Consider the following 57,671-nt stretch of genomic DNA (forward strand, 5'->3'; position numbering starts at 1 on the left):
ATGGGAGTGAAAAACTCCCACGCCGGAAGACCAAGGGTTCCTATCCCATGTTAATCAGGGTAGGGTGAGTCGACCCCTAAGGCGAGGCTGAAGAGCGTAGTCGATGGGAAACGGGTTAATATTCCCGTACTCAGTATGAATGCGATGGGGGGACGGAGCAGGCTAGGCAAGCATGGCGTTGGTTGTCCATGTGAAAGGCAGTAGGCTGGTGACTTAGGAAAATCCGGGTTGCTAAGGCTGAGAGCCGAGACGAGCCACCACGGTGGTGAAGTTGTTGATGCCCTACTTCCAGGAAAAGCCTCTAAGCTTCAGTTCATACTGAATCGTACCCTAAACCGACACAGGTGGTCAGGTAGAGAATACTAAGGCGCTTGAGAGAACTCGGGTGAAGGAACTAGGCAAAATCGTACCGTAACTTCGGGAGAAGGTACGCTGACATTAGGTGAAGGACCTGCGTCCGGAGCTGAAGTCAGCCGCAGTGACCAGGTGGCTGGGACTGTTTATTAAAAACACAGTACTCTGCAAAATCGTAAGATGACGTATAGGGTATGACACCTGCCCGGTGCCGGAAGGTTAATTGATGGGGTTAGCGTATGCGAAGCTCTTGATCGAAGCCCCGGTAAACGGCGGCCGTAACTATAACGGTCCTAAGGTAGCGAAATTCCTTGTCGGGTAAGTTCCGACCTGCACGAATGGTGTAACCATGGCCACGCTGTCTCCACCCGAGACTCAGTGAAATTGAAATCGCAGTGAAGATGCTGTGTACCCGCGGCTAGACGGAAAGACCCCGTGAACCTTTACTACAGCTTGGCACTGAACATTGACCCTACATGTGTAGGATAGGTGGGAGGCTTTGAAGCATCGTCGCTAGATGGTGTGGAGCCGACCTTGAAATACCACCCTTGTAGTGTTGATGTTCTAACTTAGGTCCCTGAATCGGGATTGAGGACAGTGCCTGGTGGGTAGTTTGACTGGGGCGGTCTCCTCCCAAAGAGTAACGGAGGAGCACGAAGGTTGGCTAAGTACGGTCGGACATCGTACGGTTAGTGTAATGGTAGAAGCCAGCTTAACTGCGAGACAGACACGTCGAGCAGGTACGAAAGTAGGTCATAGTGATCCGGTGGTTCTGAATGGAAGGGCCATCGCTCAACGGATAAAAGGTACTCCGGGGATAACAGGCTGATACCGCCCAAGAGTTCATATCGACGGCGGTGTTTGGCACCTCGATGTCGGCTCATCACATCCTGGGGCTGAAGTCGGTCCCAAGGGTATGGCTGTTCGCCATTTAAAGTGGTACGCGAGCTGGGTTTAGAACGTCGTGAGACAGTTCGGTCCCTATCTGCCGTGGGCGTTTGAGAATTGAGAGGGGCTGCTCCTAGTACGAGAGGACCGGAGTGGACGAACCGCTGGTGTTCGGGTTGTTATGCCAATAGCATTGCCCGGTAGCTACGTTCGGAACTGATAAGCGCTGAAAGCATCTAAGCGCGAAGCAGGCCTCGAGATGAGTTCTCACTTGGAGTTTAACTCCACTAAAGGGCCGTTGAAGACGACAACGTTGATAGGCAGGATGTGGAAGTGGTGCGAGCCATTAAGCTAACCTGTACTAATTACCCGTGAGGCTTAACCATACAACGCCAAAGTGGTTTAGCGACAGAAGTTGATAAGATACTAAAGTAGCAGCGGTTTTAGACCGCGACGAAGACAAAGAATTTAAGCAGTTTTTTCCAGATTTTAATGATTAAACAAGGTGACTAACCTCAGCGGTATCGCGAAATCAGTTCACCTTGCGCAAATGGAATGGTCGTGCGTGGCACGATGTCATTAGACATTTGCACCCAGTTTTCCTGGTGACTATAGCGTTTTGGAACCACCTGACTCCATGCCGAACTCAGAAGTGAAACAAAACAGCGTCGATGATAGTGTGGGCTTCCCATGTGAAAGTAGAACATCGCCAGGGCCTTATAAGTAGGTCGATGAAAGACATTCATCCATGAATCTCATCGACATTAGTACTTCCTTGTACGTCAAACCCCGATTCGAAAGAGTCGGGGTTTTTTTGCGTTTAGCGCACAATAAAAAGCGTGGGGTAAACCCGCGCCTACAGGAAATAACAGCCTTGAGAGCAATGTAGACAGAGTGGTAAAGATAACCGCGCGACTCTGACAACCCTTGGACACACATCCCTGTGGAGGGCTTCCGGCTCGGTATCCATACCTCGCGTTCACTGCACTGCGAAGCAGTGCTTCGGTCGCAATGAACCCATGCCTACAGCATAAATATATTCGTGCTACTCAGTTCCAAAACTCGCGTGTACAACGACGTTATATTATGAGAACACCACGGTTTTATTGCCGTTTATAAATACCTTATGCTCACAGGCGAGTTGTAGGGCATTACAAAATACTGTTTTTTCGATATCTTTTCCTATCTTTGCCATTTCTTCGGCGTCATGAGCATGGGTGATCTGAGTGACATTTTGAGCAATGATGGGGCCCTCATCGAGTTCATCATTAACAAAGTGTGCTGTGGCACCAATGATCTTCACACCGCGCTCAAAGGCTTGGTGGTAGGGTTTGGCGCCAATAAATGCAGGTAAGAAAGAGTGGTGAATATTAATGATCTTGCCGGCAAAGCGAGATACGAACTCTGGGCTTAAAATGCGCATGTATTTGGCAAGGCCGATTATATCCGGTTGATAGCTGGCGATGACCTCTGCCAAGGCATGGTCATGCTCTTCACGACTGAGCCCTTGGTGCGAGACCAAGTGAAAGGGGATCCCAAAACCATCAACCAAGGGTTTTAAGGCATCGTAATTAGCAACCACGGCTTGGATTTCGATGTTAAAAGCGTGCTCATACTGTTTTAGTAAGGCGCCACCTAAGCAGTGAGCCTCTTTCGTTGCTAATAACACCACTTTTGTACGCTGTTGGCCATGCAGCGCGACTTTTGCGCCGGCTGGTAATGCCTGGCTCAAGTTATTAAGAAACGCCTTATCAGGCGCGCCAGTTAGTTCTGTGCGCATAAAAAAGCGCTTGGCTTCTTTATCTACAAACTCATTGTTACGGGTAATATTGAACTTATGCTGATGACATATATTGGTGATCTTGGCTATTAAGCCAATATCATCGGCACACTCAGTAGTTAGTATAAAACTCATTTCCTCATTCCTATAAATACTCATTGTGAGTCAGGACAAATTAGCAAGTTTAAAATAAATAAGCTATTGAGTGAGAAAAATACAAACGAATTACGTGGAGATGGGTTGAAATTTTTTTGTCCTAAGCTAACGGAAAAAATAAAAAGCTGCACAGCTAGAAAATACCAACTGCTAGAATCGAGCAAAGGAAAGTTAAATGAAAGCCTGCCTACCTAAACTTTTAACGATCACACTTTGTGGTTTTTTGTCGGCGTGTGGTGGCTCAGACACCGCAACAGAGCAAGCTGAACCTACTACCAACTATACAATTACAACTGACCTAGTAGGCTCAGGAACAATAAACCCTGAGAATATAATGGTAGAAGCAGGCGCCACGCAAACATTTAAACTGACTCCTGCTGAGGGCCACACCTTAGAAATGGTGGAAGGGTGTAATGGTTCCCTCGATAGAGGGGAGCTGGAGTACACCGTTGAAAACATTCAAAAAAATTGCACGATTGTCGCCTCTTTTGTTGCTAACAAGCTGAATATTGAAACCCAGCACCCATCAGGCACAAAGCTTACACTGGACAAGTCATCTTATTACTATGGTGATAGCCTCAGTGCCACTATGGTGCTTGGAGAGGGCCATGTATTTGAGAGCATATCAGGTTGTAACGGTGAATTAGTTGATGACGTGTATGCAGTGAACAAGCTCACTGAAAGCTGCGAAATTGTATTAAAAACGCAGAAGATAAAAGAAACATTTAGCGACGAAAATAAAGAACAGCCAATACAAGTCGCTGTGCTTGACAATACCGGTACCATTGCAGCTACTAGCCAAGGAATAATTTCAACAGACCACCCGAGCCTGCCAGAAATGCCAGAGGGGATAGTGCTACCGTTTGAGCTACTGGCATTGGACATTAATACGGAAGTGGGGGGCACGGCTCTGGTTGAGGTGACCTACCCAAGCCCAGTTTCAGCCGATGCAACTTACCTAAAAAGCGATGGCGAGCAGTGGTATACGATGCCCGAAGAGCAAGCTCAGTTCTCTGAAGATGGCACCAGTGTAGTTTTAACTCTGCAAGATGGTGGTTATGGAGACAGTGACGGAATGGCCAACGGGATAATAAAAGATCCTGGTGGGGTAGCTGCAACTAAGCGCATTGAAGTAACCACGAATACCTCTGGTGAGGGGGAGATTACTCCTCGCTCACAGTTAGTAGACTATGGAGCCACCGCCAGCTTTACTTTGACGCCCAATGAGGGCTTTGAGATAACAGAAGTGTCAGGGTGTGAAGGAACCTTAGCGGGCAATACCTACACCACAGGCAGCATTACTTCTACGTGCCAAGTTAATGCAAGTTTTAGCCTGCAAGCTCTCACCATTAGCGCCAATGCCAGCGAAGGTGGCAGTATTTCACCCAGTACTCAAGCGGTAAACTATGGTGAGACCGCCACTTTTACGCTCACACCAGATGAAGGCTATGAAATCAGTGAAGCTGCTGGCTGCAACGGCACACTTAGCGGCAACACCTACACCACCGGCATAATCACCTCAGCTTGCCAAATCAGTGCGAGTTTCAGTCAACAAACCTTTACTGTGGCTGCCAGCGCCGGTGAAGGCGGTGGTATTTCACCTAGCACGCAAACGGTAACTTATGGCGACACTGCCACCTTTACGCTCACGCCTGATGAAGGCTATAAGATCACTGCTGCCACTGGGTGCAACGGTACGCTTAGTGGCAATACTTATACCACCGGCATAATAACCTCAGCTTGCCAAATCAGAGCCAGTTTTAGTCAACAAACCTTTACCGTGGATGCCAGCGCCGGTGAAGGCGGTGGTATTACACCTAGCACGCAAACGGTAACTTATGGCGATAATGCCACCTTTACGCTCACGCCTGATGAAGGCTATGAAATCAGTGAAGTTGCTGGGTGCAACGGCACACTTAGTGGCAGCACTTACACCACAGGTGCCATTACTTCTGCTTGCCAAGTTAACGCAAGTTTCAGCCAGCAATCGTTCAGCGTGGATGCGAGCGCTGGTGAAGGTGGTGGTATTTCACCTAGCACGCAAACGGTAACTTATGGCGATAGTGCCACCTTTACACTCACGCCTGATGAAGGCTATGAAATCAGTGAAGTTGCTGGCTGCAATGGCACACTCACTGGCAACACCTACACCACAGGTGCCATTACTTCTGCTTGCCAAGTCAGCGCGAGTTTTAGTCAAAGGCTGGTTACAGTCATAGCACAGTCCAGCTCGGGAGGAAGTGTACAGCCTACATCGCAGTCAGTTGTTTATGGTCAAAGTGCTACTTTTAATATTACTACTCTAACAGGTTTTAATTTTCTAGATGCGGAGGGCTGTGAACAAGGCACCTTTTTAAATGGTGAATATGTTATAAATAGTGTCACTAAGTCCTGCAGTTTAACTTTTGAGTTTGTAGAAAAAGAAAAAGAGTCAAAGCTCACCACTAACTTAGAAAATCTTGCAATCGACCCTTATGAAGAGCCTGTATTCATCATTAATGGAAATGATAGTAAACGGTTAAGTAGCACTACAACTAATATTGACTCATCACCAGAGCAGCAAAAGCTTGTTTCATTAGTAAATGAATATGGCGAGCCTTTATTGTTAGGCATCAAGCATGCGGGAGAGCAGGAGGTCAACCTTTCAGTAGAGAGTAGTGCTTATACATTTATTATGACCTCGCAACACCTTTACGGAGTCCAGTTTCAAGATACTAAAACACTATTCAGTCGCTTTAAGTCTCATCCAGACTTTACCGAGCTAGTCAAAGAGTTAACGACAAAAATAAATCAAGGAAGTCCATGCCCAATGGATTATTCATGCAGTTTTATGGCCGCAATGATTGCTAATAAGATTGCAAAAGATACACAAATTGATGATCTGATCAGCTTGGAGGCAGAATAATGAATACAATTAGAATAACAGCCATTGCTTTATTACTTTCTCCAAGTATTGGTTTTGCAAAGCAAAAGCTTACTAGTGGTATAAGTGTTGATGTAAATTCAGATGGCCTAATTCAAGTACATAATGGCTATTCTACAAATTATATCTTTCGGGGGATCGATCCCGCAACGGGTGATAGAGGGGAGATTGAGCTTATCGCCCCTTCTAACAAGGCTGTTGATTTTGACATAGCTGATCTGGAGTGGAGTGGGCTATTTCCAAGCGTAGATTTCAAACCCCCTAGTAAAGCCAGTGTAACAACTTCCATAGGTCTAGGTAACTATAACTACCCTAACAACAAGAGCTGGAAAAACAGTGACTTTGTTTTGCATGGAGCTAGTTTAGTGGATCTGGTAAGAAGGTTTCCTGCTGATAAGCAAGAGGGGATTGATGTACTTACCCTTTTTCTACTGAACACAGTGACCTTGGCTGATATAGGCTTAGAAGCGCTAGAGCGCGGTGAAAAGTCTGGTCTAATAGCGAAAGAAAAAATAAAGAAGTTAACCTCACTAGCTGAGCTATTAAGAAATTATGAAGAGCAATTAAAACGCACAGAGGTGTTATTAAGCTATTCACAGGTGATGCTGGAAACAGTCAATGCCTACATTAATGCAGCTAATATTACCCCAGAGGATGCGCCCTATATATTTGAATTTAAGAAGTACTTTGAAATCACACTTGATGCGGCAGCGAAAGTTGCAGAGCTAACTTCTTATACTTTTCCAGATAATAGTAAAGAAAAAGACCAAGTTAGAGGGACTATAAAGCAACAATTTAAGCAGTTGAAATCTAGCTTATTAAAAGACATAGACTTCGAGCAGCCAGCCCGAAACGTGATTGATAATGTTGCTGAGCATTTTTCTAACCAGTATCACTCTGCAAGTAATGACAGTGACAAAGCGCAATTGGTTATCCGTTATATGGTTGAGCCTCTAAATGCAACATTGAAAGCACATGTGCAATTGTTAGAAATGCAAAGAAGTAATGCAGCTCAAAAAGGGCATTTAGCTCAGGCCGAGCGCTTTAAAAATCAGATAGAGGCCATGCGAAATGGCAGAGCACTACTTACCCTAACAAGCCTATTATTTGCAACACCAGACTTTTTGACCACAATAACAAAAGAGCCCGAAAAAATAGTCCCTTTGTTGATCGATATCGGTCACGAAGTTGCAGGTATATTACGTCAATCTGTAAGCCTCAATAATGCTGAAATTGTCACTAAGGCTCTATGGCAAAAGGCAAGTAACCTTGATGGCAGAAAGTCTTCATTTCATAAGATCCGTAAAGCTTATAAAGGAGCGGAGAAAGCACAGCCCTATATGGCTGCAGTTGCCAGTGGTATGACTATTGGAAACCGCCTGATTCCATATGTTTGGGACTTGGTTTTGGCGCCAAACCGTATTCAGTCGTCGATTGTTGATGGACAACTCAACAGTTATGGTCAAATGAAGACCCTAGCAAAGGTATACCGCTTAGATAATTTTGGCACTAAGGAGCCTATTGCTTCGCTGTCTAACTTTGGTATTCAAAATGCCAGCATAGGCCTGTTGGATGGTGAGCGGATCCAGATTGATTTATATCTCTCGAGGCCGAAAATGTTCGATGAAACGCGTGCGCCTTGGCTAATTAATGACGCGTATGTCCCATCTGAGCTTTATACTGCGGATTTTAGTGCAGAAACCAAATACAGCTATAACTTTTTATGTGCCAAAAAAGTGCTAGGTGATCTCGAATATGCAAGCTATCACTGGGAAGACATCAGTTTTGATCTGGATGCATTGAGTGGTAAATGCGGCAATGGTACTTGGTTCGGTGGTGATTGGTTTGAAAACTCAGCGCGCAGCACGCTTTATGAGCACCACAGTGAATTGCCGTCTAGGTATAAGCTCTTTGGTGAATTAGAGAGTAATGCACCTGTGGCAAGCTTTGAGTACACATATCAACAAGGAGATACGCCAGTAGAGGTCAAGGTAAGTGGTTTGGCAATGAACCGAATCAAGCACCTGATAACTATAAAGCCAAAGCCACAAAACATCGGCTTCAGTTACGATGAACTTAGAACTGATGACGGCAACTTAAACGTATTATTTGATGTTAGTCAAATCGTTGGCTCGGAGTATGATCCTGTCTCTCATTTCATTTGGAACTTTGGCGACGGCAGTAGCCACATGACCAGTTATAACCAAGCTATTGCACACACTTACAACGAAGACGGAACTTATACTATCACCCTTACTGTGGTGACAGAGTCTGGTCAACAATATCAGTTAGAGAAAGTTATAACATTGGGGATTAAGCCTGATGCGCCTTATTTTGTAAAAATAGACTCTACCATTAACGATGATGACAGTTTGAATTTAGAGCTCTTTTGGCAAGAGGTTGAAGGAGTCAATGACTTTAATATTTATATAGCCAACGAAAGCTTTGCGGATCTGGATGATATTGCCAACTATGCAAGCCTCAGTGGCGCAAGGCGGATTTCTGTAACTAGCAACACACCCTATACGATTGATGAGCTTTTGCTAGATACGGATTACTTTGTCGTCATTACCTCGCAAAATCAAGTAAACGAAAGTGTCCCTTCTAATGAACTAAAGGTTAATGTTAGAAAGCCAGAGCCATCCTCAGCCACAGGCAAGCTCAACGACACCGGCATTACCTGGTGCGCCGATGGCAGCACCAACAACCTAGATTGCCCAATATCAGGCTACGAAGGCCAAGATGCCGAACATGGCCGCGATGCGCTCGCTGCTAAAGGGCAGTTGCAAAAAGTGGGTGGTGGTAAAGGAGGCTTTGACTTTACTAAGCTCGATGCCAATGGTAACCCGCTACCCGAATCGGCAAGCCAGTGGTCGTGTGTAAAAGACAACCACACTGGTTTAATCTGGGAAGTCAAAACCGACGACGGCGGCCTGCACGACAAAGACGACCGCTACAACTGGTATAACCCAGACAGTAACACTAACGGTGGTCATCCTGGTTATCAAGATGACGATGGCGATATTTGCTACGGCTATGATACCAATAACGAAGCTAGTTACTGTAATACCCACGCGTATGTTGAACGAGTAAACACACAAAGCTTATGCGGTGCCAGCGACTGGCGACTGCCTAAAAAAGAAGAGCTGCGCTCTATTGTAGATTACAGCACAACCAATCCGGCAATCGATACCGACTTCTTCCCGCAGACGCGAAGTAGCTGGTATTGGTCGAGCTCGCCCTATGCCTACTACGATCACTACGCGTGGGGCGTCTATTTCGATGATGGCAGCGACTACGACAGTTATAAGCTCAACGACGGACGCGTTCGATTGGTTAGAGCCGGACAGTGACTTGGCTTTTAGATTAGCGAGGTAAAGTAAACGATGGACTACAAACAATTACCCATTTGGCGCTCGGCAAATTTGTTGTTAGTTACCATTGAAGAGGCTGTGTTGCATTTTCCTCGTTATCACAAATACACCTTGGGGAGTGAATTGCGGCAAAAAGCAATGCGTATTTGCCAGTGTATTCATAGGGCTGTTACTCGCAGGCGCAGTAAAGCTAAGCTTGTGCAGCAGCTTTCGGAACTAATAGATGACCTAAAATGTCAGGTGCAATTGGCAAAAGAGCTCCATGCGTTTAAGTCATTTAGTCAGTTTCAATCGGTGGTAGAGTTAGTTGTCGGCTTGGGTAAACAAGCTGGCGGCTGGTTAAAGCAAACACGGGCTGAATTGCCTCTCAATCAAGGGAGGTAAGCGTCCCCACTCACTGTGCGCCTCGCTCACTGGTTATCCTGTAATTTATGGGGCCAGTATTACAACGTAATTGGGTGTTACCTTGGTGGATACACTCAACCAACGTAAGTAGCGAGGTTAATTGTGGCTTGGTCGAGCTCGCCCAATGCCAACAACAATAACAACGCGTGGAACGTCAATTTCAATAATGGCAACGACAACAACAATAATAAGAACAACAACAAACACGTTCGATTGGTTAGAGCCGGAAAGTGAGTCAGCTGCACCTTATTTCAATTTGCGCGCGGTTGATACAGCGTATCGCCAATGCCGCAAACGTAAACGCAACAAGGTGCGCACTTGTTTGTATGAGCAACACTTGCTAGACAATTTGTTGACAACCAGCCAACAGTTGCAAAACCAGAGTTGGCAACCTTTACCACCGGTTGTCTTTACTGTGCTAAAGCCAAAGGCGCGAGAAGTGTGTGCGGCACAATTTGCCGACAGGGTAGTCCATCATTTGCTTTTTAACTACTTAGAGCCGTTGCTAGAAAAAGAATTGATTTATGACGTAGCGTCCAACCGCAAGGGCAAGGGGACTCACTTTGCCGTTAACCGGCTAAAAGGCTTTATGCAAAAATACAATGGTATTTCGAGTGGCGGTTATTTTTTGCAATTAGATATCCGCAACTTTTTTTATTCAGTGCATCAGCACATACTTATAGCGCAACTACAACAAAAGCTTAGCAAGTGGGCAAACAAAGGTAAGATAACCAAAGCGCTAGCTAAGCAGCTATTGTGGTTAACACAGCAAGTTGTGCACCAAAGTATTAATCATTCGATAGCAGGCGAAAACTGTATTCGTTTGGGGAGTGCCGCTGAGTTTAACCGTATTCCTAAGCATAAAAGGTTAGAAAGCGTTCCTATTGGGCAAGGGCTGCCTATTGGTAATTTAACCAGTCAACTATTGGCAAACCTGTATTTAAACGACCTTGACCAATTCGTTAAGCACCAACTGAAATGCAAACATTACGTTCGCTATGTCGATGACTTTATCTTGTGCCATTCAAATAAACAGCAGTTGCAACAATGGCATTTGCAAATTGCTGAGTTTTTGCAGCAGCGCTTAAAGCTGCATCTTAAACCCCAATTTACCTTAGCACCCATTGGTAACGGGGCAGACTTTTTAGGCTATATTGTGCGCCCTCATTATACATTGGTAAGAAAGCGTGTACTGGGTAACTTTCATGAAAAAATGCAGTGGTTCGAGCGATGTATTGTTAAGCCGCAAAACCAAGGTGTTTTGTTGGATTTACACCCAGATAAGGTAAAAAAGCTAAGGGCAACGCTAGCCAGCTATTGGGGGCATTTTAAACACGCTAACAGTTATAGACTCTGTGAAGCCTTAGTTAAACGGTACAGTTGGCTTAAACTATTATTTGGCTTTTCAACAGACTGGCAACATATTTACCCTTTATACGAGCCGCAAACGCCGTTGCGATTTAAAGGTCAGCTAGGTTTTTTTGCGCATTATTACCCGCGGTGTTGTTTGTTAATTCAGTGCGGCAACCGCGTATATGTTAACCCCTCAAGGCAGCAACGTAATTACCAAACGTATAGCGTGCCGATGCACAAACTCAATACGCTGCGCCAACAAATGCAAAAGCGGAGGGTATCTTATGTACTCATTACCGAACGCGGGTATACCCGCATAAAAAATAAACGCCGCGCGGTGCGGTTAATGTCGTTCCCACAAAACGGTTGGCGCGATTATGCATCGGCACACCCAACCCTACCGTAGGCGGGGTTTGAGGTAGAACAGCGCGCGGAATAAAGCCGTGCCTACGGCTTACATATTGTTAAATAATGAGGAAATACCCTATGAAAATATCAACAATATTATTATTTACACTGCTGGTGTTTGGGGGAGCTTTTAATGAAGCTTACGGGGAATGTCAGGATAATATACCCCCTTCAACCCCAACTAGCCGTTTTACCCTTAACGATAACGGCACGGTAACCGACAACCAAACCGGGCTTATGTGGATGCGCTGTAGTTTAGGGCAAGCCTGGGATGGCACTACGTGCACAGAAAGTGTATCTACTTATACTTGGGCAGAGGCTTTGGCCAGTGCTGATGAAAGCAACTATGCGGGTTTTAGCGACTGGTATTTGCCTAATATTAAAGAACTCGCCTCAATTGTAGAAGCCGCTTGCTATAATCCAGCCATAAATCAAACTGTATTTCCCAACACGGCAAGTAGTAGTTATTGGTCGAGCTCGCCCCATGCCTACTACGGTAACTACGCGTGGAGCGTCTATTTCAATCGTGGCTACGACTACAACCTTCATAAGGACAACGGCACTCACGTTCGATTGGTTAGAGCCGGCGCCGATCAATAACATCCATGTTATCGCGACAATGGTGCATCCCTGCACGGCTCAGTAATTGGCTTTTGGGTTAAGTAAAATGAGCTATAAGCCATGTGGTTAGAGCCGGCGCCGCTCAATAACATCCATGTTATTGCGACAATGATGCGTCCCTACACGGCTCAGTAATTGGCTTTTGGTATTGGTAAAATACCGTGGCAAAGGTAGCGAATAAAGTCTTAGTCATAACAAGATGGTTTTAAGGTGATAGTATTATTGGTTATCAGACAATGATGTATCTCTACCAGTGTAGGCGCGATTTTACATCGTGCTTTGTTGTGGAGTTTGAGGTGAGGTTCGCACGGTATAAAACCGCGCCTACGGCAAAGGGAGGCGTGGAACAGGGCAAAAAACAGAGTACAGTTTTTGTCCTCAATCATTGTGTTGTATTCTAATAAAATGACGCAGGCTGCTTAATTAAAGAAGGAGTGTCGTACTTTTCTGGGTTGAATTCGGGCACTTCCGAAAATAAAACCACTGTTACAGGCTTTTATGCTTTATGTAACAGTGGTGGAGTTTTGATTATGGAGGTTACATTGAGTAACCTTCGGCCATTCATAAGCCACTAATCATAGTTCTAACCTTTTGCACATACTGATGAGATTCGCCATAGTTTCTAGAAAGAATTTGTATTGCTTTTTTCGCTTTTTCTTTGGCGATATCGACTTCATTCAGGGCAATATATGCAGGCAAAGCATTGCGTATTATCAAACCTGTTCTTGCGTGGTCTGCGCCAAAATGCTTTTCTGTCATAGTTATCAAATTATCAAATTGATTTCTGGCAAGCTCAAATTGTTTATTTTCTATGTAGATTCTTGCTAGTCCGTTTTTAATAGCAATTAATAAATATGGGTTTACCGAATTCATGGATTTTGCTTGCAAAAGCGCGTGGTTATAATGCTGCTCTGCTTCTGAGTAATTTTTCGCTTTATACTCTAGGTTTCCTATGTGGATAAAACCGACGACACTATCTTGATTAGGTTTTTTGTAAATATCTTTTTGAATGTTAATTGAACGCTTTAGCAACTCTCGTGCTTTGTCAAAGCGCTTTAGTTCACTATAAGTGATCGCTATATTTTGCATGCTCTTAGCAACGTATGGGTGCGACTCACCATAAATTTTTATACTGCTAGTTAGGCCTCGCTCTCCAATGGTTATTGCCTCTTCGTATTGGGTTAAGTTATTAAGCATTGCTGAAAGTTCAATCTGTGAATAAGCTATTTTGTGATGTGTTTTGGGTAGGTATTGCATTAGTAGTTCTAGTGACTGCTTTCTTGTTTTTACAGACTCTTTGTATAAAGATTGACTTTGTTGGTTATGTGCCAAATCAAGTAAAATGTCAGCCTTGACTATTGGATCTTTAACTAAGTTTAAGGCTTGGATTAGTTGTTTTTCTGCAAGTTCAAATTGACCATTGTGATCAAGGGCTTTACCGTTAAACCAGAGCGCGGTTAACTTCTCATTTGGTAGTAAAGTGTTATCTTTCAGAAGTTTAGCTGTGATATCTATAGCCTGCTTGTAATCATTTAAAGCGGTATAACACTTTGCAATCTTGAGCTTTACCAGGTTAACTTGATGAACCCGAGGTGAGACTAGCGAAAGCGAGGAGCGATACACATCTCGCGCCCTTTCATATTCACCGAGGCCATAAAGAGAGTCCGCAATAGTCGTTTTGATTTCAAATAAAATATGAGGAGCTGTTGAGAATCTTCTTTCAGCGGTTTCAATATTTCTCCATAACAAGTCTTTAGCTAAAACTGATTGACCTGAGTTAACTTCTGGATTGCCATTCGCAAAAGTGTCAATCATAAACTTAGCAATGTGCTCAGTAGTTTGTTTTTCTTGACTTAGTTGAGCGTTTTTATGGATTAGGAATGTTGAAAAAGCTAACACTACACATATAAATAGTACGGTTGCCAGGCTTGAAAGAGGGTTGCGTTGTATAAATTTTTTCCCAGAATAAAGTAAGCTTTGGTTAATGCTTATGGGGACTTTGTTCATATAGTTCTTAATGTCTTGCGCAAATAAGGAAGGTGTTGGGTATCGCTTATTTTGTTTTTTACAAGCATGTTCTATTATTGTTTTTACTTCGTAATTATTTGACTTTATGGTCTTTTCTAAAATTTTACCCAAACTATACACATCACTTTGCGTAGTGAGCGGCTCCCCGGCCAGCTGCTCGGGGCTGGCGTAGTCTTTACTCAGGCCATTTATGTAGGCCGAGTAGGTGGCGTCACTTTGCTCGCTTAGGGTATGAGCAACGCCAAAGTCCACCAGTTTTGGCTCACCTAGCTTATCTACAAGTATGTTATCGGGCTTTAAATCGCCATGAATAATTCGGTTTTGGTGGGAATAGCTCACGGCATCACACACTTTTATAAACAGCGGCAGCAGTTCTTTATTCGGACGATTTTTACAATATACTTGAAGTGGTTCGCCTTCAATGTACTCCATTATTAGGTAAATTAAGCCAGACTCAGTGGTGCCGACATCGTAAATTTTGGCAATATTGGGGTGGTTTAAGCGAGCTAAATATTGCGCTTCTTTAAATGCCAATTCTTTTGATGTCAGTAACGTCACGGAAGGGGCGATAATTTTAATCGCAACTTGTTGTTCTAGCTGGCCGTCACAGCGCTCGGCAAGGTATACCACCCCCATGCCGCCTGAGCCTAGCAAAGTCGTCAATTTAAAGTGCTGAATTTGCTCGCCAGCCAATGACAGCAGGCTTTTATCGCTATCTAGGGTATTTACTTGCTCGGCAATGATGCTGCTAAACTGGGTTTGCTCAGCATTTTGTTTATGGGCAGTAATAAGTGCCGTTACTTCATTTTTAAGCTCTAAAGAGAGGTCTGGAATTCGCTCTAGCCCAGCGGTTAAGTCCTCTGGCGAATGCGCCAGTAAATGGTCGAATACACTTAGTGCATCTTTAAAGTTCATTGAATTGTCCTTGTTATTCTTATTATGTATTCATTCTAATAAAAGCCTTAGCGGCCTCAAGCTCCCTGTAAACGGTGGCTTTTGAAATATCAAGTTGTGCTGCAAGCTCTTCTGCTTTTAGCCCTAAAAAGTAATGCTGTGAAAATATATCAGCCTTTACAGGGTGCTGTTTGGCAAGTTGCGAAAGTGCGCTATCTAACGCGAGGTATTGTTCTGGAGGAGCATCAATGGCTTCATTGTGTTTTAACGTTGGTGGGGTTCTTTTTTGTGCTTTGAGCTTGCGGATTTCGTCTCGCAACATATTACGCACAAATAAACTTAGGTAGCGATTAAATTGGGTTTTATGCTCCACACCATAACTCGGTGGCACGAGTTCCATTAATGATTGGTGCAATAAGCATGTGGTATTAGGTAAATTGTTGAGGATAAAAGTGGCATCGATTTGTGCTTTATAATTGTGTAAGTGTGCGCTGCACACCTTTTTTAGGTGATTATAAACCAACACCTTAAGCTTCTCTTCGCTTTCTTTACAATCTCGTTGCCAATTTGTAAGCAATGCAATGACATCCATAACCTTTCCCTTTTATTGCTCGCAAGAGCCATGTTAACAATAAAATGTTAGTAAATGTAATTTTTTATTTAACCAGCTGAGAAAATCCCTTTGGTTTTTCGTGGAAATAGATTTTGTAAAGGACTTTTATAGTCAGGTTATCACTTAGCTGTGACTTGAACGCAACAAAAAAGACGTTGCGTTATTTTTAAGGATCGAGGAGGGAAATCCATGAAAAACAAATTCACCTTGAGTTGTATTGCCTTGAGCTTGCTATTGACGGGGTGTGGCTCAGACGATTCATCTGTAGAGGTTCCAATAAATGATAACTCTGGAGATAAAACCACTGATATCGATAAGGTACCTGTGATCGCAGACATTGCGGATGTGACCGTCGATGAAAAGGCGACAGCAACAATAGTGGCAGATGTTGAAGATGATGGTGAGGTGACTTTTACTTGGGAGCAAATCAGCGGCCCTGATCTGATTTTAGAGGAGGCTAATAGCGATGAGCTTGTTATTACTGCTCCAGCTACAACAGACAATGAAGTGGCAAAACTGCGCTTAACAGTGACCGACGTCAGTGAACAAACGGCTACTACAGACGTCACCGTAAACATTAATCAGCTGTTCAACCAAGTCACGTTAGTGGGTAAGGTAATTGGTGTTGACCTAGCAGGGGGGACTGTTACCGCTCAGTATGGTGAAAATGAAAACAACAGTGTTGCGCAAATTGATGAAGAGGGTGAATATAGCGTTTCCTTAAAGCAAGACGATGACGAGTCAACTTCAGCTGTTGTCTCTTTATATGCACAAGGTAGCGATGATAAAAGTACCATTGCGCTGCAATCTTACACTTCAAGTTTTGCTTCTTTACAATCTCAAGCAGGTGACGACAACATACTGTCATTTGATGAACTTACACAATTACAACTATCACCCTTTAGCAGTGCAACGGCAGCTTTATTGGAAGCACATAATGGCGATACCATCAACAATTTGGAACAGTTGCAACAAAGTTCGTTCAGCATTGATCATGAGCATAGAATGAATAGCGCAATTGTTTATCAAATATATTTAGATGAGCAAAATTTCACTGATGATCCACCTCCTGCAGCTAGCAGTTTTACAAGTGACGTTAACGCGGTGTCAACCCCAACAGCACAAACCTCTCTAGACTGGCTCAAAGATCCCGAGGAGTTTGGTCAATACTTGAATGAAAAACTGGGTTCCCCAGAGTATGTTGAGGCTAAAGCAAAATTGCTTGAAACCGAGCAGTTGAATGTTATTTCCTCGGTCCCTGAGGTACTGTACTTACCAGACTATTTTTATTTTCCTGGTGGCGGAGGAACTAAGATCACCTTCAACTCTGACGGCACAGGGACCGCTTCAATAGGCAAGCACGCTGATTCGATGAAGTGGGTATTTGAAGAGGGTTTAATTACCATAACTCCTCAAGAAGAGCGTTTGCTAAAATCAAGTTTTACCGTTTTTCGAACTGATAAACAAGGCAATAAAACTGAGGTAACCATTACCGAGTGGCTGGATACTATAACGATTAGTTTAACTGATCTTGGCCATACAGCACTGAGTGCTGAAATAAAAATGAGTAAGAGTAGGGAATACTCCAACAGGGCTGGGGAAGTTACGAGTTATACCCTTACTTCACAAAATGCTGCGTATAGTAGTGAACACCACCAAGCGGTGGACATTACCTCTGGCCAAACCATCAGTTTGCCGTTACTTAGCTTTAATAATTTAATCGAAAATGCAAGCTTCAGTTCGGCATTATTCACATTTGATAACACCAATAGTGGCACACTTCATTTATTAAATGATGAAACCGTTTCCTACAATTGGCAGTACTTGGGGCAAGGTGTAAATAAAAAAGTAGTAATAGATGTACCGACGTTAGACCTTAACTTTGAATTTCAGCTGCTAACGCCACAAGCTAGCCGTTATATGGTTTATGGTAAAGCGCAACAGTCAAATGAGTCTAGAACTATAGTCGGAACGGCTTATAATTTAGAACCGGAAGCTAACTGGGTTAAAGAAGAAGTCGTAGGCGTATGGAGTAGACTGTATGCTGGGAGGAATTTTGATTCGTTTTGGTATGAGCTCTATGATGATGGTAAGTCTTACTCTGTTAGAACCTATGACTCCAATAACGATGGATTACTGAGCGAGGCTGAGGTCAATATTGATCACGGTCGCTGGCAATTAGATAATGGTGAGCTCACGCTTGATAGCTATCAGGATCCCAATTGTACCTATGTAGGTTGTCAGCTGGAGAGTTCAAGAACTTTTACCATTTTAAGTAAAACGCCGTATAAACGTACCGTCCTTGAAGAAGTAAGTTTTGCTGATGGTTGGTCTGCTCAAAAAACCTTTGACTTAACCACTCATACCGCTCGTCCGTTCAGCCAATACCTGCCTGAGTCATTGATTGGTACTGTGCTACCACAGTTTGCACCTAATCATCATGTTCCAAATTTGGTTGATGTGGAGTCATTAATTGATAAAGAGCTCTATACCCTCGAACATGATAACTGGAGTAACCAAGAGGTCAGTTCACTCTATTTAGAGCAAGGAGGAGAGTTTACTTATTCAGGTACTCAGAACATCACTGGAGATTACGAGTTTAAAGCAGACCACCGTGTTCGTTTAGAGGTTGATGAAAGCAGTTGGTATTTTGCTACTTTAGCAAAGCAGGATAGTACGTATCTTAGCGGTTTGGATGGTAATGTAAGTCCATATTTCACCCTCAAAAACAGCGCTGAGAGCTACGCAGAGGCTGTTAAGCTAAAGGAACCAGTAGCCTCGTTTAAAGACTTACAAGAACAGGCTATTTTTATGGCTGATAGAAGTCGCGAAGGTGATTGGGTTATTACCTACCTTATTATAAATGAAGAAACGATTACGGTGTACGACGATGCTGATTTTAGCGACGTACAAGCAACGATGAACTACACTCAGAATGAAGATGGCAGTGTAATTGTTTCGGGTAATAAATTGTTTATTGCACAGCATAATAGTCAGTTTAGTACAGTAATAACTGTTGATGGCGATGGTAGAGATTTTAATTACTTCTTTTATACAGCCGAACAAGTTAATAACTTTGTAGAAGCGGCAAACCAATTACAGGCACTGGCATCACACTAGTTCTTGCTTCGCTTTACCATAAGAGTAAAGCTTAGACATCCGCGACTAAAGCCTAAGTTTACTTAGGCTTTTTTGATCATCGCCCATGATTGAGTAAGGCTTTTAGCTTGGCCGGCTTCACCGGTTTTGAGAGGTAATGAATTTGCGCTTGTTTGGCTTTTAGCTTCACCTCTTCATCTCTTACTGCAGTGATCAAGATAGCGGGCGTATCGTCTTGCCAAATCTCTCTTAGCTTTAAGATCAGTGAAATGCCATCCATATCATGGTTGAGTTGGTAATCCATCAAAATGACATCTGGCGCGGTGTGAGAGCTGGCGTATTCAATAGCGTCTTCAACTTGGGTGATAAGAGTGTGGTGACAATGCCATTTGGCGAGCAAGCTGGCCATGGCTTCGAGGTTTTTCGGGTCGTCATCAATGGCCACTACCTTAAGCTCGGTTTTATTTTGTGGTTTTTGGCTGACATTGTCTTTTTGCTGCAGCAACTCTGGGTTGCCAAATGGAATATCAATACTAAAGCGACTGCCTTTGCCCACTTCTGAACTGACTTCAATGTGGATAGAAAGCAGATCGCATAGCCGTTTCACCACGCCAAGCCCCAGACCGATGCCTTTATTATCACCGGCCTGAATACGGTAAAAGTCATTAAATATTTTGTTTTGCTCATGCGTTGAGATCCCAGGGCCGGTATCCCACACTTCCAATCTCAAGCTGTGTTTGCGTTTTCGACAGGCGATCAGCACCTTACCAGACTCGGTATATTTAACGGCATTCGAAACAAGGTTTTGAATAATACGGCGCAGATAGGTGGTATCGCTGTGCACTACGCTATGACTACTGCGCACTCTAAGTTGTAAGCCTTTGTCTTTGGAGATAATGGTGTATTCATTCACCAGAGGCTGCAAAATATCGTCAATATTAAAGTGTCTGGGCGAGGGTTTCATGGCACCTTGTTCGAGCTTAGCGATATCGAGTAATGCGCTCATTAGGTGCACGGTCGAATCGAGGCTGTCACCGAGCTTATCAAAGTTGCCTTGGTCGCGTTGTTGTAAACTTTGACTATCAATGGCACCGAGGTACAGTCTGGCCGCATTTAACGGTTGTAAAATGTCATGGCTGGCTAAGGCCAAAAAGCGTGTTTTACTTTCATTGGCTTGTTCGGCTTCTTTTTTAGCTGCCATTAAGGCTTGTTCGGTTTCTTGGCGGCTGGCAATTTCGGCTTTGAGATCTAAGTTAATGGCGCGGATCTCTTGGGTTCTGGCCTCAATGCGGTTTTCCAGATCCATGTTGATTTCTTCCAGCGCGTTTTGCGTTTCAATGTGGCTGGTGATATCAGCAAAGCTGGTTACAAAGCCGCCTTCTGGTAATGGGTTTCCCGTCATTTCAAACACCTGGCCATTGCGGCGATGACGAATAAAGTGATGTGGCGTGCCATTTTTTAAGTGTTGTACGCGCTTTTCCACGTGTTTTTCAATTTCACCTGGGCCACATTCGCCGCGCTCAGCGTTAAAGCGGATAATCTCTTGAATGGGCTGGCCTACTTCTAAAAAGCCATCTGGGTAGGCAAACATTTCATTGTAGCGCTTATTCCAGGCAACCAGCTTTAGGTCTTTATCCACCACCGAAATACCATGGCTGAGGTTTTCCAATGAAGTGAATAGTAGGTTTTGGTTAAATTGCAGCGCTTGGGTGGTTTCATCAAAAAAGTTAACCACTTCTTCAAAGGCCATTTGTTTACCTGAAGAGACACTGCGGATCAGCGCTTGGGCTGACGAAGCCCCCAATACCCCGGTTAGAGCACGTTCACAAAAGGAAATGAACTCAGGTGAGGGCAGAGCATCGTTTTCATCGAGCTCATTATTTTGGGTGTAATGGCCCAGCAACTGCTGACTGCGCTGAACCCCTAAAAAGGTTTGTAGCAGGATTTTAAAGTCATACACGGTGGCTTTAACTTGCTTATTAAGCCGCTTGGTGAGCGTGGCTTGATCTTTGGGGTTAACAAAAGCGGCGGCTTGAATTTTGTCTACTAAGCGCTCTTGGGCACCGAGTGAAAAAGTAATATAACAGCTGACATTGGCCAGTAATGCCAGCAGGGTGCCGCGCGTTATAATGGTTTGCCGTAATTCGAAGTCTAGTAAGTTGCCCGCTTCTAAGATAGGAAACATTAAAAACAGCATCCAACAGATAAAACCTGCGACCAGTCCGGCATAAACACCATAAGCATGACCTTTACGCCAATATAGCCCTCCGACAATAGCAGGCAGCAGTTGGGTGACCAAAGAAAAAGCCACTAAGCCCATGTTTGCTAGTGCTTCACCATGACCAAACCACTGTTGATACATGTAAGCCAGTAATAAAATAGCGGCAATAACAAAACGCCTAACCAGTAATATTTGGTTTTTAAAGCTGCTATCGAGAATGTTTCTCTTAAACTTGCGCTTGAATAATAATGGCAAAATAACATCATTCGAGAGCATGGTACTGAGTGTTAAGGTTGCCACTACTATCATGGCGGTGGCGGCAGACAAGCCACCAATAAATACAATGGTGGCTAAAATGGGGTGGTCCATCATGATAGGCAGGGCTAAAACAAAACTATCTGGTGCCGCACCGTGGCCAATACCAGGGTGAATAGCCGCGCTGGCGATGGGGACTATCATGGCGGCGATCAGCAGCAAGTAAAGTGTAAAGGCCCAGCGAGCCGTTTTTAAATGCGCGGTGTTATGGTTGTCGACCACCACCACATGGAATTGCCGTGGTAAACAAACGATGGCGGCGGCGGCCATCAATGTTTGGCCAATAAAGTTAAAATTTAAAAAGTTAAACGACTGCCAGTGACTACTTAACTCGGCCATGGAGTCTGGCATATAACTTAAAGATTGCCAGGCTAAAAACGCCACAATGGCCAGGGCCAATAACTTAACTAAAGATTCAAATGCCACCGCCAGCATCAGGCCGGAGCGATACTCGGTGACATCGACCTTGCGAGTACCAAAGAAAATCGCGAATAAGGCCATTAACAAGGTTCCCACTAAGGCTATCGCTGCTCCCGACACTTGCTCTCCTTGTTGTAGCAATAAAAAGCTGCTGCTAAGCGCTTTTAGCTGCAATGCGATATAGGGAATGGTTGCTAATAACGCAATCATGGTTACCATCACCGCCGTGGTTTGTCGTTTGCCGTAGCGGGCCGAAATAAAGTCGGCAATGGTGGTGATATTTTGTTTTTTACTGACCAAAATAAGCTTGCGCAAAAAGCCATGACCAAACATAAACAGCAGCGCAGGGCCGAGCAAAATAGGCAGGTAATGCCAGCTACTGGTTGCGGCGGTGCCCACTGAACCATAATAGGTCCAAGAGGTACAGTAAATCCCCAAAGAAAACGCATAGACAAATGGGTGGTGACTAATTTTAAGCGCCCTTGGGGTGGTTTTATCCCCCCAGTTGGCAAGCCAAAATAACACCCCGATGTATGCCGCGGCCACAAGTAACAGAATGATGGTCATAGTAAACAAGCTGTAATTGTTATTATTAAACTCATCATACCTTAGCAAACAAACGGTGTGCACAGTGAAATTGTCACTAAGATTTTTAGTTTGAAATTTAAAGTGTAATAATTTCAGGGTGTTATGTGTAATTAGGAGTCTTGTTAGCGGTTGCGTTTACAGTAAGTAAGACTAATGTCTACATGACTGCCATTTTTCTTTATCTACCAGCAATGAAACCATGGAAAATATGTAACCATATGTTTTATATAGCTATTGTGGGTTTTAATTACTGCGGTTTTAGCAGTTTACGTAAACGTTAACTAGCCGTTACGACTAAGGTCTCAATTTCATCTTGTTAAGCCATTGCTAATCTCAATAGGGTCAATTAACACAACCCGTTCACCTTGAACGTGTGATAGGAGATTTAAAATGGCTTTTAGAAGTGAAGAACAAGCAAAAGCATATTGGTCAGAAAATCTCGCCTTGATGTTTAAGCTACTGACTGTTTGGTTTGTCGTATCATTTGGATTCGGCATCCTGTTAGTCGATGTACTTAACGAGATCCGTTTTTTTGGTTTTAAACTCGGATTTTGGTTCTCGCAACAAGGCGCAATTTATACCTTTGTCGCGTTAATTTTTGTCTACGTTTCAAAAATGAATGCGCTAGATAAAAAATACGGCGTAGACGAGTAAGGAGCTAAACGATGGATGTTCAAATTTTAACTTTTATTATCGTCGGTCTTAGCTTTGCGATGTATATCGGCATTGCGATTTGGGCAAGAGCCGGATCTACCAACGAATTCTATGTTGCAGGCGGCGGTGTACCACCGGTTGCTAATGGCATGGCAACGGCTGCTGACTGGATGAGTGCGGCGTCGTTTATTTCAATGGCGGGGATCATCTCCTTCGCCGGTTACGATGGTGGTGTATACCTGATGGGTTGGACCGGTGGTTATGTACTACTGGCCCTGTGCCTTGCGCCTTACCTACGTAAGTTTGGTAAATTCACGGTGCCAGACTTCATTGGTGACCGCTACTATTCACAGGTTGCTCGCGTAGTGGCGATCTTGTGTGCCATCTTTATCTGTTTCACCTACATCGCAGGTCAAATGCGTGGTGTTGGGGTCGTGTTCTCTCGCTTCTTAGAAGTCGACATTGAAACCGGTGTTTACATCGGCATGGTTATCGTATTCTTCTACGCGGTACTTGGCGGTATGAAAGGCATCACCTACACCCAGGTTGCACAGTATTGCGTATTGGTTTTTGCATACCTGGTTCCTGCTATCTTTATTTCCTTGATGATGACAGGTCACTTACTACCACAAACGGGTTTTGGGGCTACCTTAGCTGATGGCTCTGGTAATTACATGCTCGACAAGCTCGATGGTCTCACCACCGAACTTGGCTTTGCCCAATATACTGAAGGCTCTAAGAGTATGGTAGATGTGTTTGCTATTACCGCAGCGCTAATGGTGGGTACTGCCGGCTTACCACACGTTATCGTACGCTTTTTCACCGTGCCACGAGTAAAAGATACGCGTATCTCAGCGGCATGGACATTGGTCTTCATCGCTATTGTTTACACAACGGCTCCTGCTGTGGCGTCATTCGCTCGAGTTAACATGATTGACACCATTAACGGTAAAGACGGCAGTGGTACCGCTTATGCGGATGCACCACAATGGGTGAAAAACTGGGAAAGAACCGGCCTTATCGAATTTAATGATAAAAACGGTGACGGCAAAATGCAGTACTCAGCAGGTAGCATCAATGATCCTGCAAGTGCCAACGAAGTGAAAGTAGACCGTGACATCATGGTATTGGCAAACCCAGAAATTGCGGATTTACCAGCATGGGTGATTGCACTGGTTGCAGCCGGTGGTATTGCCGCGGCACTGTCAACCACGGCAGGTCTACTACTGGTTATTTCAACGTCGGTGTCTCATGACTTACTAAAACGCACCTTAAAGCCAGATATTAACGATAAGCAAGAGCTCCTTGCAGCCCGTTTAGCAGCAATGACGGCAATTGGTATCTCTGCTTACTTTGGTATCAACCCGCCTGGATTTGTGGCATCGGTGGTGGCGTTCGCCTTCGGCTTAGCCGCAGCGAGCTTCTTCCCAGCAATTATCATGGGTATTTTCTCTAAACGCATGAATAAAGAAGGGGCCATCGCAGGTATGGTAACGGGTATTGGCTTTACTGCGGCTTATATCATTTACTTCAAGTTTGTTAGCCCTGAGCTGAATGCGCCGGCTAACTGGTTGTTTGGTATCTCACCAGAAGGCATCGGTATCATTGGTATGGTGATTAACTTTGTGGTGGCTGCCATTGTAATGAAGCTAACCGCAGAAACACCAGATGAAATCAAACTGATGGTAGAAGGGATCCGCAATCCTAAAGGCTCTAGCGCCGCCCAAGCTCACTAAGGAATAGATGAGTGAACATGCCCAGTAACCCGTCACTTGGTTACTGGGCAGTTTTGTTTTTATCCAAGCTATAACAAGCCTGTATTTGTAAGGATAACTATGACCCCCGAAATCCAAGATGTGTTGCAATTTGTTGAGCAACAAGCGCCATTTAGCGATCTTCCTGAGGCTGCGGCGAGTTATTTTGCCCGTCATATAGACATTGTTTATGTGACTAATGGCAATCAACAGGACTGGCTGCAAGATGGTAAGCCTAACCTCTACCTCATTCGCTCTGGTGTGATTGACTTGATTTCAGCCAAAGATGAAGTCATTGGTCGCATGAGTGAAGGAGACTATTTTGGTTATCCGTCTTTACTCACGGGGGATAGCATTCAAAATCGCATCGAGGTGCAAAAAGACAGTCTGGTTTACGTGTTGCCTGAATCTGGCTTTGATTATTTGCGCCGAGAATACAAAATGTTTGAGCAATATTTTGTTCGAGCCCACGCCAACCGTTTATTAGCGTCACGTTACAAACAGCAAAGTGAAACCTGGTCGGAGCGTAAAATTTCTGAACTGATGACCAAAGAAGCGGTGACCATAGCACCAACTGCCTCGATCCGAGAGGCGGCCAAGCTAATGAGTGAGCACCGAGTGTCGTCGATTATGGTTACTGAAGATGCCCAGCTGGTGGGGGTAGTCACAGACCGCGATTTACGTAATCGGGTACTTGCCGAAGATAAGGACCCCAGCGCACCTTTAGCTGAGATTATGACGGCACAGCCCAAGCACATTTTTGAAAATAACCGGGTGTTCTCAGCTTTGCACTTGATGCTAAAGCATAATATTCACCATTTACCGGTGCTAAACGAAGATTATAAGCCTTTGGGAATGTTAACTAGCACCGATTTGCTGCGCCAGCAAAAAAGCGATCCGGTGCAGTTAATTGGGCGCATTTATAAAGCTCAGAATTTATATGGAGTAAAACAGTGTGCTCAGGAAATCCCCGATCTGCTGCGGCAGTTTTCTCATCATATTGAAGACATTTCTTTAATTGGCAAACTGCTCAGTGGCTTAACCGACGCACTCACCGCCAGGCTAATTTACTTGTACCAAGAAGAGCATGGTAACGCACCTTGCCGTTTTGCTTGGATTTGCTTTGGCTCGCAAGCACGGGAAGAGCAAACCTTACATTCAGATCAAGACAATGGCTTATTACTGCCTGATAACATCAGTAACAGCGAGCGAGATTACTTTGCTGGACTGGGTCGTTTTGTGTGTGAGCAACTCAATGAGTGTGGTATTCAATCTTGCCCGGGCAATATTATGGCCAGCAACCCGGCATGTCGGGGTACGGTGAATGAATGGGTGGCACGCTTCTCTAAGTGGATCCTCTCGCCAACTCCCAAAGCCATGCTGAACTGTAAAATTTATTTTGATATGCGCTTTATTGATGGTGCCGGCGATTTATACAGTGCACTCAGTCAAGGTCTGGCTAATATCAGTAAGAATGAACTGTTTTATGCTGCCATGGCTACCGACATCAATACCAATTCAGTACCCATTGGTATTTTTCAGCAGTTTAAGTTAGAAACCGATAAAAGTAAGCATAAGTATCTCGACCTTAAAAAGCGTGGGGTGGCCATCATTAATGATGTAGTGCGACTTTATTCGTTAAAGGCAGTGGTGGCTCGAGCCAATACTTTGGAGCGTTTAGAAGCCTTAGCAAAGCATCAGCTACTGGCCAAAGAGGATGTGGAAAACTTAAAAGACTGCTGGCGATTTTTAACCCAGCTCAGACTTAAAACCCAAATTAATCGCGAGGGTTTGCCCGGCAACTGCATTAACCCAGAGAACCTTTCGTCGCTGGAGCGCCATCAACTCAAAGAGGCATTTTATTTGGTAAAACAAGCACAGCAAGCCAGTGCCTTTAAATTTGCGCGAGGTAGTTTGTAATTGATGAAATGGCTAACCAACTACTATAGCCAGTGGCAAACGAAACAGTTGCTAGTTGAGCAAGCTGAACTGGTGGTACTCGATTTGGAGCTAACCGGCTTAGACCCGCGACAACACGAAATTGTTTCAGTAGGCTGGCTACCAATAAAAGCCGGGCGTATTGCCGTTTCCAAAGCCCAGTATCACATCAATAAAGAAGTCACGGCATTAGCACAAAGTCCGGTGTACCATGGTATTGACGCTGATACAGTAGCTCAGGGTGAAACCATGACCACTATTTTGGCTGAATTACGCCAAGCGCTCACTGGCAAAGTATTGGTTTGTCATAATTTACCTATGGACTGGGGGTTTATTAAAGCGGCTATGCGCAAGCATCACATGACGATTAGGCCAAAGTTGTTGGTTGATACTTTAGCGCTCGAAAAGCGGCGAATATTACAGCAGGGCTATCCGCTTGCGCAAGATGCCTTAACCTTAAGTGCCTGCCGAGCGCGCTATGGTTTGCCGGCACAGCGCTCACAACATAATGCCTTAAGTGATGCCCTAGCGACCGCCGAGTTATTGCTGGCGCAAGTGCAGGCTATTTCCATTAACGGCAAATGTAAGGTCGCTGAGCTTACCTAGCATAGTGCAATAGCTAACTGAAAGCGCTGCTAAAAATTTACGCTAGCCCCTTACACATTTTATTCAGGTCGATTACAATAGCGCCATCAAAGCGGAGGGGAACTTTCGTACTTGCGACTTAATGGATTTTCAACTCAATGACAATCAAGCTTGCAATCAATGGCTTTGGTCGGATCGGGCGCAATATCGTCAGAGCGCTGTATGAATCTGGCCGTCAACACGATATTAAAATCGTTGCTATCAATGAGCTGGCAGACCCAGATGGCATTGCCCATTTACTTAAATACGACACCTCCCATGGGCGTTTTGCCTACCCCGTTTCGCTGACCGAATCTTTTTTAGATGTCAATGGCGATAAGATCCAATTGTTTAGCGAGCCGGATCCCAGTCACTTGCCTTGGCGTGCGCTAGAAGTCGATGTGGTGTTAGATTGCACTGGTGTGTATCACTCTCGCCAGCATGCATTGGCTCACATTCAAGCGGGTGCGAAGAAGGTTTTATTTTCCCATCCCGCCGACGCCGATGTTGATGCTACTGTGATTTACGGTATTAATGATGAGGTGTTGCAGTCTGACCATACTATTGTCTCTAATGGTTCTTGTACCACTAACTGTATTGTCCCTGTGATCAAAGTATTGGATGATAACTTTGGCATTGAGTCTGGTGCTATCACCACCATTCATGCCTCAATGCATGACCAGCAAGTGATAGACGCTTATCACAGCGATTTACGCCGAACTCGAGCTGCCAGCCAATCGATTATTCCAGTGGATACCAAGCTGGCACGCGGCATTGAGCGCATCTTGCCAAAATTTCATGGTCGTTTTGAGGCAATTGCGGTGCGCGTACCTACAATTAATGTAACGGCGATGGATTTGAGTGTGACCTTAGACAAAGAAGTCACTATTGCACAAGTGAACCGCGTGCTGCAGCAGTCGGAGGCGGGTCGCTTAGCGGGGATTTTAAGTTACACCGAAGAGCCGCTGGTATCGGTGGATTTTAATCATGATCCTCACTCTTGTATTATCGATGGCACGCAAACACGCGTCAGTCATAAGCGTTTGGTGAAATTATTAGTTTGGTGCGACAACGAGTGGGGGTTTGCCAACCGTATGCTCGATACCGCCAGCGCCATGATGCGAGCATCTTAAAAGCTACTCATCATTTGCTGGTAAGGCTGGTATAATATTCAGACTAATCGTGCAAAACGAAAAAGAAATAACAAAATAGCACTTAGGTTACAGGTTCTAAGCTCACAAAAATGTATCGTTCTTTAAGGAGATGTCCAATGTCAGTCATTAAGATGGCGGATTTAGATTTAAACGGTAAGCGCGTATTGATCCGCGAAGACCTAAATGTGCCAATTAAAGATGGCAAAGTTGCGTCAGATGCGCGCATTCGTGCAGCCCTTCCAACCATCAAGCTGGCCTTAGAAAAAGGCGCTAAAGTGATGGTGATGTCTCACCTTGGGCGTCCAACTGAGGGCGAATATGATGGCCAATATTCACTACAGCCGGTGGTGGATTACCTAAACGATGCACTGTCACAAACGGTACGTCTGGAGAAAGACTATTTAAATGGCGTAACCGTTGCAGCAGATGAAGTGGTTGTATTTGAAAACGTACGCTTTAATGTTGGCGAGAAAAAAGATGACGAAACACTGGCCAAACAGTTGGCAGCGTTATGTGACGTGTATGTGATGGATGCCTTTGGTACCGCTCACCGCGCGCAAGCATCTACCCATGGTGTGGGTTTGTTCGCTGAGGTTGCATGTGCTGGGCCATTACTGGCCGCTGAGCTAGAGGCACTAGGTAAAGCGTTAGATAATCCTGCACGTCCATTGGTGGCAATTGTCGGTGGGTCAAAAGTATCGACTAAGCTAACCGTACTTGATTCACTGTCTAAGGTGGTCGACCAACTGGTTACTGGTGGTGGTATTGCCAATACCTTTATTGCCGCAGCGGGGCACCCAGTAGGCAAATCGCTTTACGAAGCCGACTTAATGACAGAAGCGAATAAGCTTAGCGATGCCGCTAAAGCCAATAATGGTGAAATTCCTGTGCCCAGTGATGTGGTGGTTGGTAATGAGTTTTCTGAAACTGCGGTGGCTACCATTAAAGATGTCAACGAAGTGACCGATGAAGACATGATTTTTGATATCGGCCCAGACACCGCAACTAAACTGGCAGACATTATCGCTAAAGCGGGCACCGTGGTTTGGAATGGTCCTGTAGGCGTATTTGAATTTGATCAATTCGGCAACGGTACGGAAGCCATCGCTAACGCTATCGCTAAGTCTTCGGCGTTCTCAATCGCTGGTGGCGGTGATACTCTCGCGGCAATAGACAAATACGGTGTTGAAAAAGACATTTCATACATCTCAACCGGTGGTGGTGCATTCCTAGAATTCTTGGAAGGCAAAACCCTACCTGCGGTTGCCATGTTAGAGCAACGCGCAAAAAGTTAATCAGTATAGGGGGTAGCAATCATGCTGCCTCTTTTGTTTGTAGCGGTCGCCGCTCTCTCACAAATAGGCGGCCTGCTTATGAAGCGTAGCTTCAGGTTAGTTTCGTGCTAACCAACACCAATAATAATTGGTGAGTAAATATTATCCCGTTCAAACCGATAGCAGTGGCTATCAACAATTGGAGAAAGCAATATGGCTTTAATCAGTATGCGTCAACTACTCGATCATGCCGCAGAGCATGGTTATGGCGTTCCGGCATTTAACGTGAACAACCAAGAGCAAATGCGTGCGATTATGGAAGCAGCTGACAAGACTAACAGCCCTGTGATCGTTCAAGGTTCTGCCGGTGCGCGTAAATATGCTGGCGCCCCATTTATTCGTCACATGATTCTAGCCGCTGTGGAAGAGTGGCCTCATATTCCAGTTGTCATGCACCAAGATCACGGCACCTCTCCTGCGGTATGCCAGCGCTCAATTCAATTAGGCTTTTCATCAGTGATGATGGACGGCTCGTTATTGGAAGACGGTAAAACGCCTTCAAGCTACGATTACAATGTTGATGTGACCAAGCGCACCGTTGAGATGGCGCACGCGTGTGGGGTATCTGTAGAAGGTGAGCTGGGGGTTTTGGGCTCATTGGAAACGGGTGAAGCCGGTGAAGAGGATGGCATTGGTGCTGAAGGTAAGTTAACTCAAGATCAGCTCCTGACTGATCCGGAAGAAGCAGCCGATTTCGTAAAGAAAACCAATGTTGATGCCCTGGCCATTGCCTGTGGCACTTCTCACGGTGCTTACAAGTTTACGCGCCCACCAACGGGTGACATCTTAGCGATTGATCGTATTAAAGAAATTCATGCCCGTATTCCTGACACGCATTTAGTAATGCACGGTTCTTCTTCAGTTCCACAAGATTGGCTTGCAGTGATCAATGAGTTTGGTGGTGAGATTCCAGAAACTTATGGTGTGCCAGTTGAGCAAATCGTAGAAGGGATCAAACACGGGGTGCGTAAGGTAAACATCGATACCGATCTGCGTTTAGCGTCGACCGGTGCTATTCGTCGTCACTTAGCTCATAACCCAAGTAACTTTGATCCGCGTAAGTTCTTGGCGGAAGCAACTAAGGCAATGACAGAGATCTGTGTTGCTCGTTACGAAGCATTTGGCACCGCAGGTAATGCTGCTAAGATCAAACCTATTTCTTTAGACGATATGCATCTGAAGTACTTATCAGGTGAACTTGATCCTAAAGTGAAGTAATAACAGTAATAGCTGCTATTGCTAGCTTATAAAGTGTGATCATCAATCCCAATTAGTGACTCATACTGGGATCATTGCTTTACTAAGTAGGCAAATGATCCCTCGTAATAGGCCTCCATTTAGGAGGCCTTTTTAATCCAAAAAGCATTTCACATCAGTGTATTATCATATTTCATAAGCAATAAGCTAGGAGCGATGATCGCCTGTTTAGCTCTCAGCTAAGTTACTGATATCAACACCTACCTTTTAATTACGGATCGCTATTTTACTGGCTGACATGATTCAGATCAGGGTTATACCAAGTGGGATCAGGGTTATACCAAGTGGGATCAGGGTTATATCAACTGCCAAGGTGATCCAATGCAAAGATCAATCAGTTAGCAATATGTATCGCCATAAAGATCAGTATTTTACCAGCTCTGTTTGCGGTTCTAGGCCTTCATGTAGGTAAAATCCTGATCCTTATAATGATCGCTTAGTAAAAAGCTGATCTCTTGCTCAGTTCATCGCCACAGTTAATAAAACACTGATCCATGATCAGCGCCTTGATCTCTTACCAAAATTGACTAGCTTTAAATTAAACGAGCTGGTAATTAATAACGCTAATAAAATCCTTCCTCAGCTTAAACTGCGTGTTCTCTTTCGATGGTGAGTTTAAATGAAAATAACGAATTGCTCTGTGCTGTTAGGTTTTACCATGATGCCATTTTTAGTGGCCGCTAACGACGCGGTTACTTTATATGGTCGTGCTCATTTAGGAGTACAAAACACTGATAAGTCTGGAGAAAGGGAAACAAACATTGAAAGCTATAATTCCCGTTTGGGGGTTAAAGGCGATGCCAGTTTGGACTCCGGTTTAGAGGTTTTCTACCGCTTTGAGTTTAACGTCGAAGTGTCAGACGATAATGGCAGTGACAACATTACAGCCCGTTCTCAATATGTTGGCTTGCGAGGTGATTATGGCGAAGTATTAGTCGGTCGCAATGATACTCCGCTAAAGAAGTCCCAGGGTAAAACAGACTTGATGAATGAGTTTTCTGGCGACATCAAAACCTTTTTCGTCGGTGATAATCGTCTTGGTGATACTATCCAATACACCACACCAGCGCTTAACCATTTGAAGTTTACAGTTAGCTACATTGCCGAAGAAAACAGTAAGCAGCAAGGCGAATCTGGCCTGTCGATGGCAGCCAGTTATGGCGATAGTAAGCTCAAGCAAACCAATGTCTATGTCGCCCTAGCTCATGACAGCGAGGTGGCGGGGCAAGATATCAACCGCGTTACGGTGCAAGGTAAGCTCGACGAATTAAAGCTCGGCGCCATGTATCAGCAAAGTGAAGCGTTAGCGAGTAACGAAGACGTTGATAGCTACATGGTCAGCGCTTCTTATCAAATCAATAGTTATACTTTATTAGCACAATACCAAGGCGCGGATGGCGCTACTGGCAAACTCAAAGATTCCGGCAGTGCGGCATCACTGGGGGTAGAGAAAAGCTTTACCAAACAAGCGCGAATGTATCTATGGTATTCCAAGTTTTCACTAGACAATAAGCCGGACTTTGATGCCATGGCGGTGACCTTAAGATATGATTTTTAACGTTTTAAGAAATTTTATTTGTATAATCACGAAATTAATAAATTAGTGCTGTTCCAGTAAAAAATCTTATTATTAATCATGTAATTACACTGGGTACAAGCGTTCCTTTGTCACTAAAAAAGAGATTTTTTTTGGTGACTTTGATGTTTACGCGTTACACTTTCATAAAAATGTCACAGTAAGTCATAATAATGACATCAACAACATCGGTAACGAGAGAACATTGGGAATGTCACGTAAAGTACTTGTAGTTGATGATGAAGCACCTATCAGAGAGATGTTGGTGTTTGTGTTGGAACAAAATGGTTTTCAGGCCATTGAAGCAGAAGATTACGATTCGGCCTTAGCCGCTATGGTAGAACCGTATCCAGATTTAGTTCTGCTTGATTGGATGTTACCCGGCGGAAGTGGTATTCAAATAGCGAAAAAGTTTAAGCAAAGTGAGTATACCCGCTCCATTCCAATCATCATGCTCACTGCTCGCGGTGAAGAAGAGGATAAAGTTAAAGGATTAGAAGTTGGTGCTGACGACTATGTGACTAAACCTTTCTCTCCAAAAGAATTAATGGCGCGTATTAAAGCGGTAATGCGACGTGTTTCACCAACCTCGTTGGAAGAAGCAATTGAAGTCCACGGCCTGCGCCTAGACCCGATTTCACACCGTGTTACCTCGGCGGGCACTGAACTGGACATGGGACCGACTGAATTTCGCTTACTGCACTTTTTTATGACACACCCTGAACGCGTGTACAGTCGTGAACAGTTGCTGGATCATGTTTGGGGAACGAATGTTTATGTTGAAGACCGAACCGTGGATGTACATATACGTCGCCTGCGCAAAGCAATCGCACCACTTGGGCACGATCGTTTAGTGCAAACGGTACGCGGTGCTGGGTATCGCTTTTCTAGTAAAGTATAAAAACAGCTTGTTTAGAGCAAGCGTTATTAAGGTTAAAACTATTTCGCTATTGATTCTAAACAATTTTTATTTCAACCAGTTAAGCAATAAAATCGCTCGGCCTATGCCGAGTAATGCTGCGTATTACACTAAGTTGTATGGTATAACACTGGTCGGTTTAAATCGTTTTTCCAAGGGCGCGGTGAATCGATGGCTGCGCCACAATGGACTTAGTCTATGTATCGAGTGATTGACAAGCAGGCGCTGATCAGACGCCTGTTTTTGTATTTCTTACCCTTGGCGTTAATTGGTTATTTAGTTAGCGCACCTTTCCTTTTTCTATTTATTGGCGCCTTTGTTTTACTGGTTTGGCATTATAAGCAACTATATCGCTTAAGTGACTGGCTATTGAATCAGCGCAGCTTTAATCCGCCAGAAGGAAAAGGCGCTTGGGAGCAGGTATTTGAAGGCATATACCAACTACAGTTACGTAACCGCAAAAAACGCAACGAACTGGCTGAGCTGATCCGACGCTTTCGTGAAGGGGCGGAAGCCATTCCAGACGCTGTGGTGGTGCTACAACAAGACCTCAGTATTGTCTGGTGTAACCAGCTTGCCCTTAATGTATTGGGTCTACAATGGCCAACCGATCACGGTCAGCGCCTTGATAACCTCATTCGTGACCCAAAATTTGTCAAATACATTCATGCTCACCAGTTTGAAGAGCCGCTTGAGTTAGAGACTGGGCTTGCTCATGAGCAAGTATTAGAAATTCGAGTTATGCCCTACGCTGAGCAACTGATGCTGGTTGCCAGAGACATTAGCCGCTTAAAGCAGCTAGAACAAATGCGCAAAGACTTTGTCGCCAATGTGTCCCATGAGCTAAGAACGCCTTTGACAGTGATGGCAGGGTATCTAGAGATGATGGATAGCGATAACATGCCCCCGCCGGCAATGTGGAACAAAGCCCATGGCACCATGATTGATCAGTGTAAACGCATGGATGGCCTGGTTAACCAACTACTATCGCTGTCTCGCATTGAAGGGGCGAGAAAGCAAGATAATGACAAACCTGTTAATGTGCCGGCGATGCTACAACTTATCGAAACAGAAGCGCTCTCGTTAAATCAAGACAAGGGCCATGATATTAGCTTTGCTGTCGATGCCGAGTTAGACATTAAAGGGGCGGCCGATGAGCTAAGAAGCGCTTTCTCCAATTTAGTGTTTAACGCAATTCACTATACCAAACCGCAAGGCGTTATTAGGGTGCGTTGGTATCTTAACGATGGCATGGCCACCTTTAGTGTGGAGGATAATGGTGATGGTATTGCGCCTGAGCATATTAACAGGCTCACTGAGCGCTTCTACCGAGTGGACAAAGCTCGTAGTAGAAAAACCGGCGGCTCGGGACTTGGGCTGGCGATCACTAAGCACGTATTATCACGCCACGACTCAACATTACACATTGAAAGCCAGGTGGGTAAAGGTTCGCACTTTTGGTTCGCTTTCAACAAAGAAAAATGCAGTTTTATGACAAATGATGAAAGTCACAAAAGTGTAATACAAGAGTAATTTGATTGTCATTTAATGACTGCACAATGGCTCAGGTAAAATAACTGGGATGAACAACTGGAGTGACCCCGATGAAATTTAAAAGCTTAGTTGCCGCAATGGGTGTGGCTGTTACGACCTTAGTATCGACGCAAGTATCTGCATTAGATGAAAAGCTACCAGAGTACAACAAAACCAGTGGTATCTCAGGAAACTTCTCTTCTGTTGGCTCTGACACGCTTGCTAACATGATGACGTTTTGGGCAGAAGAATATAAAAGAATTTACCCTAACGTAAACATTCAAATTCAAGCTGCAGGTTCTTCTACTGCGCCACCGGCACTGACCGAAGCCACAGCAAACTTCGGTCCAATGAGCCGTAAAATGAAGTCTAAAGAGATTGAAGCGTTTGAAAAGCGCTATGGTTACAAACCAACAGAAGTTCGCGTTGCTATCGATGCGTTGGCTGTTTTTGTTCACAAAGACAACCCAATTGAAGGCTTGACCATTGAACAAGTTGATTCAATTTTCTCTTCAACTCGTAAATGTGGTGCTGCTTCGCAAGCGAATCGCTGGAGCGATATCGGCTTAACCGGTGACTGGGCGGCGAAAGATATTCAGCTTTACGGTCGTAACTCGGTATCGGGAACTTACGGTTACTTCAAGAAAAAAGCACTGTGTAAAGGCGACTTCCGCAACAATGTTAACGAGCAGCCTGGTTCGGCGTCGGTAGTACAGTCTATTTCTTCATCGGTAAATGCCATTGGTTACTCAGGCATTGGCTATAAGACGTCTGGTGTTCGCACTGTACCACTAGCGAAGAAAGGCACTAACTTTGTTGATGCTACTTTAGAAAACGTAGCCACTGGTAAGTACCCACTATCACGCTTCTTATACGTATACGTAAACAAGCACCCAAATAAACCATTGTCACCAATTGAAGCTGAATTTTTGAAAATGGTACTGTCAAAAACGGGTCAGAAAATCGTAGAAAAAGACGGCTATGTGCCGCTTTCAAGCCAAATGGCTACTCGTGAGCTGAAAAAGCTGGGCTTACTATAAGCCGCATTAAAGAACGTTTAATCAGTAAAAATGCCGCATTTTATGCGGCATTTTTTGTTTCGTATTGATAGCACAGAGCGGCTGTTTAAATACCTATGTTCCTTTATTGGGTTAAAAAGACAAACTTCTTACTAAATACAGGGAAAAAAGCTGGATTTATTCTATATTTAGTTAAAATAAATAGTATTACGGTCGATAATGAACTCGTCTTATTTTAAAAGGTGTATTTATGAGTCTAGGTAGTGCTTTTGCTGATCTGAGTATCACCAAAAAGATCCACGCAATCACATTGGTCGCGGTGGTGGCTTTTGTCGTTATCGTCTTTGTTAATTATAATGCCATAAACTCCAATCAAAAGGCGCTGACAGAACTTGAGTTAGAAACTTATAAAATTCTTAACCTCACTACTGAAAATGCTAATAAGCTGCAAAACTTAGACGAGTTATACACTCAAGCGGTTACCTTTGGCGACGCTGAGCTATTAGACAAAGCGCAGGAGCAACAACAACAGATCCTCGCCAACCTAAAAAAAATTGAGTCAGTACAAAGCGGCTTTATGCCCAGCAACAGTGATGATGAGCTACAACAATACGCCAACATCGCTCGGCAAATTGCCAGTGGCATGATTGATGGCACAGCTGACTTTTCCCGTATTCAAGAAGATGCCCGTAAAAAAACAGAAATTTACGAGGCGCTGGTGGCGGATTTTAGCAGCGCTAAAAACAACGCCCATAATCGTTTTATTGAACTACTTAAAAATACCGAAGAGCGCTCTGCCGATGCCTTGACTATCATGTTGATTGTCGCGGTCATCTCTTTAATTGTACTTATCTTTTTAGCTGTAATGATTGCCAGAGGAATTGGTAATTCAGCTAAAGATGCCGCGCAAAACTTAAAGTTACTGGCGCAAGGGGAGGGGTCGTTATCCACCACGCTAAATGTTCGCTCACACGATGAAATTGGCCAAGTGTCTGTCAACTTCAATGAGTTTATTGCGCTACTCAAAGGCGCAGTGCTTGAGGTAATGAGCGTGGTGGAACCACTTACCCATGATTCTGGTCGTTTAGTCAAAGGCATGGAAAAAGCGGAGTCCGCAACCAACCAACAAACCCACGATGCTGAAGTAGTTAAGCAATCGATGGAAGAAATGCGTTTAAGTGTTGGCGATATCTCGCAATCGGCTTCTCAGGCCTCAGATGCAGCGCAAGTTGCTGAACAGGAGGTTGAGCAAAGTAAGCAGCAAATACAGGTCTCAGTTAACGAGTCTCAGGCGTTAAGTGAAGAAATAAACCAAGCGGCAGAAACCATTAATAAGTTGGCCGACGACACCCAAAATGTCACACAAATTTTGAACGTGATCACTTCCATTGCTGAGCAAACGAACCTGTTGGCACTCAATGCGGCCATTGAAGCGGCACGAGCTGGTGAGCAAGGCCGAGGCTTTGCTGTGGTGGCCGATGAAGTGCGTGAACTGGCATCACGAACCGCACAATCGACCAATGAAATTCGTGAATTGCTGAATGTATTAACCGATGCGGCGAATCAGGCGGTAAAAGCCATGACCAGTGCCAGCAGTATGGCCATTAATAATGCAGAGGCGGCAGCGCAGACTGGGCAGTCGATAGAGCAAATTTCAGAGCAAATTTTGTCAATTAACAGCATGAATGGTCAAATTGCAGCGGCTACTGAAGAGCAAACCTCCGTGGCGGCCATGGTGGTTGATAACGTGACCTCGATGCACCAGTCATTCCAAGACACCATGCAAGCCTTATCTGAGGTGCAAGATGTGGCAGAAAACCTCAACTCGCACTCGGATAACCTAAAAGACGCCACTTCTAAGTTCCGAGTTTAATCGCGCTGATGACTCTAAGCTAAATGGTTGTAGAAATAAAAAAGAGGCTATCTAAGATAGCCTCTTTTTTTTATGCTAGGCGCGAAGTATTAAGTATTAGTAACTCGCAACTACTTTGACTGTATTGTTTACAGCTGCGGCATCAACATAGCCAATGGCGTTGGCATTGCTGCTGACAAAGTCGAGTACCGCTTGATCATTGGCTAACTTTTTCGGCGGCGTGCCCTTGCCGGTGAAAACCAATTTTGACCAATGGGCGTTAAGCTGTGAGCTCGACTTGCCAATGACTTTGTCATTAAACTCATCAAATAGGGCGGTAGCATCTTGGTTTACTGGTGTTGCACTGCTGCCATCAGCAAATGATTTAGCTTTGCCTAAGAACAGCTTTTTAATCGTATTTTCGTCCACCGTAGCGCCATTTTGTGCGTTTACTATGACGGCAATATCAGCAACAGCGGCTTGACTGCTAAGGGCTAAGCCAAGTGCAATAATGGTTTTTTTGATCATTTTTGCTCTCCCTAAAATACTAAATCAATGCCGAAGCTTAATAGCTCAGCTTTTTCATTGCTTAGGGTGTTGTCGAATTGATTCAATTCAACTTTAAACGCCGCGGCTGGGTGGAAGTCGTAGCGAGCGCCTACACTCCAGGTTTCAGACTCTGAGCGCACGCCATTCAGCGCGCCATTTACTAAGCTGCGAAGGTAAGGGGCGTTGGCATTGCTAGGATCTGTGGTCACTGGAATCGTCGCACCGTTAGCGGCATTGATCGTCAGTGGTACGGTATTAAACTCATCCGCACCATTTTTATCTTCATTGTGCTCGTAAGTTAGGTGTAAGGTCCAGGCATCTAAGCGGTAGCCAAAAGAGGCATAGTATTGTTGTTGCTCGGCCAGAATACTATCGTCGACTTCGAATTGGGTGTATTCGGCATCAAATAAGAAATCATTGTAATCGATTGAAAAGCCCACTGCGGCGAAGTAGGCGTCATCCTCATCGATAGCAATATTATTAGCCTGCTCAGAAAGACCAAAACCATTAAGGCCGGCAAGCAAGCTGCTCAGCTCTGGGCTATTGGCGGCACTAATACTGGCTTCCGAGACAAAGTAGGCTACGCGAGCGCTGAACCAATCTTTACTTAAGGTCCAATTAACACCTAGGGTGTTATCCAATTGCGCTGCATCGGAGTTAGTGATGGCGACGATATCATCATCAACACTGCCAAAGACAAATTGTGCTGAGCTGTCCCAGTCACCTAAGGTACTGTTGTGTAAGTAGCTAACACCGTTATAGGTGCTAAAGCTGAGGTTATATACCGATTGTGGTGGCTTTATCCAGCGATAGGCGTAGCCGACATCTAAAAAGTCCGAATAGCGATAAAAAGGAATGCGCATTTTACCGGCGCTGAACTGCGATGAGTCAGACAGGCTATAGGTCATATACGCCCACTCAAACTCGGCATCAAAGTCATTTTTGCCACGGCCAACAATTTGTGCGGTCGCGGTGAGGTTTTCTTGCAGATCTGCAGAAAGTTGCAGTGCAAACAGGCTGCGGTTTTCTAGATCAAAGTCGTTATCGTAACCATAGAGCGTATCTTCACTGTCTAAGGTTTGCCCGCCAATAATTGAGGCGAAGCCATTGATACGTATTTCCGCTGCGCTGCTGAAGCTGGCTGTTGCCAGTGCAACTGACAGAGCAATCGCTGATTTATTCATATTAAATCCCATTTACTTGCAAAGAGTGGTAGGTCTGAAAAACACATTGAGTGTTACTAAGTGGTTGTAACCAATAATATTGATCGTAGAAGAAAAGCCATAAACTGCAAGTTTAGAGCCTAGTAAGCACTTATTAATTAACTTAGTAGTAGCAGTTTTTGGCTATTTATCCCAGCTACAACAGCTCATCAGACCAGACTATTTTACCTGAAAACGAATAGAATGTGAGGACTTATGGCCACTTTTCTATTTATAATCAATAAGAAAGGTAATCTATTAACGTTTTGACTGAGTGATTTTTTCTGCTTGCACCTTGCAAGCATTATGCTGCTCGATGCATTTATCTAAGCAAATCTGCATCGACATGGTGTCGGGAGTATTTTGTTGCTCGCATCCGCGCTCACACTGGTAACTTTGTTGTGCACACTGGTTTAACTCTGGAGAGAGGGTGTTAGTACAGCCTGCCAAAGCAGTAATAAACAGCAATGTGAACGCGAGCTTCATATCTTTTCCTTTCTCTACACGGAGACTTGAATGTTATCGATTAGTCGCACCTTGCCTAGGTAGGCCGCAGCGAGAATAACCAATTGTGTGTCTTTTAGTGTAGCAGGCTTTAAGGTATCCCTGTGGCAAATATTAAAATAATCTGGTGTGAGTCCTGCACTGGTTAAGGTTTCTACTGCCTGTTGCTTGATGGCCGCGAAGTCTTTATTGCCTGAGCTCAGTGTTTCTGCAGCAGACTTTAAGGTTTGATAGAGTACTTTAGCGGTCTCCTTCTCAGCATCGCTCAAATAGCCATTGCGTGAGCTCATTGCTAAGCCAGACACTTCGCGTTGAGTCGGTACGCCAATGACTTCGATTGGCATGGATAAATCTTTTACCATGGTTTTGATGACTTGCAGCTGCTGAAAGTCTTTCTCACCAAAGCAGGCAAAGTCAGGTTGCACCAAGTTGAACAGCTTCGTCACTATGGTGGCAACCCCTCTGAAGTGGCCTGGTCGCGCACCGCCGCAGTGATCTTCGGATACGCCTGGAACATCAACAAAGCTTTGACTAGCTAAACCATAAGGGTAAATGGTGGCCACTGTGGGAGTAAATACAATGTCGGTATCGAGTTCGGCAAGACCTTGCTGATCTTGCTCTAATGTTCTTGGGTAGCTATCTAAGTCTTCGTTAGCGCCAAACTGCATAGGGTTAACAAAAATACTCACAACCACTTTATCTGCCAGTGTTTTCGCTTTTTCAACCAAGGAGTAGTGACCACGATGGAGGTTACCCATGGTTGGCACGAAGGCGATGCTTAGCCCCTGCTGACGCCATGCTTTTACCTGGCTGCGCAGTGATTTAATTTCAGAAATTGTTTGCATGTTTTACTCTTGCTTCAAGCGCTTGCGCGGTTAATTAAACTCATGCTCAGCCGCAGGGAAGGCGCCTGACTTAACGTCATCACAGAATTTTTTCACGGCATCTGGCATGTTACCGGTTTCGGTTAAGAAGTTTTTCGAGAACTTAGGTATATAGCCTGCAGAAATACCCACTAAATCATGCATTACCAAAATTTGACCATCGGTCTCTTTACCTGCGCCAATGCCAATTACAGGGATAGAAACGGCATCGGTAATTTGTTTGGCGAGAGCCGAGGGGACGCATTCAATCACCAATAGCTGTGCCCCTGCTTGTTCTAATGCTTTGGCATCATTAATCATTTTTTGTGCTTGCTGTGAGTCGCGACCTTGAATTTTAAAGCCGCCAAAAACATGCACCGATTGCGGTGTGAGACCAAGGTGGCCGCACACTGGGATCCCTTGTTGCGTTAGCGCCTTAATACTATCATGAAGCCACTCACCGCCTTCTAGTTTGACCATGTTGGCACCGGCGCGCATCAGTTGAGCTGCATTCTCACACGCTTTTTCTGGATTGGGATAACTCATAAATGGCATATCGGCGATAACAAAAAGCTCGCGACTCCCTGCGCGAACACAGCGAGTATGATAAGCCACGTCATTGGTGGAAACGGCTAAGGTGTCATCACCCCCTTGCAGCACCATGCCCAAAGAGTCCCCAACCAATATGACGTCGACGCCATGGTCGTAAAATAATTTCGCAAAACTTGCGTCGTAGGCGGTTAAGGAAGTGATTTTAGTTCCTTCGCGTTTCATTTTGGCAAGTGTAGAGACGGTGATTTTTGCCATGATTAACCCCTTTGGTTTTTATTATAAGGCTTCAAGCCCATTGAGCGGCAAAGTTGCACTGAGTGATTGTAACTTAGTGCCGTTGGGCAAGGTTAACTCAGGTGCTATCTCCAACAAGGGATAGACCACAAATTCACGTTCTGCCATGCCGTAATGAGGAATGGTCAGCCGTGGTGTGTTGATGATTGCTTGGTTAAATAACAGTATATCTAAATCTAGCGTACGAGGTCCCCAACGTTCCGCTTTGCGCACGCGACCATGCTGTTGTTCTATTTGCTGTAACACATCAAGCAGCGCTTCGGCTTCGAGCTTAGTGGCAACCTGAGCCACCGCATTGACATAGTCAGGTTGATCCTGAGGGCCCATTGGCTTTGAACCATATAAGCGCGAGTGTGTTTTTAGCTCGAGCTCAGGGTGACTCTTAAGCACCGCCAAGGCGCGCTGGAGTTGCGCTTGTGGCTCTGCTAAATTGGCACCAAGACCGATATACGCGATATTCATTTACTCTTCTTTCGGTTTACGTCTAGGTTTACGGCGTGGGCGGCGCTTCGGCTTACCTTGACCGCCAAGGTTTCTGACCATTTCTTTTTGGCCGTTGACGTCTTGCTTTAAATACTCGCTCCACCAGTTTGCCAGCTCTTGCTGTTGCTGCTCGCCACTTTCTACCCGTAATAATAAGAAGTCGTAAGCAGCCTTAAAGCGTGGCTGCTGACTAAGACGATAAGCACGTTGGCCTGAGCGTCTATCTAAACGCTGTTGAATATGCCAAATATCTCTGGCGCCTAATGTAAAGCGTTTTGGTACGGCGACTTGCTTGGCATTGTCAGCAAGCACCTGGTTAACCGCTTGCATAAAGGCATCGTGATCGTTCATGCCATCGGCCTTTAATGCTTGGCTTCGCTCTAAAATAGGGAACCACAATAAAGCCGCATAGATAAAGGCAGGCGTCACCTTTTTGCCGGTATTGATGCGCTCATCGGTATTGGCAAACATGTTTGCAATAAACTGGCGTTCAAAGTCGCTTTCAGGTCGAGTTAAAATGCTCTCTAGGGCTGGAAATAACTGTCCGAATAGGCCAAATTCACGTAACTGTAAAAAGTTGGCTTGTGCTTTACCGTTCAAAAACAGCTTTAGCGTTTCTTCAAACAATCGTGCCGCAGGGATGTGACCTAACAAGGGCGCTAATTCTTTAATCGGCGCTCGCGTTGGTTCTGCAATGGTCATGTCCAGCTTAGTGGCAAAGCGCACCGCCCTTAGCATACGCACGGGGTCTTCGCGGTAGCGTGTTTGTGGATCGCCAATTAGCTCGATTTTTCTGGCTTTGATCGCTTCAACGCCACCGGCAAAGTCGCGCAAAGAAAAGTCATTAATGGAGTAATATAAGGCATTAATAGTGAAGTCGCGACGTTCTGCATCTTCTTCTATGCTGCCATAAACATTATCGCGCAGTAGTTGACCATGCTCACTGGCTTTACTGATGTTGTTGCTAGAATCGTCAACCTGATGGTGGCCGCGCATGGTCGCCACTTCGATGACTTCACGACCAAAAACAATATGGGCAAGACGAAAACGTCTGCCGATCAGGCGACAATTGCGAAACAGCTTTTTGACTTGTTCAGGAGTGGCGTTGGTAACGACGTCAAAATCTTTTGGCTCAATACCAAGTAAAATATCACGAATACAGCCACCCACTAGGTAAGCATCGTAACCGCCATCTTTAAGACGGTAGAGCACCTTAATGGCGTTGGGACTGAAGTGTTTACGAGATATGCCATGCTCGCTACGAGGAATTATCGCAGGGTTTGGGTTGGCTGATACCACCATATCATCGCCTTTTCCAGATACCATCTGGCGGCAGAAGTTTACAAGCTTGGAAATAATAACTCGTCTCCTGAGCAATCAAGTCTATAAATGAAATAGATGAGCCAAGTTTTTGTGGTTAAAACCGCTCACTTTAAGGCTCGCTATCATATACTCAATCGCGGCTAAATTGAAGTACTAGGATACAGAGGTTGAAAACTGAATTGACCCTTTTCAGTTGAGTTTAGCTGAATTTCTTGCACTTTAGGGATGCTGTTACGGCAAAACAGGGTTGTGGCGTGTTCTAGCAACTGCTGGCAATTATGGTAATCAGCCAGCTCGCCCACGGCAATATTAAGATAGCGCATAGCGGCATGAAGGGTTGGCAGTGGCTGTTGCTTGTCAATTGCTGGAGCGTGGTTTTGCTTTGACAGTTTAAAACCAGGTTTGGCAACGGCCAAAGGCACATGGGCATACAAAGGCTCGGGTTGCTGAAGTTGGCGAAATAAACTTATTTGCCTTGCTGTGGGTTCAACTAAATCGGCACCGCGCACCACATGACTTATTTGCTGCGCAATGTCATCAATGACGACCACCAGTTGATAAGCAAATAGGCCATCTCGGCGCTTAATAATATAGTCTTCACTGGCTAATTCAGGTGGTACATTGATATCACCTAAGATGGCATCTTGGAACTGCGTTACAGGAAAGTGCTGTTGCAAGCGTAGGGCATTGTCCTGCCATGGTAAGGATAGAGCTCTGCAGTGGTTATTATAATGCCCGCCCATGGCTTTTATCTGCTTTCTAGTGCACTGACAGGCATACACTAGGCCAGAGTCATGCAAGTGTTCTAAGTAGTCTTGGTAGAGAGTGTGACGCTGTGACTGATAAACGGGTTGTTCATCCCAAGTTAGTGCAAAGGCTTCTAACGTATGAAGAATATCGCGGTCGGCACCGGCAACGACTCGAGGGGTATCAATGTCTTCAATCCTAACTAACCAGCTGCCTTGATTGCTGCGGGCATCCAAATAGCTGGCAACGGCCGCAATGAGCGAGCCAAAATGTAACGGCCCGGAGGGCGAGGGAGCAAATCGACCACGATAGCTCCCTGAGGGCATTGTGCTTGGGGACATAATTGGCTGAGATTAACCTCTGCCTTGTTGCTTTTCTTTAATCTCGGCTAAAGATTTACAATCCACGCACAGGTCAGCAGTGGGTCGCGCTTCTAGACGACGAATGCCAATTTCGATGCCACATGACTCGCAAAAACCAAAGTCATCGTCTTCGATAAGTTGTAACGTTTTTTCAATCTTCTTGATTAGTTTACGCTCGCGGTCGCGAGTACGCAGTTCAAGAGAAAACTCTTCTTCTTGTGCTGCACGGTCCACAGGATCAGGAAAGTTCGCCGCTTCATCTTGCATGTGCGTCTTAGTGCGATCGACTTCATTACGTAGATCTGAACGCCATGCTTCTAAAATCGCTTTGAAATGCGCACGTTGTGCGTCATTCATATATTCTTCGCCTGGCTTTTCTTGATAAGGTTCTAACCCGGCTTGAGCCAATAACCCTAGTTTTTTCTGGTCTGGCATACCATTCTCCTAAATCCTTAATACATAACCCCAGCTTCCGCCGGCGGGTATAAATAGCAAAATCTTTACCCCTTAGCAAACACTTTTTTACCCTAATTGTCAGCTTATTTTTTCAAACTGAGCAAAAGGAAGTAAAAATCTGCTCCCCCTATATTGGGGTGGGGACAATAAAATCAACCACTATAAAACGGAATTTGCTGCGAAAGGATCACTTGCGTGTCATCAATGGTGGCGCGATAGGCCATTATTTCGACACCAGCGGCTAACGCCTCTTGGATTAACTGAGCGTATTTGCTGTCAATGTGTGCTGCCGGCTTAACACTGTTAATCCCGGTGTGCAAAGCCGCGAATAACAGCACTGCACGATGGCCTTGTTGTTTAATATGTATTAGTTCACGAAGGTGCTTTTGGCCTCGCTGGGTTTGTGCGTCAGGAAAATAGCCTTGCTGGTTTTCAAGTAAGGTCACCGACTTGACCTCAATATAGCAGTGCTCGGGCTCAGCAGTTGTACTTGGTTGACTCAGTAATACGTCAATACGGCTATTTTCAGCACCGTACTTCACCTCTGTTGTCAGTTCGCTGTAGCCACTGAGGGCGGCGATGCGTTGCTGTTGTAATGCCTCTACCACCACTTTATTGGCCATCGCAGTATTCACACAAATAAAGTTCCCCGCCTTATCTTGAGTGAGTTCAAGGGAGTGGGGGTATTTGCGTTTTGGGTTGTCGCTGCTGGAGTAGTAGGCTTTAAAACCTGAGTCAGCGCAGTTGGTCATGCGGCCGGTATTGGCACAATGAACGGTAAAAACGCTATTTTGGTCATCTTGTAAGTCGACTAAAAAGCGTTTGTAGCGCTTAATTAATGTTGCTGGGCGCAATTTACTAGAAAACTTCATTGGTCGCTTTGGGTTGGGGGAATTTAGTGCCTAGTGTACACTTAACAGCACTAACAAGCACAAGAGTGAAAAGAGAATGTCAGATAAATTTATTGTACGACTCAGCGAAGAAGCAAAGCCGGCTTACCTTGCTTCTGGCGCGGCACTGTCGTTTGAAAAGGACGGTGCTGTTATTCATCTAGAACAAGATGAAACCTTAAAAAACATTCAAAAAGCAGCGCGAGCTATTGCTCAGCAAGGTGTTAAGCAAGTGCAGCTCGACGGCGAGCTATGGTGTACGGAGTCGCAGTGGGCGTTTTATCAGGGCTTTGTATCACCCAAAGCACTAGACAGCGTGGTGTTCACAGACAATGAACAGTCTGATTTAAAGGAACTGGAAGCATTAAAAAATGCCGCCACTTGGATGCGTCAAATGATCAACGGCACAGCCGAAGACATTTACCCTGAAAGCCTTGCCGGCAAAGCGGCCGAGTTTATTCAATCACTGGCGCCGGAGCATGTGAGCTACCAGATCATTAAAGGTGATGCCTTGTTGGAGCAGCAGTGGATAGGTATTCACGAGGTTGGACGTGGTAGTGAGCGTCCACCGGTATTATTGGAGCTTGACTACAACCCAAGTGGAAATGAAGATGCACCAGTTAGCGCAGCCCTAGTCGGTAAAGGTATTACCTTCGATTCTGGTGGTTACTCTATTAAGCCTAGTGAAGGGATGCTAACCATGAAATGTGACATGGGTGGCGCTGCTACTGTGACTGCCGGTTTGGCGCTGGCTATTCAGCGTGGTTTTGACCGTCGCGTTAAGCTTTACCTTTGCTGTGCTGAAAACCTAATTTCTGGTCACGCTTACAAGTTAGGTGATATCTTAACCTATAAAAACGGTACCACGGTGGAGATTGTTAATACCGATGCTGAAGGCCGTTTAGTATTAGCAGATGGTTTAATGGCGGCAGGTGAGTCTGGTGCCGAGTTGATCATTGATGCCGCAACGCTTACCGGTGCCGCATTAATGGCGGTGGGTCAAGAATACAATGCGCTATTTGGCTTAGATAAAGAGTTGGTGTCTGATGTACAGCAATTTGCCAGTGAAGAATTTGAAGCCGCATGGCCGTTACCATTAGAAAAGTGGCACCAAAATAACTGCCCATCACCGTATGCCGATACCGCAAATAGTCGAGCACAAAAAGGTGGTGGCTTTGGTGGTGCTTCCAATGCCGCTGGTTTCTTATCGCGCTTTGTGCCAAATGAAGGCAAAGGCTGGGTACACATCGACTTGGCTGCTGCATTCCAAAACTCAGGCACTGGTCAGTGGTCTGCGGGCGCAACCACACTAGGAATGAGAACAGTGGCGAGAACGCTGCAGGAAAAAGCCTAATCACTTGCTGGGAGTGAGCGTTTGCTCACTCCTATAACCCTACTATGACAGTAACGCTGCAGCTAAGCGGACAAAATCAGAAGACGTCAGAATCCCCATTAATTTATCCTCTTCATCAACCACGGGCATACAACCGTGACGGTTATCGACAAAAAAGCGCACCACATCTTGCAATGATTGCTGTGGCTGCACACTGGCAAAGTCTACCGCCATAATTTCTTGCACCAGTGTTTGCTTTTCTTTGCGCTCCAGCGCATTGGCGCCATAGGTGGCCATGATCCCCATTACTTTGGCAATCATAATCTTCTGCGTCAACATGCCTACTAAAACGCCGTCCTCGTTTATCACCGGAATATGACGAACATTCTTTTCCTTCATTAAATTATGGGCATCGTGCAGGGTATTGCTCGCGGTCACGGCAAAGGGATCGGGAGTCATTAAATCGGCAACGGATTGCTTCATACTTATACCTTCTACTTATCTTCACTGCTGTAATTTTAGCTTTATTTCAGCGCTTTGCATGGTATCAAGATCAAGTTTTGAACCTTTTGTGGAACATTTAGTCCACACTCTAGGTAAAATAATAACAATCACTAAGGAGAAAGCGGTGAAACCACTTGCCCATTTTATTTTGGCCGCAGGCCTATTGAGTCAGGCGGCCTTGGCCGCTCAGCGAAGTGTGGACTACGATGAGATTAACAACGTGCTTGATATTATCGTTAACCAGGCACAATCGCCTTATGTCCTGTCTAAGTTCCAAGTTGAAGTAAAAGACCCCAGCATCAAACTCACTGACGTGAAGCTCTGGCTTGAGCGAGAAGGGCAAATGTTTGCTCAAGGAGAAATCGCCACAGACGGTAGCATTACGTTACCTATTTTGCCCAAAGAACAAGCCGAAGATGTGAAGCTCGTTATAAATCAGGAAAAGGGGGCCGTTGCAATAAGCGTAAATATGGATTTAGCGCCGATCACTAGCCAGCAGGTGAGCTACCGCGAGCTATTCGTACTGTTAGAAGATATGAATAAGTTTGTTGATGAAATGGCGGGCGGCTTGTCTTGGTTTGCACCTAACTATGAAGAGTTAGAGTTTACCTTCGGCGAAGCGGCTAAAGTGCACTTTCATGATGCCAACGGCAATAAAGTGGAATTTGTTACCAATGATGAGTTTAAAACCCACATCCCCTTAAAAGCACAATGGATGAAACACAATCCTACCATCGAGTTTAGCGCTTTACCTGAAGCCTTTGCTCCTATCGACTAAGCGAGCCAGTGAGAAGAGTTACTAGTTTTGTAAGCTAACCCTGCTGGCAATACTGGGCTGTTGCTCTGCTAACTTGGCTAAGCGAATGTATTTTTGTTCAACCAACTTTGAGAGCGTCACCAACTGCCCTGGTTGGCGCTCGAATTCTGCCAGTTTGCGCTGTAAAAAAGCTAAGGTTTCAGGGTAGGGGTGAGCGATAACCACCACATGGCGCTGTTTGGCTAGCAGTTGCAGGGTGTGCTGCCACTGCATCTCCAGCGCCGCTTCTGAGACATCATTATCGAGAAACACTTGTCGTGCAATATTCTTCACGCCATAGAGGTTTGCAGCATGTTGCGCTTGGCTTTGGCTGGTGGTGCGGCTATCTAAAAAGTAGAGCCCGCGTTTTTTTAAAATTTCCATGGTCCACTTCATTGGCTCTATTTGTGCTGTTAGCTCTGAGCCCATGTGGTTGTTAACGCCTTTAACTTGCGGCAAAGTGGACAAAGCATTGCCTAAGGTCATTTGTAATTGCCACTTTTCCATGGTGGTGGTTAACGCACCTGGACCCAGCTTTTTACTCTTGTCTTCGGCCTGCATGGGGACGTGTAATAATAATTCCCGCTGTTGTTGACTGGCAGCAAAGGCAAACTGTTGCGAAAAAGGGGTGTGCGGCAAGATCGAAAAAGAGACCTCTTGAGGAAGCCGAAGTAATGCAAGGTCACGTTGATGATTACCAACATCATCAATGACGATAGCGAGTTGTGCTGCTGTCGCTGCCGATGAAATCAGCAGTAGCAGTAGTCCTGTTATTATTTTTAGCACACAAATTATTATTATCGTTATTCACCCTGGGGTGAGTTTTTATTGTGATTGAACTAGCGCCAAGGCCTTTGGCCAATGTGAGGCAAGCTGTTCAATTCCTGTTGTTTTGTTTGATTCTTCACCAGTTATTATAGCGCTTTTATCGACAAGGGAAAGCGTTTGTTTGCTAAAGTGTACGTCTGGCTCTACGCCTTTGCCCTCAATGGAGCTGCCGGCAGGGGTAAAGTAGCGAGCAGTGGTGAGTTTTAGGGCGGTGGTGCCATTGCCAATTGGGATAAGCGACTGCACTGAGCCCTTACCATAAGAAGTCAGGCCAACGACTAAAGCGCGCTTATTATCTTTTAACGCTGCGGCTAAGATTTCTGCGGCGGAAGCCGAATTATGATTGATCAACACTAAAATGGGCGCGCCATTTAAAATGTCGCCTTGCTGAGCGACATACGCTTGGTTGGCATCATAGAATCGTCCTTTGGTGGTCACTATGGTGCCGCTGTCTAAAAACAAGTCTGAAATGGCAACGGCGCTGCTTAGCGTACCGCCAGGGTTATCGCGTAAGTCAATCACTAACTTATTTAGCGTGGTACCTAGCTGGCTTTCAAGTTGGTTGATGTGTCTGGCGACATCGTGAAAAGTATGGTGGTTAAAGCTATTAACACTAATGTAGCCTGTTCCCTCAGGCAGTAGCGTGCTGGCAACGCTTTCCAAGGTAATTTCACGGCGTTGTAAGTGCAGCTGAACTTCTGTTTGCTCTCTTACCACAGTCATAACAATTTGCCGCTTTTGCGCCGCTCGCAACAAGGCCGATACATCTGAAATGGTTTTGTTTTCGACATTGTGCCCGTTGATGGATTTAATTTTGTCGCCGGCTTTGATGCCACTGTTTGCCGCTGGTGAGTTAGGGATAGTAGCTAAGATAACCACAAAGTTTTCACGTTCTTCCACTTCAATACCCAAGCCGGTGTAGCGACCATTAGCGGCACTGAAAATCGACTCTAGTTCTTGCTCATCAAGGTATTTTGAGTAAGGGTCTAGTTGTTCAAAGAGGTGGTCGACATTGTTGACATTAAAGCGGCTCAGGGGCACGTCTTCGACATAATAAGTGTGAATATGATAGAGAATTTCATCCACTTGTTGTGCTGAAAGTTTATTGGTTTGGGCGTGCGTTAGGGCGCTAAAACAAAGTAATAGCAAAAACACCAGCACGGCAAGATAGCGTGCTGCCAAGGTGTAAAAGCGGTGATGTTTATTCATGTGCTGCTCCTCTTAGGTGCAGCACGGGTTATTCAGTTAACTGGATCTGCACCATTTAATCGGATCGACAGCGCTTCCCTTATGCCGTATTTCAAAGTATAGACCAGAATTTTGTTGTCCGCCGCTTTGTCCTACCAACGCGATGGGCTCGCCGCCTCTTACCTCATCGCCAACGTCGCGTAATAAGGTTTGGGCGTGGCCATATAGGCTCATAAAGCCATGGCCATGGTCTAATACAATGACCCAGCCAAAGCCATTTAACCAATCGGCATAGACTACTTGGCCAGGGGCGATACTATTAACTTCTTTGCCTTCAGGCGCTCTGATCAGTACGCCTTTCCAATTCATGCCGGCGTGCTTGCGCTGGCCAAAGCGATGTTTTATTTGCCCTTTGATGGGTAACTGGAGCTTGCCTTTTAACCGCGCTAAGCCATCGAGTCGAATCTCAGCTTGCTGCTGCGCTTTCGCCAGCTCCGCTAAAGTATCTAATAAGGTTTGCTCATTCTCTTTTAAATAAGCAATTTCAGATTGCGTTTGCTGCAGCTGGTCGTTGAGTTTGGCCAGTTGCGCTTGACGTGACTGCTTCGCAGCTTGCAGCTCAGCAAGGCGTTCTTGTTGGTGTTGCTTTAACGCTTCAAGGCGCTCTTGGTTGCGACTTAATTCGGTTTGAGTTTGCTTCAGCTCCTGACTAATGGCCTGGAGTTTTTCAAGTTGCTTTATGCGGGCTTTGTTGAGGTAGTCATAGTAGCTTATGGTGCGCTCAAGCTTAGCAGCGGGCTCTTGGTTGAGCAGCATTCTGGCATAATCGTGGCCGCCGGTCATGTAGGCGCTTTTTAATTGTGCCGCCAGAACTTGCTGATACTTTGCCTGGTCTTGTTGTAATTGCTGCTCTTGTGCTTCTAGGCGTCGTTGCTCTTTTTGGTTAGTAGCAATACCTTGTTCGGTCATGGAGACGGCTTTGGCACTTTTGGCTATGTCTAATTCAAATGCCTGTAGCTTTTTTTCTGCCGCTTTGATTGCGCTTCTTTGCTTATTGTAAGCACGTTGACTGCTTTTCAGCTGTTGCTGTACTTCACTTAAGTCTTGCTGGGTGCGAGACTCACTGGCAACCACAAAAGTGGTTACCAGTAACATGGAAGTTGCGGTAAGGAGCGCCCTAATAAGCATAAATGCGCCGTTACTTTAAACGCATGATAGAGGTACCTGTCATTTCGCTCGGCTGTTCCATACCGAGCAAATGCAACATAGTCGGAGCGACATCACTGAGGGCCTTGCCAGGTTGCGGCTCAGCATCACGTCCCACATAAATGAAAGGAACGGGCTCACTGGTATGTGCCGTGTGTGCCTGCCCAGTGTTTGGGTTAACCATTTGTTCGGCGTTACCATGGTCAGCTGTGATAAGCGCTTCACCACCGACTTCTTTCAGTGCCTCAATTACTCGACCGATGCAACCATCAACCGCTTCACAGGCTTTCACTGCGGCTTCAAATACCCCAGAGTGGCCTACCATATCGCCATTAGGGTAGTTGCAAATGATGACATCGTGTTCGCCGCTGTGAATGGCGGCAACCAGTTTATCGGTAAGTAATTCAGAGTTCATTTCTGGTTGTAGATCATAAGTCGCGACTTGAGGCGAAGGAATTAACTCGCGCTTTTCCCCTGCAAATAGCTCCTCACGGCCACCACTAAAGAAGAAAGTCACATGGGCGTACTTTTCAGTTTCTGAAATACGTAGCTGGGTTTTATCGTGTTTTGCCAGCCACTCGCCTAGTACGTTAACTAGCGCTTCTGGGGCAAATGCAACCGGCGCGTTAATATCGGCGGCGTACTCGGTCATCATCACAAAACCACTGAGTTTCGGTGCCTTACGCTTATTAAAGCCGTCGAAGTCAGCGTCGACAAAAGCGCGTGACATCTGACGAGCGCGGTCGGCTCTAAAGTTCATAAAGATCACGCTGTCGCCGTCATCAATGGTTGCTGGTTGCTCGCCTTCAGGCACGATTAAAGAAGCTTTAACAAACTCATCATTTTCATCACGCTCATAAGCGGCTTTTAGTGCTGCCATGCTCGACTCATAGCGGTATTCTGCCTCACCTGATACCATCAAGTTGTATGCAGACTCGATGCGTTCCCAGCGATTGTCACGGTCCATAGCATAATAACGACCAACCACTGAGGCTACGCGGCCACAGTTTAATTTTTGCATCAATGCATCCATGCGCTCAAGGGACGCCTCGGCACTGCGCGGTGGGGTATCACGGCCATCTAAAAAGGCGTGTAAATAAACGGTAGCACCACGCTTTGCTGCCATTTCGATAGCTGCAGCAATGTGATCCTCATGGCTGTGCACGCCACCTGGGCTAAGTAACCCCATTAAATGCACCGCTTTATTTTGCGCTACGGCTTTGTCGATATTTTCTACTAATACTGGATTATGCTCAAACTCGCCATCAGCAATGGCTTTGGTGATGCGAGTAAAGTCTTGATAGACAATACGGCCAGCACCGAGGTTGACGTGACCCACTTCCGAGTTGCCCATTTGGCCGTCAGGCAGACCAACGTCCATGCCTGAACCGGAAATAAGAGTATGGGGAGCGCTTTGCCATAGTTCATCTAATACTGGGGTATTAGCCGCTAAAATCGCGTTACTTTCACTATCTTCACGATAGCCCCAACCGTCTAAAATCATTAATACCAATGGCTTTTTCTTAGCTGTCATTTGCGCTCCTGAAATCCTGAATTAGGCACGATGTTGATGTTTTATCAACCACTGGATGGTTGCACCACGGGGTGTCGTGCTGCAGAGTTGATAAAATTATTCTGGTTACAGGCAGTAGAATACCTTTTTCTGTATGATTATTCAGCCCCGAAAAAGTGATTTCTGCTCATAGCCAAGGTTTTTTTGCTGTTAAACAACAGCTCTGTTTTGTCTGCCATAAAGAGGGTATACTTGCTGCCACTCACTATCTATCAGTAACTTTTGGTTGGTAAATAAATGGAACAATACGTTACGTTTTTAGGAAACCACCCTGTACTTAGCATTATTTGGCTTGTTTTGGCAGCCATGCTAGTAGGGAGTTGGTTTAAAAGTAAATTTTCTAAAATCAGACAAATCAATCCGCAACAGCTAACAATATTGGTCAATCGTCAAGATGGTCAGGTTATCGACATGCGTCCAGCAAAAGAGCATAACCAAGGCCACATTGCTGGAGCCATGCAATTTAGCGGTGATAAACTCAAGCAAAAAGATTTTGCGGGGCTTGAAAAGTATAAATCTAAGCCCATTATATTGGTTTGTAATACCGGTATGACAGCTTCCGCCGTTGCTGATAACATGCATAAAGCTGGTTTTGAGCAGGTGTTTGTATTATCAGGTGGTATGGGCGCATGGCAAAATGCGGGTTTACCTATCTCTAACGGAAAATAACCGAGGTAATAATGAGTCAAGTTGTACTTTACACTAAAGATTACTGCCCTTTTTGTCATCGCGCAAAAGCGTTGTTAGACGCTAAAGGTGTAACATACACTGAGCATGATATCGGTGTAAAACCTGAGCTTCGTGATGAAATGATCGCAAAGGCGAATGGCAGTCATACCGTGCCGCAAATTTTTATTGCTGAGCAACACATTGGTGGCTGCGACGATATGATGGCACTTGAAGCACAGGGCAAACTAGACCCACTATTGAAGGCGTAAGCCGGAGCAAAAAGCTCATTTAATGAATCATCTACTGCCTTCATGGGCAGTAAAAATTACAGAATTTAGGAACTAATCATGGCAGAAGAAAACCAAGCAGCAGAACAACAACAAGAAGCGCAATTTAACATTCAACGCATCTACACCAAAGATGTGTCGTTTGAGACGCCGAATTCTCCTGCAATTTTCCAAAAAGAATGGACTCCTGAAGTTAAGCTAGACATGGATACGCGTTCGGCCAAGCTGGATGACAATGTGTTTGAGGTGGTGCTTGCGTTAACCGTAACGGCAACTGTTGGTGAACAAACAGCATTCCTTTGTGAAATCCAACAAGCGGGTATCTTTGCAATTGCGGATCTAGAAGAAATGCAAATGGCACACATGTTAGGTGCATTCTGCCCGAACATCTTGTTCCCATATGCTCGTGAAGCAGTGGCTAGCCTAGTTAACCGTGGTACTTTCCCACAGCTTAACCTAGCGCCAGTTAACTTTGACGCTTTGTTTGCTCAGTACATGCAACAGCGTGCAGCTCAAGCACAGCCTGAGCAATCTGCAGACGCATAATTACATGAGTACAGCAAAATCAGCTGTAACAGTTTTAGGGGCGGGGTCATATGGCACCGCCCTTGCTATTTGTTTCGCCCGAAATGGTCATAAAGTGACATTATGGGGACGCAATAGTGAACACGTTGAGGCGCTTGCAGCTGAGCGTAAAAACCAACGTTACTTACCCGACATCCAGTTTCCAAACTCGCTTGAACTTGAGGCTGATTTAGAAACGGCTGTTGCATCGAGTGAACGCATCTTAGTGGTGGTTCCGAGTCACGCCTTTGCAGATACTTTGAAGTTAATCAAGCCGATGCTACTAGCAAAGGCCAAAGTGGCGTGGGCAACCAAAGGTTTAGAGCCCAATACCGGTAGGCTATTGCAAGAAGTGGCATTGGATGTACTGGGTGAGGATGTTCCTTTGGCCGTATTAAGCGGTCCCACCTTTGCCAAAGAAATGGCTGCTGGTCTGCCAACGGCTATCTCAGTGTCGTCGCAGTGTGAGCAGTTCCGTGAGGAGCTTGCCGAGTTGTTGCATTGTGGTCGCTCATTTCGAGTGTACAGCAACGATGACTTTACTGGGATCCAATTAGGGGGGGCGGTGAAAAACGTCATCGCAATTGGTGCTGGGATGTCTGACGGCTTTGGCTTTGGTGCCAATGCTCGCACCGCGCTCATTACCCGTGGCTTAGCCGAGTTGTGTCGCTTAGGTTGTGCCTTAGGCGCGCGCTCAGAAACCTTTATGGGAATGGCCGGATTGGGCGATTTGATCCTAACTTGCACCGATAACCAGTCGCGCAACCGTCGCTTTGGCTTGGCACTTGGCAGTGGTAAATCGGTTGATGAGGCCATGACCAGTATTGGTCAAGTAGTGGAAGGTTATCGCAACACCAAAGAAGTGTATTTGCTAGCCAAACGCACAGGTATTGAAATGCCCATTACTGAGCAAATCTATCAAGTGCTGTATGAGCAAAAAGACGTAAAAGAAGCCGCTATGGCGTTGCTTGGTCGCGAAAAGCGTGCTGAGTAAGCATTGCCAGTTGGGCTTAATTGAAGCAAAAAGCGAGGTCAGATACCTCGCTTTTTTTATTCCCGAAAGCGAATGTTATAGCGCTGTTTAAACCACAGTAAAAAGGGAATTTCGATGACGCTAAAGGCCACGATGGTAAAGACAATCCAATTGCTATCAAATAGCACTAATGAAAAACTAATATCACGGTCGTAGTAGAGGCTTCCGGCAACGACTAAAGATACCGTTGTCACGATTAGATCTTGCTTACTGATATTGCTGAAGCTTTTATCCTCGAGTTTGGGGTAAATCACCACATAGGCAATAAATAATAAGATGACATTAAGTAAAATTAGCGTCCACTCTGGTGACATACTGGGCTCAACATTGTGATAAGTAACTACTTATAAACATACCACAATGACGGCCGGTTAATGCAAACTTTCTGTGTTGAAAGTGCCCCAATTGAGCGAGCAAATTGCTATACTATCGACCCTAACATTTGAGGTGCACATGATCTCCAAAAACCAACAAAAACTACTTCGGGCTTTAGGGCAAAAGAAATACCGCAAACAGCATGGCCAATATTTAGTACAAGGTGAAAAAAATGTGGTCGAGTTACTGGATGCAGGGGTTACCACTGACCATATTTTTGCCACCGCGGATTTTATCGCCAAGTACCAAGATAAACTCAATGATAGCAATTGTGTTACTGCAGATGAAACTATTTTAAGTAAAGTAAGCACGTTGGTATCGAATAATGCTGCCATTGCGGTAGTGCCGATGGCAGAACCCCAAACAGTCAACTGCAGCGGGTTAACTTTAGCCTTGGATGGCGTGAGCGATCCTGGCAACTTAGGGACGATTATTCGTTTAGCGGATTGGTATGGGCTAAAGCAAGTAGTGTTAAATCATAACTGTGCCGATGAGTTTAACCCTAAGGTGATCAGTGCCACCATGGGCTCTTTTGTCCGAGTTGCTGCGGTACGAGTCGACTTAGCCGAGTTTTTGAGTGACTATGCGGGCAAAGTGTATGGTGCTTTTTTAGGCGGGCAGAGTGTGCATCAATGTGACTTTGCAGCCAATGGGGTATTAGTAATGGGCAGTGAGTCTCATGGGATCAGTGACACCATTGCGCCGCTTATCAGTGATAAAATTACCATCCCCGCATTTGGCGGTGCTGAGTCATTAAACGTGGCAATGGCGACAGGCATAATCTTGGATAATATGAAGCGACACCTTGGCTAAGCAATAGATCTTGGTGGCAAATTACCTTATTCTGAACAGTAATAGCGAATAACAATAAAAATCTATGCGACTGAGCAGTATCAAGCTGGCCGGCTTTAAGTCTTTTGTTGAGCCAACCAAAATTCCATTTCCAGACCAAATGACATGTGTGGTTGGGCCTAACGGCTGTGGCAAGTCCAATGTCATCGATGCGGTGCGCTGGGTGCTTGGTGAGAGCTCGGCA

At 45.1% G+C, this 57,671-nt stretch carries 47 protein-coding genes and 2 rRNA genes (2 of these 49 running past the window's edge); 29 read left to right on the forward strand and 20 right to left on the reverse strand.

Going from position 1 to position 57,671, the window contains the following annotated elements:
• Both R3P39_RS16340 and rrf read left to right on the forward strand, forming a co-directional pair.
• Positions 1-1,628 (forward strand): 23S ribosomal RNA (locus R3P39_RS16340); it begins 1,367 nt to the left of the window's first position.
• A gap of 215 nt (positions 1,629-1,843) precedes the next feature.
• Positions 1,844-1,957, forward strand: a 5S ribosomal RNA gene (rrf, locus tag R3P39_RS16345).
• Positions 1,958-2,326: 369 nt separating this feature from the next.
• Here rrf and purU read toward each other — a convergent pair.
• A complete protein-coding gene (gene purU, locus R3P39_RS16350; protein ID WP_336568811.1) occupies positions 2,327-3,157 on the reverse strand; it encodes a formyltetrahydrofolate deformylase in 831 nt (276 codons plus the stop codon).
• A gap of 196 nt (positions 3,158-3,353) precedes the next feature.
• Here purU and R3P39_RS16355 point away from each other — a divergent pair, with 196 nt between their 5' ends.
• From R3P39_RS16355 to R3P39_RS16375, 6 genes are all read left to right on the forward strand, one after another.
• A complete protein-coding gene (locus tag R3P39_RS16355; RefSeq protein ID WP_336568812.1) occupies positions 3,354-6,083 on the forward strand; it encodes an InlB B-repeat-containing protein in 2,730 nt (909 codons plus the stop codon).
• Positions 6,083-9,454: an Lcl domain-containing protein gene (locus R3P39_RS16360; protein ID WP_336568814.1), complete on the forward strand. Its 3,372-nt coding sequence runs from the start codon at positions 6,083-6,085 to the stop codon at positions 9,452-9,454. The genes R3P39_RS16355 and R3P39_RS16360 overlap by 1 nt, the downstream gene beginning before the upstream one ends.
• 33 nt (positions 9,455-9,487) lie before the next feature.
• Entirely contained in the window at positions 9,488-9,859 is a 372-nt protein-coding gene (locus R3P39_RS16365) for a four helix bundle protein (protein WP_336568815.1), read from the forward strand.
• A 123-nt stretch (positions 9,860-9,982) separates the two neighbouring features.
• On the forward strand, positions 9,983-10,114 hold the full coding sequence (locus tag R3P39_RS18235) for an Lcl domain-containing protein (RefSeq protein WP_174169708.1): 132 nt from the start codon (positions 9,983-9,985) through the stop codon (positions 10,112-10,114).
• 205 nt (positions 10,115-10,319) lie between these two features.
• A complete protein-coding gene (locus tag R3P39_RS16370) occupies positions 10,320-11,639 on the forward strand; it encodes an RNA-directed DNA polymerase (RefSeq protein WP_442962082.1) in 1,320 nt (439 codons plus the stop codon).
• 80 nt (positions 11,640-11,719) lie between these two features.
• A complete protein-coding gene (locus R3P39_RS16375; protein WP_336568819.1) occupies positions 11,720-12,241 on the forward strand; it encodes an Lcl C-terminal domain-containing protein in 522 nt (173 codons plus the stop codon).
• 582 nt (positions 12,242-12,823) lie between these two features.
• On the opposite strand, the gene R3P39_RS16380 is transcribed toward R3P39_RS16375, so the two are convergent.
• Positions 12,824-14,983 carry a serine/threonine-protein kinase gene (locus R3P39_RS16380; RefSeq protein ID WP_336568820.1) on the reverse strand — a complete coding sequence of 720 codons (2,160 nt, stop codon included), beginning with the start codon at positions 14,981-14,983 and terminating at the stop codon, positions 12,824-12,826.
• Positions 14,984-15,227: 244 nt separating this feature from the next.
• Positions 15,228-15,776 (reverse strand): ECF-type sigma factor, encoded by a 549-nt coding sequence (locus R3P39_RS16385; protein WP_336568821.1) that lies wholly within the window; start codon positions 15,774-15,776, stop codon positions 15,228-15,230.
• Between the two features lie 210 nt (positions 15,777-15,986).
• Between R3P39_RS16385 and R3P39_RS16390 the strand changes: the two genes are divergently transcribed.
• Entirely contained in the window at positions 15,987-18,917 is a 2,931-nt protein-coding gene (locus tag R3P39_RS16390; protein ID WP_336568822.1) for a PKD domain-containing protein, read from the forward strand.
• Positions 18,918-18,993: 76 nt separating this feature from the next.
• Here the strand turns inward: R3P39_RS16390 and R3P39_RS16395 are convergent, their stop codons facing one another.
• Positions 18,994-22,419 carry a PAS domain-containing hybrid sensor histidine kinase/response regulator gene (locus R3P39_RS16395; RefSeq protein WP_336568823.1) on the reverse strand — a complete coding sequence of 1,142 codons (3,426 nt, stop codon included), beginning with the start codon at positions 22,417-22,419 and terminating at the stop codon, positions 18,994-18,996.
• 411 nt (positions 22,420-22,830) lie between these two features.
• Between R3P39_RS16395 and R3P39_RS16400 the strand changes: the two genes are divergently transcribed.
• From R3P39_RS16400 to R3P39_RS16455, 12 genes are all read left to right on the forward strand, one after another.
• Positions 22,831-23,094 (forward strand): DUF4212 domain-containing protein, encoded by a 264-nt coding sequence (locus R3P39_RS16400; protein ID WP_336568824.1) that lies wholly within the window; start codon positions 22,831-22,833, stop codon positions 23,092-23,094.
• A gap of 11 nt (positions 23,095-23,105) precedes the next feature.
• Positions 23,106-24,830, forward strand: a complete 1,725-nt coding sequence (locus R3P39_RS16405; RefSeq protein ID WP_336568825.1) for a sodium:solute symporter family protein — start codon at positions 23,106-23,108, stop codon at positions 24,828-24,830.
• Positions 24,831-24,929: 99 nt separating this feature from the next.
• Positions 24,930-26,768, forward strand: a complete 1,839-nt coding sequence (locus tag R3P39_RS16410; RefSeq protein ID WP_336568827.1) for a DUF294 nucleotidyltransferase-like domain-containing protein — start codon at positions 24,930-24,932, stop codon at positions 26,766-26,768.
• Positions 26,769-26,771: 3 nt separating this feature from the next.
• A complete protein-coding gene (locus R3P39_RS16415) occupies positions 26,772-27,392 on the forward strand; it encodes a 3'-5' exonuclease (protein ID WP_336569340.1) in 621 nt (206 codons plus the stop codon).
• Between the two features lie 137 nt (positions 27,393-27,529).
• A complete protein-coding gene (gene epd, locus R3P39_RS16420) occupies positions 27,530-28,543 on the forward strand; it encodes an erythrose-4-phosphate dehydrogenase (RefSeq protein ID WP_336568829.1) in 1,014 nt (337 codons plus the stop codon).
• A gap of 137 nt (positions 28,544-28,680) precedes the next feature.
• Positions 28,681-29,859: a phosphoglycerate kinase gene (locus R3P39_RS16425; RefSeq protein WP_336568830.1), complete on the forward strand. Its 1,179-nt coding sequence runs from the start codon at positions 28,681-28,683 to the stop codon at positions 29,857-29,859.
• Between the two features lie 192 nt (positions 29,860-30,051).
• Positions 30,052-31,116, forward strand: a complete 1,065-nt coding sequence (gene fba, locus R3P39_RS16430) for a class II fructose-bisphosphate aldolase (protein ID WP_336568831.1) — start codon at positions 30,052-30,054, stop codon at positions 31,114-31,116.
• A 658-nt stretch (positions 31,117-31,774) separates the two neighbouring features.
• Positions 31,775-32,713 carry a porin gene (locus R3P39_RS16435; protein ID WP_336568832.1) on the forward strand — a complete coding sequence of 313 codons (939 nt, stop codon included), beginning with the start codon at positions 31,775-31,777 and terminating at the stop codon, positions 32,711-32,713.
• A 229-nt stretch (positions 32,714-32,942) separates the two neighbouring features.
• Complete coding sequence (gene phoB / locus R3P39_RS16440; RefSeq protein WP_336568833.1) at positions 32,943-33,632, forward strand: phosphate regulon transcriptional regulator PhoB; 690 nt, start codon at positions 32,943-32,945, stop codon at positions 33,630-33,632.
• Positions 33,633-33,848: 216 nt separating this feature from the next.
• Positions 33,849-35,183: a phosphate regulon sensor histidine kinase PhoR gene (gene phoR / locus R3P39_RS16445; protein ID WP_336568835.1), complete on the forward strand. Its 1,335-nt coding sequence runs from the start codon at positions 33,849-33,851 to the stop codon at positions 35,181-35,183.
• A 71-nt stretch (positions 35,184-35,254) separates the two neighbouring features.
• Complete coding sequence (locus R3P39_RS16450) at positions 35,255-36,223, forward strand: PstS family phosphate ABC transporter substrate-binding protein (RefSeq protein ID WP_336568836.1); 969 nt, start codon at positions 35,255-35,257, stop codon at positions 36,221-36,223.
• 229 nt (positions 36,224-36,452) lie between these two features.
• Positions 36,453-38,075 (forward strand): methyl-accepting chemotaxis protein, encoded by a 1,623-nt coding sequence (locus tag R3P39_RS16455; protein ID WP_336568838.1) that lies wholly within the window; start codon positions 36,453-36,455, stop codon positions 38,073-38,075.
• A 96-nt stretch (positions 38,076-38,171) separates the two neighbouring features.
• On the opposite strand, the gene R3P39_RS16460 is transcribed toward R3P39_RS16455, so the two are convergent.
• From R3P39_RS16460 to sfsA, 10 genes are all read right to left on the reverse strand, one after another.
• On the reverse strand, positions 38,172-38,582 hold the full coding sequence (locus R3P39_RS16460; RefSeq protein ID WP_336568839.1) for a phosphate ABC transporter substrate-binding protein: 411 nt from the start codon (positions 38,580-38,582) through the stop codon (positions 38,172-38,174).
• A gap of 11 nt (positions 38,583-38,593) precedes the next feature.
• Positions 38,594-39,787: a porin gene (locus R3P39_RS16465; protein WP_336568840.1), complete on the reverse strand. Its 1,194-nt coding sequence runs from the start codon at positions 39,785-39,787 to the stop codon at positions 38,594-38,596.
• Positions 39,788-40,063: 276 nt separating this feature from the next.
• Positions 40,064-40,291: a hypothetical protein gene (locus tag R3P39_RS16470; RefSeq protein WP_336568841.1), complete on the reverse strand. Its 228-nt coding sequence runs from the start codon at positions 40,289-40,291 to the stop codon at positions 40,064-40,066.
• A 14-nt stretch (positions 40,292-40,305) separates the two neighbouring features.
• A complete protein-coding gene (panC, locus tag R3P39_RS16475; RefSeq protein ID WP_336568842.1) occupies positions 40,306-41,154 on the reverse strand; it encodes a pantoate--beta-alanine ligase in 849 nt (282 codons plus the stop codon).
• Between the two features lie 30 nt (positions 41,155-41,184).
• Positions 41,185-41,979, reverse strand: coding sequence for a 3-methyl-2-oxobutanoate hydroxymethyltransferase (gene panB / locus R3P39_RS16480; RefSeq protein ID WP_336568843.1), 795 nt, complete (start codon positions 41,977-41,979; stop codon positions 41,185-41,187).
• 21 nt (positions 41,980-42,000) lie between these two features.
• Entirely contained in the window at positions 42,001-42,480 is a 480-nt protein-coding gene (gene folK / locus R3P39_RS16485) for a 2-amino-4-hydroxy-6-hydroxymethyldihydropteridine diphosphokinase (protein ID WP_336568844.1), read from the reverse strand.
• Positions 42,481-43,827, reverse strand: a complete 1,347-nt coding sequence (pcnB, locus tag R3P39_RS16490) for a polynucleotide adenylyltransferase PcnB (protein WP_336568845.1) — start codon at positions 43,825-43,827, stop codon at positions 42,481-42,483.
• Between the two features lie 137 nt (positions 43,828-43,964).
• The gene (gene gluQRS, locus R3P39_RS16495; protein ID WP_336568846.1) at positions 43,965-44,912 is read right to left on the reverse strand and encodes a tRNA glutamyl-Q(34) synthetase GluQRS; all 948 of its coding nucleotides are present in this window, start codon (positions 44,910-44,912) and stop codon (positions 43,965-43,967) included.
• A gap of 12 nt (positions 44,913-44,924) precedes the next feature.
• Entirely contained in the window at positions 44,925-45,368 is a 444-nt protein-coding gene (gene dksA, locus R3P39_RS16500) for an RNA polymerase-binding protein DksA (protein WP_336568847.1), read from the reverse strand.
• A 173-nt stretch (positions 45,369-45,541) separates the two neighbouring features.
• The gene (gene sfsA / locus R3P39_RS16505) at positions 45,542-46,261 is read right to left on the reverse strand and encodes a DNA/RNA nuclease SfsA (protein ID WP_336568848.1); all 720 of its coding nucleotides are present in this window, start codon (positions 46,259-46,261) and stop codon (positions 45,542-45,544) included.
• Positions 46,262-46,337: 76 nt separating this feature from the next.
• Between sfsA and pepB the strand changes: the two genes are divergently transcribed.
• Entirely contained in the window at positions 46,338-47,633 is a 1,296-nt protein-coding gene (gene pepB, locus R3P39_RS16510) for an aminopeptidase PepB (protein WP_336568849.1), read from the forward strand.
• A 42-nt stretch (positions 47,634-47,675) separates the two neighbouring features.
• Here the strand turns inward: pepB and R3P39_RS16515 are convergent, their stop codons facing one another.
• Positions 47,676-48,095, reverse strand: coding sequence for a CBS domain-containing protein (locus R3P39_RS16515; RefSeq protein ID WP_336568850.1), 420 nt, complete (start codon positions 48,093-48,095; stop codon positions 47,676-47,678).
• 145 nt (positions 48,096-48,240) lie between these two features.
• Between R3P39_RS16515 and R3P39_RS16520 the strand changes: the two genes are divergently transcribed.
• Positions 48,241-48,894, forward strand: coding sequence for a DUF2987 domain-containing protein (locus tag R3P39_RS16520; RefSeq protein WP_336568851.1), 654 nt, complete (start codon positions 48,241-48,243; stop codon positions 48,892-48,894).
• Positions 48,895-48,915: 21 nt separating this feature from the next.
• On the opposite strand, the gene R3P39_RS16525 is transcribed toward R3P39_RS16520, so the two are convergent.
• From R3P39_RS16525 to gpmM, 4 genes are all read right to left on the reverse strand, one after another.
• On the reverse strand, positions 48,916-49,662 hold the full coding sequence (locus R3P39_RS16525; protein WP_336569342.1) for a divergent polysaccharide deacetylase family protein: 747 nt from the start codon (positions 49,660-49,662) through the stop codon (positions 48,916-48,918).
• A gap of 75 nt (positions 49,663-49,737) precedes the next feature.
• Positions 49,738-50,949: a S41 family peptidase gene (locus R3P39_RS16530; protein WP_336568853.1), complete on the reverse strand. Its 1,212-nt coding sequence runs from the start codon at positions 50,947-50,949 to the stop codon at positions 49,738-49,740.
• Between the two features lie 36 nt (positions 50,950-50,985).
• Complete coding sequence (locus tag R3P39_RS16535; protein WP_336568854.1) at positions 50,986-52,116, reverse strand: murein hydrolase activator EnvC family protein; 1,131 nt, start codon at positions 52,114-52,116, stop codon at positions 50,986-50,988.
• A gap of 10 nt (positions 52,117-52,126) precedes the next feature.
• Positions 52,127-53,668, reverse strand: coding sequence for a 2,3-bisphosphoglycerate-independent phosphoglycerate mutase (gpmM, locus tag R3P39_RS16540; RefSeq protein WP_336568855.1), 1,542 nt, complete (start codon positions 53,666-53,668; stop codon positions 52,127-52,129).
• Between the two features lie 276 nt (positions 53,669-53,944).
• Here gpmM and R3P39_RS16545 point away from each other — a divergent pair, with 276 nt between their 5' ends.
• The 4 genes from R3P39_RS16545 (at position 53,945) to gpsA (ending at position 56,221) form a co-directional block, all read left to right on the forward strand.
• The gene (locus R3P39_RS16545) at positions 53,945-54,376 is read left to right on the forward strand and encodes a rhodanese-like domain-containing protein (RefSeq protein WP_336568856.1); all 432 of its coding nucleotides are present in this window, start codon (positions 53,945-53,947) and stop codon (positions 54,374-54,376) included.
• A gap of 11 nt (positions 54,377-54,387) precedes the next feature.
• Complete coding sequence (gene grxC / locus R3P39_RS16550) at positions 54,388-54,645, forward strand: glutaredoxin 3 (RefSeq protein ID WP_336568857.1); 258 nt, start codon at positions 54,388-54,390, stop codon at positions 54,643-54,645.
• Positions 54,646-54,723: 78 nt separating this feature from the next.
• Complete coding sequence (gene secB / locus R3P39_RS16555) at positions 54,724-55,209, forward strand: protein-export chaperone SecB (RefSeq protein WP_336568859.1); 486 nt, start codon at positions 54,724-54,726, stop codon at positions 55,207-55,209.
• 4 nt (positions 55,210-55,213) lie between these two features.
• On the forward strand, positions 55,214-56,221 hold the full coding sequence (gpsA, locus tag R3P39_RS16560) for an NAD(P)H-dependent glycerol-3-phosphate dehydrogenase (RefSeq protein WP_336568860.1): 1,008 nt from the start codon (positions 55,214-55,216) through the stop codon (positions 56,219-56,221).
• 56 nt (positions 56,222-56,277) lie between these two features.
• Here gpsA and R3P39_RS16565 read toward each other — a convergent pair whose 3' ends face one another.
• Positions 56,278-56,574, reverse strand: coding sequence for a hypothetical protein (locus tag R3P39_RS16565; RefSeq protein WP_336568861.1), 297 nt, complete (start codon positions 56,572-56,574; stop codon positions 56,278-56,280).
• Positions 56,575-56,713: 139 nt separating this feature from the next.
• Between R3P39_RS16565 and R3P39_RS16570 the strand changes: the two genes are divergently transcribed.
• Both R3P39_RS16570 and R3P39_RS16575 read left to right on the forward strand, forming a co-directional pair.
• On the forward strand, positions 56,714-57,448 hold the full coding sequence (locus R3P39_RS16570; protein ID WP_336568862.1) for a TrmH family RNA methyltransferase: 735 nt from the start codon (positions 56,714-56,716) through the stop codon (positions 57,446-57,448).
• Positions 57,449-57,512: 64 nt separating this feature from the next.
• On the forward strand, positions 57,513-57,671 hold the 5' end (the start) of the coding sequence (locus R3P39_RS16575; RefSeq protein ID WP_336568863.1) for a chromosome segregation SMC family protein. Its footprint extends 3,231 nt past the window's final position; 159 of the gene's 3,390 nt are visible here — the first part of the coding sequence; it begins with the start codon at positions 57,513-57,515; its stop codon lies off the right edge, out of view.

Origin of the sequence: Pseudoalteromonas sp. UG3-2, from assembly GCF_037120705.1 — a bacterium.
Classification (GTDB): domain Bacteria; phylum Pseudomonadota; class Gammaproteobacteria; order Enterobacterales; family Alteromonadaceae; genus Pseudoalteromonas.

Coding starts and splice junctions, on each gene's coding strand:
- R3P39_RS16415 (WP_336569340.1), top strand. CDS start 26,772: ATGAAATGGCTAACCAACTACTATAGCCAGTGGCAAACGAAACAGTTG.
- R3P39_RS16545 (WP_336568856.1), top strand. CDS start 53,945: ATGGAACAATACGTTACGTTTTTAGGAAACCACCCTGTACTTAGCATT.
- R3P39_RS16460 (WP_336568839.1), bottom strand. CDS start 38,582: ATGATCAAAAAAACCATTATTGCACTTGGCTTAGCCCTTAGCAGTCAA.
- R3P39_RS16355 (WP_336568812.1), top strand. CDS start 3,354: ATGAAAGCCTGCCTACCTAAACTTTTAACGATCACACTTTGTGGTTTT.
- R3P39_RS16455 (WP_336568838.1), top strand. CDS start 36,453: ATGAGTCTAGGTAGTGCTTTTGCTGATCTGAGTATCACCAAAAAGATC.
- R3P39_RS16435 (WP_336568832.1), top strand. CDS start 31,775: ATGAAAATAACGAATTGCTCTGTGCTGTTAGGTTTTACCATGATGCCA.
- panB (WP_336568843.1), bottom strand. CDS start 41,979: ATGGCAAAAATCACCGTCTCTACACTTGCCAAAATGAAACGCGAAGGA.
- R3P39_RS16425 (WP_336568830.1), top strand. CDS start 28,681: ATGTCAGTCATTAAGATGGCGGATTTAGATTTAAACGGTAAGCGCGTA.
- R3P39_RS16450 (WP_336568836.1), top strand. CDS start 35,255: ATGAAATTTAAAAGCTTAGTTGCCGCAATGGGTGTGGCTGTTACGACC.
- gpsA (WP_336568860.1), top strand. CDS start 55,214: ATGAGTACAGCAAAATCAGCTGTAACAGTTTTAGGGGCGGGGTCATAT.
- epd (WP_336568829.1), top strand. CDS start 27,530: ATGACAATCAAGCTTGCAATCAATGGCTTTGGTCGGATCGGGCGCAAT.
- gluQRS (WP_336568846.1), bottom strand. CDS start 44,912: ATGTCCCCAAGCACAATGCCCTCAGGGAGCTATCGTGGTCGATTTGCT.
- secB (WP_336568859.1), top strand. CDS start 54,724: ATGGCAGAAGAAAACCAAGCAGCAGAACAACAACAAGAAGCGCAATTT.
- R3P39_RS16515 (WP_336568850.1), bottom strand. CDS start 48,095: ATGAAGCAATCCGTTGCCGATTTAATGACTCCCGATCCCTTTGCCGTG.
- R3P39_RS16360 (WP_336568814.1), top strand. CDS start 6,083: ATGAATACAATTAGAATAACAGCCATTGCTTTATTACTTTCTCCAAGT.
- R3P39_RS16565 (WP_336568861.1), bottom strand. CDS start 56,574: ATGTCACCAGAGTGGACGCTAATTTTACTTAATGTCATCTTATTATTT.
- R3P39_RS16400 (WP_336568824.1), top strand. CDS start 22,831: ATGGCTTTTAGAAGTGAAGAACAAGCAAAAGCATATTGGTCAGAAAAT.
- R3P39_RS16410 (WP_336568827.1), top strand. CDS start 24,930: ATGACCCCCGAAATCCAAGATGTGTTGCAATTTGTTGAGCAACAAGCG.
- R3P39_RS16375 (WP_336568819.1), top strand. CDS start 11,720: ATGAAAATATCAACAATATTATTATTTACACTGCTGGTGTTTGGGGGA.
- R3P39_RS16395 (WP_336568823.1), bottom strand. CDS start 22,419: ATGACCATCATTCTGTTACTTGTGGCCGCGGCATACATCGGGGTGTTA.
- R3P39_RS16405 (WP_336568825.1), top strand. CDS start 23,106: ATGGATGTTCAAATTTTAACTTTTATTATCGTCGGTCTTAGCTTTGCG.
- sfsA (WP_336568848.1), bottom strand. CDS start 46,261: ATGAAGTTTTCTAGTAAATTGCGCCCAGCAACATTAATTAAGCGCTAC.
- R3P39_RS16465 (WP_336568840.1), bottom strand. CDS start 39,787: ATGAATAAATCAGCGATTGCTCTGTCAGTTGCACTGGCAACAGCCAGC.
- R3P39_RS16365 (WP_336568815.1), top strand. CDS start 9,488: ATGGACTACAAACAATTACCCATTTGGCGCTCGGCAAATTTGTTGTTA.
- phoR (WP_336568835.1), top strand. CDS start 33,849: ATGTATCGAGTGATTGACAAGCAGGCGCTGATCAGACGCCTGTTTTTG.
- panC (WP_336568842.1), bottom strand. CDS start 41,154: ATGCAAACAATTTCTGAAATTAAATCACTGCGCAGCCAGGTAAAAGCA.
- grxC (WP_336568857.1), top strand. CDS start 54,388: ATGAGTCAAGTTGTACTTTACACTAAAGATTACTGCCCTTTTTGTCAT.
- folK (WP_336568844.1), bottom strand. CDS start 42,480: ATGAATATCGCGTATATCGGTCTTGGTGCCAATTTAGCAGAGCCACAA.
- R3P39_RS16530 (WP_336568853.1), bottom strand. CDS start 50,949: ATGAATAAACATCACCGCTTTTACACCTTGGCAGCACGCTATCTTGCC.
- phoB (WP_336568833.1), top strand. CDS start 32,943: ATGTCACGTAAAGTACTTGTAGTTGATGATGAAGCACCTATCAGAGAG.
- pepB (WP_336568849.1), top strand. CDS start 46,338: ATGTCAGATAAATTTATTGTACGACTCAGCGAAGAAGCAAAGCCGGCT.
- R3P39_RS16390 (WP_336568822.1), top strand. CDS start 15,987: ATGAAAAACAAATTCACCTTGAGTTGTATTGCCTTGAGCTTGCTATTG.
- R3P39_RS16470 (WP_336568841.1), bottom strand. CDS start 40,291: ATGAAGCTCGCGTTCACATTGCTGTTTATTACTGCTTTGGCAGGCTGT.
- R3P39_RS16385 (WP_336568821.1), bottom strand. CDS start 15,776: ATGGATGTCATTGCATTGCTTACAAATTGGCAACGAGATTGTAAAGAA.
- pcnB (WP_336568845.1), bottom strand. CDS start 43,827: ATGGTATCTGGAAAAGGCGATGATATGGTGGTATCAGCCAACCCAAAC.
- R3P39_RS16535 (WP_336568854.1), bottom strand. CDS start 52,116: ATGCTTATTAGGGCGCTCCTTACCGCAACTTCCATGTTACTGGTAACC.
- purU (WP_336568811.1), bottom strand. CDS start 3,157: ATGAGTTTTATACTAACTACTGAGTGTGCCGATGATATTGGCTTAATA.
- dksA (WP_336568847.1), bottom strand. CDS start 45,368: ATGCCAGACCAGAAAAAACTAGGGTTATTGGCTCAAGCCGGGTTAGAA.
- fba (WP_336568831.1), top strand. CDS start 30,052: ATGGCTTTAATCAGTATGCGTCAACTACTCGATCATGCCGCAGAGCAT.
- gpmM (WP_336568855.1), bottom strand. CDS start 53,668: ATGACAGCTAAGAAAAAGCCATTGGTATTAATGATTTTAGACGGTTGG.
- R3P39_RS16570 (WP_336568862.1), top strand. CDS start 56,714: ATGATCTCCAAAAACCAACAAAAACTACTTCGGGCTTTAGGGCAAAAG.